Source organism: Pseudomonas sp. P1.31 (assembly GCF_001269815.1).
In the GTDB taxonomy this organism is placed as follows: domain Bacteria; phylum Pseudomonadota; class Gammaproteobacteria; order Pseudomonadales; family Pseudomonadaceae; genus Aquipseudomonas; species Aquipseudomonas rustica.
Genome location: NZ_LHVN01000010.1, coordinates 115344 through 173014, shown reverse-complemented (window position 1 = coordinate 173014; position 57671 = coordinate 115344). Strand labels below are relative to the sequence as shown.

Genomic DNA, 57671 nt, shown 5'->3' with positions numbered 1-57671 from the left:
CAGAACATCCTGATCTGGCTGCGGCTAATTCTGCCGATTGGGCAGAAAACAAAACCGCCTGCGTACGCACGCAGGCGGTTTGCCATCAATATAGATTCAGGATTCTAGCGGCTACGCGGCAAACTTCAAGTAAGACTTTAACTTCACCTTGTAAAGTATAGGTCTACTCCCTTGCCGGGAACCGTTTTGTCGCCGCGAACGCGGCGACAACGGGGGGAATTACTTGCGAGCGGTGACCACGGTCGGGGCCATGGCGAGTGCACGCTTGGCTTCGATGAAGGTCTTGCTCCAGTAGCTATCACCGAGGTTGTCGATGCGAACACCGCCGCTACGACGACTGCTGGAGTGAATGAACTGGTTGTCGCCCAGGTAGATCCCGGCGTGACTGACACGACCGCGACGACCATTGGTGGCGAAGAACAGCAGATCGCCCGGTTCCAGATCGCTACGCGAAACCAGTGGTGCGTCTACGTTGATCATTTCGCGGGTGGAGCGCGGCAGGTTCATGCCGGCTTCTTCGCGGAACAGGTAACCGATGAAACCGCTGCAGTCGAAACCGGCCTCAGAGGTACCGCCGAAACGGTAACGGGTACCGATCAGGGACATGCCGCGTTCGAGAATGCTGTCGGCCAGAACCGGCAATTCATACGGCTTGCTGCCGCTGAAGTCTGCGAGTTCTTTTTCGGTAGCCAGCTCTTCCTGATAAATAACGGAAGACTGCGCTGTGGAAGAATTTTTAACCTGTTGAGGCTGCTCTTGGACTGGAGAATGAGCAGCGCAACCGTACAACAGGGTGACGAGTGCGAGAGGCACGAGGGGTGCGAAGCGCTTTAGCATGGGCACGACCGTGGCTGATAGTTGTAAAGAAGCCGAGACTATGCCCGCTATCAACCTCATTTGCAAATTCAATCGATCTTTTTGTGACTTCTCGGTTTCTCGTTTACATCTAAGCGCTTAAGCCCATTTCACTCGTTACGCGGCCTGCACCCGGTGCAGGAAAGCGCTTTTTCTGACGCCTGAAATATGCCGAAACGTGCTAAAAGCCGCAGAGACAAAGGGCTGGCTACCAACCGAGAGTTTCTTTAAGGAAGGGAATTGTCAGCTTGCGCTGAGCTTGCAGCGAGGCCTGATCGAGCTGTTCGAGCAGATCAAACAACGCGCTCATGCTGCGGGTACCGCGAGTCAGAATGAAATGCCCGACTTCATCGGTCAGGTGCAGACCGCGACGTGACGCGCGCAATTGCAGGGCACGTAATTTGTCTTCATCGGAGAGGGGGCGCATCTGGAAAATCAGCGCCAAGGTCAGGCGCGATTTGAGGTCGGCCAGTTTGACCGGCAATTCACGTGGCGAGGTCGCCGCCGCAATCAACAACCGTCGACCGCTGTCACGCAAGCGGTTGAACAGGTGAAACATCGCCTCTTCCCAGTCAGCCTTGCCGGCAATCACCTGCAAATCATCCAGGCAAACCAGCTCGTACTGTTCAAGGTTGTCTAGGATTTCCACACCGCGATCCATCAACTCGGCCAACGGCAGGTACACCGCCGGTTCGCCCATCTGCTCAAAACGCAAGCACGCAGCCTGCAACAGATGCGTACGCCCTACCCCGTGCTTGCCCCAAAGATAAATCAGGCTTTCGGTCCAGCCGGCGTCGGCTTCGCATAGGCGCTCGACATAGCCGAGTGCAGCGGCATTGGCGCCTGGGTAGTAGTTGATAAAGGTGGCGTCGTCACGCAGACGCACACCTAGGGGCAGCTGAATCGGTTTCATGCTGACTGAACAGTTCTCAAGGAACCGTTAGTGGCCTCTGTGTAAAGTTTGCGAAGTTTATACCCGTGAGGCGGAGCGCACAATGCAGCAGACCCCAAGCAAAATCAAAGGTTTGCGTTAACACCCTGGTTTTATGACAGTTTCTCTGACGCAATCACCTGCATGACACGGGCCAACCCGGCGCACCGCCGGGCTGTCCGTCGTGATTACAACTCCGGCTCATCCACTCCGCTGTACATATCAGAGTCTTTATACAAATCGTGCATATGACGCACCAAGACCATGATCACCGCTGCCACGGGCAGCGCCAGCAGCACACCGGTAAAACCAAACAGTTCGCCACCGGCCAGAATCGCGAAGATCACCGCCACCGGGTGTAGGCCGATGCGGTCGCCGACCAGCAACGGTGTCAGCACCATACCTTCCAGTGCCTGACCGACCATGAACACTGCGACGATGCCGACCATCGGGTACAAATCGCCACCAAACTGGAACAACCCGGCAATCAGCGCCGCACCGATACCAATCACAAAGCCCATATAAGGCACGATCGCCGCCAGACCCGCGATCAGGCCGATCAACAGCCCCAACTCCAGACCGACGATCATCAGACCCGCCGCATAAATCACGCCCAGCGCCAGCATCACCAGCAACTGACCACGCACAAACGCGCCCAGCACCTCATGACATTCACCGGCCAACGCCACCACGCGCTCTTCACGATCACGCGGCAGCAGGCTGCGGATCTTGGCCATCATCACGTCCCAGTCGCGCAGCAAGTAGAAACTCACCACCGGGATCAGCACCAGATTCGCCAGCAGGCCGATCAACGCCAGACTCGACGCCGTGGCCTGACTCAGCACCACACTGACGATGTCGGTGGTCTGACCCATGTGTTCGCTGATGGCCGCTTTGACCTTGTCGAACTTCCAGAAGCCGTCCGACAGCCCAAGCTTCGCCTGCGCCCACGGCAGCGCCGTGTGTTGCAGCCAGTCGAGCATTTGCGGCGCCAGTTCGTACAAACGCAGCAACTGCTTGGCGAGCATCGGTACCAGCACCAGCAACAGCGTGGTGACGATCAGGGTGAACAAAGCAAACACCGCGATCACGCCCCACGTACGCGACAGCCCAAGCTTCTCCAGGCGATCCACCAGCGGATCGAACAGATACGCGAGCAGCAGCGCCACCAGAAACGGCGTGAGGATCGGGTGCAGCAACCATACAAACGCGCAAAGCAGGACAACCCCACCGAGCCAGAACCAACGCCGCGTATCGGCCATGAACCACTCCTGCTTCTATATAAGGAAAGACTTACCAGCGAAACCGTAACGACGGTGCTGCCGGTGTCGGGGCCGGAGCCGCACCTGCCACCGCAGGCTGCGGCGGCGCGACCGGTGCAGGCGCCTCGGCCGGCAATTCCTGCAACTTCGCCAGCGACAACTGCGCGCGCATCTGGTCGGCACTGCCATTGACCCGATAGACGATGCGATCGCCATCGACACTCTGCAGACGCACGCCGAACGGTTCGAGTAACCGCAACAGCGCCGCATAGTGCTCAAGATTCATGCCCTGCACTTCCAGGGTCTGCTGCCCCGACGCACCAGGTTTGGCAACAAAACGTGGCGCCAGGCGCTCAGCCACCGCCAGCATCACCGCATCGGCGACGGCAGCCTGATCGGCGCCCTGCACAGTGCCGGCCTCTTTCTGATCGCCCAGCCACAAATGCCATTTCGCCTGCCACTGCCCGCCTTCTTCGCGCGCATGCACGGCCAGCAAGGCATCGGCGTTGTAACGTTCGGAAACCCCGCGCAACGGCCCCAGATCCGTACCCTCCAGCGCCGGCGCAGTCGCGACCAGTTGTTCACTCAGATCCGCCAACGGCAAACGCAGCGGCAACCCGCGATGCTGAGCCGCCACACGCAATGGCCCGGCAGTCGATTGACCATCACCCACCAGATACGTGCCGTCCGCTGACTCGTTCAGCCACCAGCTCAAGATCGACGGCCGACTGGCGCCCCACATCGACAGCCCGGCTCGGCGCAAGGCCTGCTCGGTAGCGTTCGGATCGAAGTTGACCTTGAGCACCTCCGGCGGCCCGGCGTCAAAGCCGAACTGAGTGATGATCTGCTGCGGATTCTTGCGAATATCCGCCAGCCCGGGATTTTGCGCAGCTTTCGGGTCACCGGTCAGGCGCAACACCAAAGTGTCCAGTGCGGCCTGAGTGGCGCGATCACGCTCCTCCGGCGCCTGGCTGGTGACCGGCTGACTGACTTGATAGAGACCTTTGAGGTTTTCGGCATGACTCGCCAGGCTGACCACAGACAAACAACCCACAACCAACAATTTACGAAAAAGCATGGAAAATTCCCGTCGACAGGAGCGGCTGGAACAGGCCGCGTGAACCGGTTAAGCAAGGCTGTGACCCTTGACCCTCGCAAAACATTCACACGGCGGCGGTAAGTTTTTACGTAGTGATAACGATAGACGGTTAATTGCCACACCTTATACAGGCAGTGATACGCCTTAATTGCAAAAAATTTCCCGAGATAATGGCCCTGCCCGTCGGTGCGAGGATGGCCGCTGCCCCTCAAGCCTGATAAAATCGCGCGCCTTCGCAGACCGGCAACAGCCGGGTCCCTCGAAACTCGCGTGAGGCACTCGCCCCCTCGATTTCGATGTTCCCGCTGAACTCGGTCGTTACCCCTGAATCCCCTCCCCTAAAGGCCTGGATCATGAGCAAGCAACCCTCCCTGAGCTACAAGGACGCCGGTGTAGACATCGACGCCGGTGAAGCATTGGTCGAACGCATCAAGAGCGTCGCCAAGCGCACTGCGCGCCCGGAAGTCATGGGCGGCCTGGGCGGTTTCGGCGCCCTCTGCGAAATCCCGGCCGGCTACAAGCAGCCAGTGCTGGTTTCCGGCACCGACGGCGTCGGCACCAAGCTGCGCCTGGCACTGAACCTGAACAAGCACGACAGCATCGGCATCGACTTGGTCGCCATGTGCGTCAACGACCTGGTGGTGTGCGGCGCTGAGCCACTGTTCTTCCTCGACTACTACGCCACCGGCAAACTCAATGTCGAGACCGCGACCCAAGTGGTTACCGGCATCGGCGCTGGCTGCGAACTGTCGGGTTGCTCGCTGGTTGGCGGCGAAACCGCTGAAATGCCAGGCATGTACGAAGGCGAAGACTACGACCTGGCCGGCTTCTGCGTCGGCGTTGTGGAAAAAGCTGAAATCATCGACGGTTCGAAAGTTGCCACCGGTGACGCGCTGATCGCGCTGCCATCGTCCGGCCCGCACTCGAACGGCTACTCGCTGATCCGCAAGATCATCGAAGTCTCCGGTGCCGACATCGAAAACATCCAGCTCGACGGCAAACCGCTGACCGACCTGCTGATGGCCCCGACCCGTATCTACGTGAAGCCGCTGCTCAAGCTGATCAAAGACACCGGCGCCGTCAAAGCCATGGCCCACATCACCGGTGGCGGCCTGCTCGACAACATCCCGCGCGTTCTGCCAAAAGGCGCTCAGGCTGTTGTTGACGTCGCCAGCTGGACTCGCCCGGCCGTTTTCGACTGGCTGCAAGAGCAAGGCAACGTTGACGAAACCGAGATGCACCGCGTACTGAACTGCGGCGTCGGCATGGTCATCTGCGTGGCTCAGGAGCACGTTGAAGTTGCCCTGAACACCCTGCGTGACGCTGGCGAGCAGCCTTGGGTGATCGGTCAGATCGCTGCTGCCGCCGAAGGCGCAGCTCAGGTTGATCTGCAGAACCTTAAGGCTCATTAATGTCCGCACCCTGTGATGTCGTGGTGCTGTTGTCCGGCACCGGCAGTAACTTGCAGGCTTTGATCGACAGCACGCGAGCCGGCGACAGCCCGGTTCGCATCGCTGCGGTGATTTCCAACCGCGCCGACGCGTACGGCCTGCAACGCGCCAGTGACGCGGGTATTGCTACCCGCTCGCTGGATCACAAGGCATTCGAAGGTCGCGAGGCCTTCGATGCTGCACTGATCAAACTGATCGACGAATTCCAACCCAAACTCGTGGTACTGGCCGGTTTCATGCGCATTCTCAGCGCTGATTTCGTTCGCCATTACCAAGGGCGCCTGCTCAACATCCATCCGTCGCTGCTACCCAAATACAAAGGGTTACACACTCATCAGCGCGCGCTGGAAGCCGGCGACACGGAGCACGGCTGCTCCGTGCACTTCGTCACCGAGGAACTCGATGGCGGACCACTGGTCGTACAGGCAGTAATACCGGTAGAGTTGCACGATTCGCCGCAGAGTCTGGCGCAGCGGGTACACGTTCAGGAACACCTGATCTACCCGATGGCCATACGCTGGTTTGCTGAAGGCCGGCTGGCCCTCGGTACGGACGGTGCTTTACTGGATGGCCAGTTACTTGCGGCCAGCGGCCACTTGATTCGACACTAGGAGATTTTATGCGTCGCGCCCTGCTTCTCGCTTGCGCCTTGTTTGCCCTGCCCTTCGCACAGGCAGCAGACCTTCAACCGTTCTCCGCCAGCTACACCGCCGACTGGAAACAGCTGCCGATGAGCGGCACCGCCTCGCGCAGCCTGACCAAGGAAGCCAACGGCGTCTGGAAACTCAGCTTCAAGGCATCGATGATGATCGCCAGCCTGAGCGAAGAAAGCACCCTGACACTGGACAAGGACACCTTGCTGCCACAGTCCTACCACTTCGAACGTGGCGGTCTGGGCAAAGCGAAAAAGGCTGACCTGGACTTCGACTGGGCCAATAAACTGGTGACCGGCACTGATCGCGGCGACGCCGTGAAGATTCCGCTGAACCGTGGCATGGTCGACAAATCCACCTACCAACTGGCGCTGCAGCACGACGTGGCTGCCGGCAAGAAAAGCATGAGCTATCAGGTAGTCGATGATGGCGAAGTCGATACCTACGACTTCCGCGTGCTGGGTTCGGAGAAAGTCGAAACCAAGGCTGGCCAGATCGACGCGATCAAGGTCGAGCGCGTTCGCGATCCGACACAAAGCAAGCGCATCACCGTCCTGTGGTTCGCCAAGGATTGGGATTACCTGCTGGTTCGCCTGCAACAGGTTGAAACCGACGGCAAGGAGTACAACATCATGCTCCTCGACGGCACGGTCAACGGCAAAGCCGTTAAAGGCAGCTGATTCGACGCACGATGAAAGAGCCCCGCGAGATGCGGGGCTTTTTTTTGCTGGCAACTTGCGCCTCTGTAGGAGCTGCGGCACGCCGCGATCTTTTGATCCTGATCTTAAAAAATCAACATCAAAAGATCGCAGCCTCGTTTCACTCGACAGCTCCTACAGGGGTAATTTCAGACAGAAAACTTCGCCACCATGCTGTTCAAATCCACCGCCAACCGCGACAACTCCTGACTCGCCGCGCTCGTCTGATTCGCCCCAGCCGAGGTCTGCATCGCCAGATCACGGATATTCATCAGATTACGATCCACCTCCCGCGCCACCGCCGCCTGCTCCTCCGACGCACTGGCGATGACCAGATTGCGTTCGTTGATCAGCGTAAACGCCGAGGCAATCTCCTCCAGCGCCACTCCGGCAGCTTTCGCCAGCTCCAGTGTCGAACGCGCCCGGACATTACTCTGCTGCATCGAATTAACCGCCGAATCGGTGCCTTGCTGAATCCCGCTGATCATCTGCTCGATCTCGTGCGTCGATTGCTGCGTGCGATGCGCCAGTGCGCGCACTTCATCCGCCACCACCGCAAACCCTCGCCCGGCATCACCGGCCCTCGCTGCTTCAATCGCCGCGTTCAGCGCGAGCAAATTAGTCTGCTCGGCAATCGAGCGAATCACGTCCAGCACCTTGCTGATGCCATGCACCTTGTCCGCCAGATTCTCGACCTGCGTGGCATTGTTGGTCACGTCTTCAGCGAGAAACTCAATCGACGACACGGTCTGCTGCACCTGTTCACGCCCATGCTGAGCAATGCGATCCGATTCACGCGAAGCTTCGGACGTCGCCACCGCATTGCTGGCAACCTCCTCAACTGCTGCCGTCATCTGATTCACCGCCGTCGCCGCCTGTTCGATTTCCAGACTCTGCTGATGCAACCCGCGCGTAGCGTCTTCCGTGACGCAGCTCAGCTCTTCCGAGGCCGAGGCGAGTTGGCTGGAGGATTCGGAAATTCGCCGGATCGTGTCGCGCAAGTTGTGCTGCATGCTTTGCAACGCTTGCAGCAGCCGCGCCGGCTCATCCTTGCCGCTGATAGTGATGTCGCCGGTCAGGTCGCCAGCAGCGACCACTTCCGCCACTCCAAGCGATTGCGCCAGCGGCAGCACGATGCTGCGCGTCAGCATCACCGCGAGACCGATGGTGATCAGCGCGGTAATGCCAATCATCACCCCGACCCACACCCGCGAATTGGTGAACACCAGCCGAGCGGCCTCGGTGGCGAGATTGGCGTTGTGCTTATTCAGCTCGACCAGCTCGCGCAGAATGACTGCGATTTCATCGGCCAACGGGCTCATCTGGCCGTTGAGAATGCTCGCCGCCTCTTCCACGCGGTTCTGCGCGGACAGCTGCATGACTTGCGCCTGATATTCCAGGTATTTGTGTTCGGCGACCTTGAAGCGGTCAAACAACGCGCGCTCCTCCGGCAGAACAATCAGCACGTCATAAGTTTGCTGGGCTTCGCTGAGCACGCCGCGCAGCTCATTGAGCTTGGCGACGTTCTGCTCAAGCGCCTGCGGATCGCGATTGAGCAGCAGGCGCATGGTAAGCGCACGCAGGCGCAGCATGTCCTGACTCATCTCGCCGACCGCCATCACACTGGGCAGCCAGTTGTTATCGACCTCGTCGGATTGCGCACGCATGTTCGCCATTTGCAGCAGGGCGAACGCCCCAAGGGCAAACACCATCAGCGCCAACAGGCCAAAACCCAGGCCAGCGCGCGGGGCAATATTGAGACTACGGATACTCATTGCTCTGGTTCCTTCCAAAAGCGCTGCATCAACCCTGCAGCTGGTTGCTTTAGAAGGTATCGGCCCTTTGCGAATTTGCGTAAGACGAAATAGTGATATCAAAACGCCTTAATACTTCGAACGCTTGGCAATAACGTTTCAGCGATCAATACCTGACTTGGGCGAAGTTTTCGGCAGGATCGCGAGGAAGTTATCCCGCGCGACTTTATGCGCGACCTCTGTAGGCAATGCGTCGAGGAACGGATTGAAGCTGTGCATTTCCTTACCCAGCTTGTTGAATCGACCTACGACGTCCGAGCCCAGCATGAAGCGCTCAGGGTAGCGCTCGACCAGCGCCAGCCACTCTTTGCGCGGCTTGCCTTGCTCATCCAGCAGATACGGGGTGAGCATGCTCCACGACAGGTCGATGTACAGATTCGGATAGGCCTCCAGCATGCGCGTCAGCGTTGGCAGCAAGAAATCCATCTGTGTCTGATGCCGATGAATCTCGGCGCTGGTGCCGGCGTGCGCCCAGATAAACCGGGTGTGCGGGTGGTTGCGCAGCGGCTCTTCGACTTCCGACAGATAAAGCGGATTTTTCTCACGCTTGGAGGTGATGTTCGAGTGCAACATTACCGGCAAATCGTTCTCGGCGGCCAAGTGATAAATCTTGGTCATCGCCTCATTGTTGGCGCGCGGGGTGTCGCCGGAGGTCAGCGCCGTCAGGTCATCATGACGGGTAAACACTTCGCCAATGCCCTGCCACAGCCCCGGGTACAGATCGAGCATGCGCTGAATGTGCGCGGCGGAGTTCTTGTCGTTCGGATTGAAGCCGGAGAGGAATGGATGAAAGTACGGCCGCTGCTCAGCAGGCAGTTTTTGCACGGCATCGGCGACGATCACATCAGTGGCGCTGTACCAATAGGCATCGGCGTCATCACCGGCGTAATAGCGTGGACGTTTCGGTTCATCTTCGTGCCATTTCTTCGCCACCGGAATGCCGGAAATCATCACATGCTCGACGGAATTTTCTTTCATCGCTGTCAGCAATTTCGGCATGCCAGCGGTTTCCTGGAAGAAATCCACGTAATGCAGGTGCGCATCGCTGTAGGTGTAATCCCGCGCGTGGGCGGCACCGGCAATCAGCAACAGGCTGGCAAGACTCAAACGAAACAAGGACACAAGTAATCTCCGGCAGGTAGGCACAGACTAGACCCCAGCGCAGCCACCGGGGTTCAGCCAGCCGGAAAGTGAAACGTTCAGCGGCGACAATGCTCTATAACTGCAAGATCCTTTTTGATCGAAGTACATTTTCCCACCGATAGCGAGGTTCACATGACCATCACCGTCAATACCGTCTCTGCCGAAGGTTTCCGTCACTCCGTAAAAATCGATGATCTGGAATTGTTCACCGACGTCCCGGCAGCTGCCGGCGGTGAAGGCACGGCGCCAGAGCCGCACGATTATTTCGACGCCGCGCTGGGCGCCTGCAAAGCCCTGACCCTGAAAATGTACGCGAAAAAGAAAGACATCCCGCTGACCGGTGTGGGCGTCGACGTCAAACGCGACAACAGCGAAGAGCAGAAAGGCAAATACGTCCTGCACGTCACCCTCACCCTCAAAGGCGTGCTTACCGATGCTCAGCGTGAAGAACTGCTGCGCGTCGCCGACCGCTGCCCGATTCACAAGCTGATGACCACCAGCGACGTGACCATCGAAACCCACGCGCCACAAGGCTTCGACAGCCAGTAACCCTCCTGATGCCAGCGGCGGGTTATGCTTCCGGCATCACCCGCTCAGCCTGGAATGCACCATGGACACGCAACCTCTGATCATCCGCCCGCGCGCCGAAGACGTCGAAGGCCAGCCGATTCTGCGCCCGTTGCCGTCAGCCAAATGCCGCAGCGTCGGGCCATTCGTGTTTTTTGACCACATGCTCGAAACGGTTTATCAGACGGGCAAAGGCATGAACATCCGACAGCACCCGCACATCGGTCTGTCGACCCTCACCTACCTGTTCCAGGGGCAGATCCAGCACAAGGACAGCCTCGGCTCCGACCAGGTGGTCAGCGCCGGCGATGTCAGTTGGATGACCGCCGGCAGCGCGATCGCCCACGTTGAGCGCACGCCGGAGCCGTTGTGGGAACAGAGCTTCACGATGCACGGCTTGCAGATCTGGCTAGCCTCGCCCAAGGATCACGAACAAGGCCCGGGGCATTACAGCCATCACCCGGCGGCGACGTTGCCGGTCAGCGATAACCTTGGTGTGCAGATTCGCATGATTGCCGGGTCAGGCTTTTGCCTGGAATCACCGGTGCCGGTGCTTTCTCCTACGTTATATGCCGAAGTACAGATGCAAACGGCGACCACCCTGCTGATTCCGACCGAGCATGAAGAACGGGCGGTGTATGTGCTGAGTGGTGATGCGCAGTTGAACGGCGAAGCGATTGAGCCGCATGCGCTGGTGGTGTTGCCGGCTGGGGAAGAGATGAGCTTGTTTGCCGAGAGTGATGTGCACGCCGTGGTGTTTGGCGGCGCGCCACTGGACGGGCCTCGGCGGATCAACTGGAATTTTGTCGCGAGCGATCCGGCGGCGATCGATGAGGCACGGCGTAAATGGGCGGCCGGGGATTGGCCAACGGTGCCGGGGGAAGTTGAGCGGATTGAATTGCCGGCAGGCCGATAAAGCAAAAGATCGCAGCCTGCGGCAGATCCTACATTGATCGCGTGTAGGAGCTGCCGCAGGCTGCGATCTTTTGATCTTGAAAAATCAGCCTTTGAACACTTCATCCAGCAAATCATGCATCGACTTGAACGCGCGCTTGGCCGTTTTCTCGTCGTACATCATCTTGCCCGGCACATTCGCATGCGGGTCAGTAAACGAGTGCACCGCACCGCCGTAGCTGAGCAACTGCCAATCGACATTCGCCGCGTTCATCTCATCTTCAAACGCCGGCAATTGTTCCTTCGGCACCAATGGATCAGAAGCACCGTGCAACACCAATACCGAGCCTTTGATGTTCTGCGCATCCGCCGGGTTCGGCGAATCGAGCGTGCCATGGAACGACACCGCCGCTTTCACCGGCGCACCGGTGCGCGCCAGATCCAGTGCACAGCAACCGCCAAAGCAGAACCCGAACACCGCCAGTTTCGAGGTATCAACCGCCGCTTCGCCCTGCTTCTGCAACTGCTCGAACGCCGCCTGCATTCGCTTGCGCAGCAACGCACGGTCATCCTTCAACGGCATCATCGCCGCGCCAGCCTGATCAGCGTTCTGTGGACGCACGGCCTGACCATAGACGTCAGCAATCAACACCACGTAGCCCTTGGCCGCCACCGACTTGGCGATTTCTTCCGCGCCCGCGCTGACGCCCATCCAGTTCGGCGCCATCAACAAACCCGGACGCGCGCCTTTGTGCTCGGCGTCGAACGCCAGACGACCTTCATAAGGCTGGCCGTCAATCTGATAGACCACGGAACGTACTGTGACTTGGCTCATTTCTGACTCCTGATTTGCTAAACACCAGAATGAAAAAACCCGCCGAAGCGGGTTTTTCTACGACTTGGTTAAACCGACAGCTCAACCAGCAGCTTGTTCAGACGGCGCACATAAGCGGCCGGATCCTTCAAGCTGTCGCCGGCAGCCAGGGCTGCCTGATCGAAGAGGATGTGCGACAGGTCGCCAAAACGCTCTTCGCTCTGCTCGCCGTCGAGTTTCTCGATCAGCGGGTGGCTTGGGTTGAATTCGAAGATCGGCTTCGAATCCGGCACTTTCTGCCCGCTGGCCTCGAGGATCTGACGCATTTGCAGACCCAGATCCTGTTCGCCGATGGCCAGAATGGCCGGCGAATCGGTCAGACGATGGGATACCCGGACTTCCGCCACGGAATCGCCCAGCGCGGTTTTCAGACGCTCAACCAGACCTTCTTTGGACTTGGCGACTTCTTCTGCAGCTTTCTTGTCCTCTTCCGAGTCCAGGTTGCCCAGATCGAGATCACCGCGTGCCACGTCGACAAAAGTCTTGCCGTCGAATTCGCTGAGGTAGCTCATCAGCCACTCGTCGATGCGGTCGGTCAGCAGCAACACTTCGATGCCTTTCTTGCGGAAGACCTCCAGGTGCGGGCTGTTCTTGACCTGCGCGTAGGTTTCGCCGGTGAGGTAGTAGATCTTGTCCTGACCTTCCTTGGCGCGGGCCAGATAGTCGGCCAGACCAACGATCTGCTCGCCGTCGTCGCCGTTGGTCGATGCGAAACGCAGCAGACCAGCAATTTTCTCTTTGTTGGCGAAGTCTTCTGCCGGGCCTTCTTTCATGACCTGACCGAAGTTCTTCCAGAAGCCTTTGTACTGCTCAGGCTCGTTTTTCGCCAGTTTTTCCAGCATGTCCAGCACGCGCTTGGTCAGCGCGGTTTTCATCGAATCGATGATCGGGTCTTTCTGCAGGATCTCACGCGACACGTTCAGCGACAGGTCGTTGGAATCGACCACGCCTTTGATGAAGCGCAGGTACAGCGGCAGGAAGGACTCGGCCTGATCCATGACGAACACGCGTTGCACGTACAGCTTCAGGCCTTTCGGCGCTTCACGCTGGTACAGGTCGAACGGTGCGCGGGCCGGCACGTACAGCAGCGAGCTGTATTCGAGCTTGCCTTCGACTTTGTTGTGGCTCCAGGCCAGCGGGTTTTCAAAGTCGTGAGCGATGTGTTTGTAGAACTCCTGGTATTCCTCGTCCTTCACTTCAGTGCGAGGGCGAGTCCAGAGGGCGCTGGCGCGGTTGACGGTTTCCCACTCGGCCGCTGGTGTTTCTTCACCTTCAGCAGGTGCCACTTCTTTCGGCAGCTCGATTGGCAGCGCGATGTGATCGGAGTACTTCTTGATGATGTTGCGCAGACGCCAGCCATCGGCGAATTCGTCTTCAGCAGCTTTGAGGTGCAGAACGATACGAGTGCCGCGCTCTGGCTTGTCGATGTTCGCAACTTCGAACTCGCCCTCGCCTTTCGACGACCAGTGCACGCCTTCGCTGGCTGGAGTGCCGGCGCGACGGGAGTACACGTCAACCTGGTCGGCAACGATGAACGCGGAGTAGAAACCGACACCGAACTGACCGATCAGGTGCGAATCTTTCTTCTGATCGCCCGAGAGGTTTTTCATGAAATCGGCAGTGCCGGATTTGGCGATGGTACCCAGGTGGGTGATCACATCGTCACGGTTCATGCCGATACCGTTGTCTTCGAGGGTGACGGTCTTGGCGTCTTTGTCGAAGCTCACACGGATTTTCAGATCAGCGCCACCTTCGAGCAACTCTGGCTTGGCCAGGGCTTCGAAGCGCAGCTTGTCGACAGCGTCAGAGGCGTTCGAGATCAATTCGCGAAGGAAAATTTCCTTGTTGGAATACAGCGAATGGATCATGAGGTGCAGCAGTTGCTTCACCTCGGTCTGGAAGCCCAGGGTTTCCTTTTGAGTTTCCACACTCATGGTCATCAAACTCCAATCAGATGGCAGTGGCCGCGACCCGAAATGGTCGGCGGCGGGTTGTTCTCTGAGTTTGGGGCGCTGTTCAGGATTTCAAGGGCTCATCAATTTTGAAGTGCGCGCGAGCGGTGGCAATCGGCTCGCCTTCGGTGCTTTGCCACGCCGTGATTGCGACGTTGGCGACGCGACGCCCCTGCCGGCACACCTGACATTTGGCCCAAGTGTCGCGAAATTGCCCGGCGCGCAGGTAATCGAGGGAGAAATCGATAATCTTCGGCACACCCGGTGCTTCGGTGAAGATGAGCAAATGCAGGGCCGCTGCCAATTCCATAAATCCGGCAATCACGCCGCCGTGGATCGCAGGCAGTAAAGGGTTACCAATGTTGTCCTTGTTCGCTGGTAGCTTGAACAGCAGTTCATCACCGACCCGCGAACATTCGACGCCGATCAAACCTGCGTAGGGAATCAGCTTCAACAGTGGCGCGTAATCACCTTGAGCGTGAGCGAGTTGCAGCTGCTGTTTCAGATCATCGCTCATTGCCCTGCTCCCTTGATCACGCCGCCGAAGCCTTTGGTGCCTTTCAAACCCTTGCCCATGCGCATAAAAGTGCCGACGACGTGGGCGATGGGTTGTGCAGGATCGTCCTGGTAGGCGAAACCGCGAGCAAAGATCACGTCAGTGGTCACCCGGTAGCACTGGGCGAAGCCATAGACGTCTTTGTTCGGTTCGGCGGCGTGCATATAGTCGATCCGTAAATCGAGGGTCGGGCAGACTTCGAATTCCGGCAACACGCACAATGTCGACATCCCGCAAGCGGTGTCCATCAACGAGGTGATTGCCCCGCCGTGAATCACGCCGGTCTGCGGATTTCCGACAATTCGTGAGCTGTAAGGCAGGATCACCGTAAGCCCTTCGCTGGAGGCTTCATGTACCCGCAAACCCAGTACCTGACAGTGTCTTAACGCCGAAAGAAATCGCGTCGCGCGCTCAAAAACGGGGTTTTCAGCCATATGATAATTACTCTCGTTAAAGCCATTGGCCAGTAGTAGCCAACAGGCCAAAAGTTCCGTGGCAAAACAAACTTATATATCTGAAACAAATGAGGAACTTAACCTGTAGCGCAAAGCTCTTAAGGCCAGTAGTTATTTTCCATAAGGAGAAACACCCCATGCGTAAGACTTTTGCTATTGCCTTGATGTTGACCGCTTCCCTCGGTCTCGCTGCCTGCGATAAAAAATCCGAGGACAAAGCTCAAGATGCCAACCAACATGCTGAACAAGCTCAGCAAGACATGAACAAAGCTCAGGATAAAGTGAACGACGCTGCGAAAGAAAACGCCGAAGCTGCCAAAGCTCAGGCTGAATCGAACGCTGCCGCGCAAGACGAAGCTGCTAAAAAGCAATAATCTGCTTTTTACCGCTGAAAAAAGAAACCCGCCTAGTGCGGGTTTTCTTTTGTCTGGGATTTAACGGCAATGTCGCTTAAAGCAAGACAGTTCTAAAAGTCGGACTAATCATCAGCAGCAGTGAACACACTAAGCCGATGAACCAGACCGGACTACGCAGCGCTGGCAGATCAGCCAGGTAGAACCACAAATAGACGATGCGGGCGATGACGAAGATGATCGCCAAGGCATCGATCAGCCAGCCCGCCGTTTGCGTGGTGTGCGCCATTAACACACCCACGGCAAATAACATGAACGCTTCAATACTGTTCTGATGCGCCGCCAGCGCCCTCGCGCCGTAACCGGTCAGTTGCGCCTGTTGTTGGCGAGGCAAGTGGTTGTTGTAACCGCCCTGCTCTTTCATCGCCTTGGCCACTGGCATACGCGCCACATAAATCAGCAAAGCGCTGATAAACACACACCAGAACGGAATACTCATCAAGCGACCTCTTTGTTCGCCTCGGGAATGGGCGCCTCTGTAGGGGTATAGACCATTACGTCGAGAACGTCGGAATGAAACTCGCGACGGTACAAAACCAGCACCACGCCAGTGCTCAACAACATGAACAGCCACGGGCTGACGAACCACGCGAGCATGGTCATGCCGAAGTAGTAAGAACGCAGACCGAAGTTGAACTGGTTGGCCGCCATCGAAATCACCCGCGCCGCCCGTGCCGCGAACGCTTTACGCTCCTGTTCGGAGACATGACGCTCGCCGATCATCGGCGCCGAACCGACCAGCACCGCCGCGAAGTTGTACTGGCGCATGCACCAACTGAAGGTAAAGAAGGCGTAGACGAACACCATCGCCAGGCACAGCAATTTGATTTCCGACATGCCCTGCGACGCTTGCTGCACCATCGGGATGTCCGCCAGCAACGACACCGCCCGCTCGGAGGCGCCGAGCACGGTGAGAATACCGGCGAGGATGATCAGCGTGCTCGAGGCGAAAAACGAGGCGTTGCGCTCCAGGTTGCCGATCACGCTGGCGTCGGCGATACGGTTATCGCGCAGGAGCATGCGGCGCATCCAGTCTTCTCGGTACAAGTGCAGCACGCTGGCCAGGCACGCGGTGTCGCGGCCCTTCCAGGTGGCATAACGGGTGTAACCGCCCCAGCAGATGACAAACCAGCACGCGGCGAGCAAGTGGATCAGATTGGCCTGGATGAACGACATGCAATTCCCTTGAATACGTGAACTTGTAGGAGCAAAGCTTGCTCGCGAAAGCGGCGTTTCTGTCGACATCAATGTTGAATGTCAGATCGCTTTCGCGAGCAAGCTCTGCTCCTACATAAAAGCGATGCAGTGCTTCGACGTTAGCCTAGGGAAAAAGACACTGCCTGACGCCCATAAAAAATGCCCCGTATCGATTGATACGGGGCATTTCTGTTTAAGCGTTGAAGACCCGCTTATGGCGGGTCAGCCAACCTCAGGCAACCGCTTCGCTGCGCTTGCCTAGCAGGCGATCACAAACCACTGCAACCACCAAAGTCATCACACACGGCACCAGCCACGCCAGACCTTGCTCGCTCAGCGGCAGGTGCGACAGCTGCGTTGGCATCCAGTCAGCCAGACCAGCGCCTTTCAGTGCGTCGATGCTGCCGAACAAGAACGACACCAGCATCACCGGGCCGAGAATCCGACCGTGTTCATGCCAGAAGTCTTTGCAGAAGCTCAGCGCCACCAACACGATGCACGGCGGGTAGATCGCGGTGAGCACCGGAATGGAGAACGCGATCAACTTGGTCAGACCGAGGTTGGACACCAGCAGCGAGAACGCCGCCAGAATGATCACCAGGGTCTTGTACGACAGTGGCAGCACACGGCTGAAGTACTCGGCACAGGCGCAGGTCAGACCTACCGCCGTCACCAGACACGCCAGCGAGATCAGTACCGCGAGGAAGCCGCTACCCAGCGAACCGAAGGTGTGTTGCACGTATGCGTGCAAGACCGCCGCGCCGTTGGTTGCACCGACGGCCACTTCATGGCTGCCGGAACCCAGACGGAACAGGCTGATGTAGACCAGCGCCAGACCGACACCGGCGATCAAACCGGCGATGATCGCGTAACGGGTGATCAACTTCGGCGACTCGACGCCACGGGAGCGGATCGCGTTGACGATGACGATGCCGAACACCAGCGCGCCGAGGGTATCCATGGTCAGGTAACCATTGATGAAGCCTTGGGAGAACGGTGCCGCGACGTATTCCGGCGTGCCGTGACCGACGTCACCCGCCGGCAAGGCGAATGCAGCGATACCGAGCACGGCCAGCGCGATGATCTTCAGCGGCGCGAGGAAACGGCCAACAGTGTCCAGCAAACGGCCCGGGTAGAGCGAGATGAAGAACACCAGCAGGAAGTACACCGAGCTGTAGAGGAACAGCGCCAGCGGGCTTTCGCCGGTCAGCGGCGCCAAACCGACTTCGAAGGACACGGTGGCGGTACGCGGAGTGGCGAACAGCGGGCCGACGGCCAGATAGCACGCAGCCGCAAGAATGCCGCCCGCGACTTTACCGATCGGGCTGCTCAGCGCATCCATCGACCCACCGACTTTGGCCAGTGCAACGACGGTTATCACCGGCAAACCAACGGCGGTGATCAGAAAACCCAGCGCGGCCATCCAGACGTGAGGTCCGGCCTGCAGGCCAACGATAGGCGGGAAGATAATGTTGCCGGCCCCAACGAACAGGGCAAATGTCATAAAGCCAAGTGCCAGGATGTCCTGACCTTTCAAAACTTTCATTAAGGTAATACCACACTACTGAATCGGAATTTAGAGGGGGATTGCCCTGTGTAATTAGGGAAATGCTGTCGATCCGTATGGGACTGACCCTTAAAGCGCGTTGCATGCCTTGTGGGCGGCAGACGCAAAAATGGCTGCTAGCCTAACGAATTTGGCCTGCAAACGCACTGTTAGAGGGCGAACTATCCGATACGCGACGTTTCTGTGTCGCGTTTACGTATCTATTTTTCATATCCAGTGCTTTGTTGTTCAAACCAAATACCAGTTCCCCCGCCGAAACTTGTGGCGAGGGGATTTATCCCCGATGGGCTGCGCAGCAGCCCCAATGCTCTCAACCGCGGTAAGTCAGGTTATTCCAGTTCAGATTCTTGGGGCCGCTTCGCAGCCCATCGGGGATAAATCCCCTCGCCACAAGAGCCCACATAATTCTCATACGCCAGAAACGACAAAGGCCACCCGAAGGTGGCCTTTGTTTGGTGAAGCGTCAGCTAAGCGCGAGGCTTACTTGACAGCCCAACCGGTCAGCTCGGCCAGGGCCTTGCCGATGTCTGCCAGCGAACGCACGGTTTTAACGCCTGCGTCTTGCAGCGCAGCGAATTTCTCGTCTGCAGTGCCTTTGCCGCCAGAGATGATTGCGCCAGCATGGCCCATGCGCTTGCCCGGAGGAGCAGTCACACCAGCGATGTAGGAAACAACCGGCTTGGTCACGTGTGCCTTGATGTAGGCAGCCGCTTCTTCTTCAGCCGAACCGCCGATCTCACCGATCATCACGATCGCTTCGGTCTTCGGGTCTTCCTGGAACAGCTTCAGGATGTCGATGAAGTTCGAACCCGGGATCGGGTCACCACCGATGCCGACGCAAGTCGACTGACCGAAACCGGCGTCAGTAGTCTGCTTGACAGCTTCGTAGGTCAGGGTGCCGGAACGCGAAACGATACCGACCTTGCCTGGCAAGTGAATGTGACCTGGCATGATGCCGATCTTGCACTCGCCCGGAGTGATAACGCCTGGGCAGTTAGGGCCGATCAGGACTACGCCCAGCTCGTCGCACTTAACTTTAGCGTCCAGCATGTCCAGGGTAGGAATGCCTTCGGTGATGCAAACGATCAGCTTGATGCCGCCGAATGCCGCTTCCAGGATCGAATCTTTGCAGAAAGGAGCCGGAACGTAGATCACGGAAGCGGTAGCGCCAGTGGCTTCTACTGCGTCTTTAACGGTGTTGAACACTGGCAGACCCAGGTGCTCGGTGCCGCCTTTGCCAGGAGTAACGCCACCAACCATCTTGGTGCCGTATTCGATGGCTTGCTGGGTGTGGAAACTACCTTGCGAACCGGTAATACCCTGGCAGATAACTTTGGTGTCTTTATTGATCAGGACGCTCATTATTTGCCCTCCGCAGCTTTGACAACTTGTTGAGCAGCGTCGGTCAGGCTGGTAGCAGCGATGATGTTCAAACCGCTTTCTGCCAGTACTTTAGCGCCCAGCTCAGCGTTGTTACCTTCAAGGCGAACAACAACCGGGATTTTCACGCCGACTTCTTTCACAGCGCCGATGATGCCTTCGGCAATCATGTCGCAGCGAACGATGCCGCCGAAGATGTTGACCAGTACTGCAGCGACGTTGGTGTCGGACAGGATGATCTTGAACGCTTCAGTTACGCGTTCTTTGGTAGCGCCACCACCTACGTCGAGGAAGTTGGCTGGCTTGCCGCCATGCAGGTTGACGATGTCCATGGTACCCATGGCCAGGCCAGCACCGTTGACCATGCAGCCGATGTTGCCTTCCAGTGCTACGTAGTTCAATTCGAACTTGGCAGCGTGCGCTTCGCGCGGATCGTCTTGCGACGGATCGTGGAAAGTCTTCAGCTTAGGCTGACGGTACATTGCGTTGGCGTCGATGTTGATCTTGGCGTCCAGGCAGTGCAGATCGCCGTCAGCCTTGATCACCAGCGGGTTCACTTCCAGCAGAGCCAGGTCGTGATCCTTGAACAGCTTGGCCAGACCTACGAAGATCTTGGCGAACTGAGCAACCTGCTTGCCTTCCAGACCCAGCTGGAATGCCAGCTCGCGACCCTGGAATGGCTGAGCGCCAACCAGTGGATCGATAGTGGCTTTCAGAATTTTTTCTGGAGTGTCGTGAGCGATTTTCTCGATGTCCACGCCACCTTCGGTGGAAGCCATGAACACGATGCGACGGCTCGAACGGTCAACGACAGCGCCCAGGTACAGCTCTTTAGCGATATCAGTGCACGATTCAACCAGGATCTTGGTGACTGGCTGGCCATTGGCGTCAGTCTGGTAAGTCACCAGACGCTTGCCCAGCCACTGCTGTGCGAAGGCTTTGGCGTCTTCTTTGCTGCGAACCAGCTTAACGCCGCCCGCTTTACCGCGACCACCAGCGTGGACCTGGGCTTTGACAACCCACTCACTGCCGCCGATTTTGTCGCAAGCTTCTGCTGCTGCTTCCGGGGTGTCTACTGCGTAGCCAGTGGAAACTGGCAGGCCGTATTCAGCGAACAGCTGCTTACCCTGATACTCGTGAAGATTCATGCTTTTTACCGTCTTCGTTAGGTACTGCGCATTCGGCGCTGCGCTCGTATGAGTGCCGCGCCACCTGTGACTGCTGCTTGCGTAGCCTTTCCGGATACCCGGTGCAACTACGCAAGACTGCGTCCAGCGGACATTCCGCGGTGAGACTTGCTCGCAAGGCTCACGACGGGCCGTTACCGCCGTGGTTTCTTATTGTCTGTTAACGCTTTTTGCGGTTGGCAATGTGGATGGCGCCGCCATTCACAGCCAAAGCAGCTTCGTGCAAGGCTTCAGACAGGGTCGGATGGGAGAAAACCATCATGCCCAGATCTTCAGCGCTGGTGCCGAATTCCATACCGATCGCGCCCTGCTGAACCAGTTCTGCAGCGCTCGGGCCAATCACGTGCACGCCCAATACGCGGTCAGTCTTGGCATCAGCGATGACCTTGACGAAACCACCGGTATCGTTGGCGGCCATGGCACGGCCGGAAGCGGCGAACGGGAAGGTGCCGACGTTAACTTCAACGCCTTCAGCTTTCAAGGCCTGCTCGGTTTTACCCACCCACGCGATTTCCGGGTGAGTATAAATAACCGAAGGGATCAGGTCATAGTTCATCTGGGCTTTGTGGCCCTTGATGCGCTCGACAACCATGATGCCTTCTTCCGATGCCTTGTGCGCCAGCATCATGCCGCGCACCACGTCACCAATGGCGAAAACGCCCGGTACGGTGGTCGCGCAGTGATCGTCAACGTGCACGAAACCGCGCTCGTCGAGGGTCACGCCGCTGTCGGAAGCCAGCAGATCAGTGGTCACCGGACGGCGACCAACGGCTACGATCAGCTTGTCGAAAGTAATGGTCTGTTCGCCGTTGGCATCGGTGTAGTTCACAACGACTTCGTCGCCGTTCACTTTCGAGCCGGTCACGCGAGCGCCCAGTTTGATGTCCAGACCTTGTTTGGTCAGGGTTTTCAGCGCTTCCTTGGAAACAGCGGTGTCCGCTGCCATCAGGAAGGTGTCCAGTGCTTCGAGGACAACCACTTCCGAACCCAGACGCGACCATACCGAACCCAGTTCCAGACCGATCACGCCAGCGCCGATCACGCCCAGACGCTTAGGTACGGTTTGGAATTCCAGAGCGCCAGTCGAATCGACGATGACGTTCTGATCAACCGGAGCCGGTGGAATGTCGATTGGACGCGAGCCTGGAGCCAGGATCACGTTCTCAGCTTCGATGACTTCAACCGAACCGTCTGGCTTGGTGACTTCGACTTTCTTGCCAGCCAGCAGTTTGCCGTGGCCCTGGATCGAAGTAACGCCGTTGGCCTTGAACAGAGTGGCAACGCCGCCGGTCAGGTTCTTGACGATGCCAGCCTTGCGGCCAACCATCGCAGCGACGTCCATTTTGACTTCGCCGGTCGAGATACCGTGAACGTTGAAGCTTTCTTTCGCTTCCTTGTATTTCCAGGAGCTGTCGAGCAGCGCCTTGGAAGGAATGCAGCCTACGTTCAGGCAGGTGCCGCCCAGGGCTTGCTTGCCTTCAGCGTCGGTGTACTTCTCGATGCAGGCAGTGGTCAGACCCAGCTGCGCCGCCTTGATGGCAGCCACGTAGCCACCAGGGCCAGCACCGATCACTACTACGTCAAATTTCTGCGACATTCAAAAAATCCTCTTTAGCGAAAAGCTTCAAGCCGCGCGCTCCAAGCCAAGCTGCCCTTTCCTGCAGCTTGAAACTTGAAGCCCGCGACTGCTTCTATCAGATATCCAGCAACAGACGCGCCGGATCTTCCAGCAGGTTCTTGATGGTCACCAGGAAGGTCACAGCTTCTTTGCCATCGATCAGACGGTGATCGTAGGACAGTGCCAGGTACATCATCGGACGGATAACGACCTGACCGTTGATGGCCATAGGACGCTGGATGATGTTGTGCATGCCCAGAATCGCTGCCTGCGGCGGGTTGACGATCGGGGTCGACATCATCGAACCGAAGGTACCACCGTTGGTGATGGTGAAGGTACCACCGGTCATCTCGTCCATCGACAGTTTGCCGTCACGGGCTTTTTTGCCGAATGTTGCGATGCCGCCTTCGATTTCAGCCAGGCTCATCAGTTCGGCGTTACGCAGAACCGGAACAACCAGACCGCGGTCGCTGGAAACGGCAACGCCGATGTCAGCGTAGCCGTGGTAAACGATGTCCGCGCCGTCGATCGATGCGTTAACAGCCGGGAAGCGTTTCAGCGCTTCGGTCGCTGCTTTAACGAAGAACGACATGAAGCCCAGGCGTACGCCGTTGTGGGACTTCTCGAACAGATCCTTGTACTTCGAACGCAGAGCCATGACTTCAGTCATGTCGACTTCGTTGAAAGTGGTCAGCATCGCCATATTCGACTGAGCTTCAACCAGACGCTTGGCCACGGTGGCACGCACGCGGGTCATCGGTACGCGCTTCTCGATGCGGTCGCCAGCGGCGAACACAGGAGCGGCGGCCGAAGGAGCAGCAGCCTTGGCAGGCGCGGCAGCTGGAGCGGCTTTCTTGGCAGCTACAGCAGCGACTACGTCTTCCTTGGTCACACGACCACCTTTGCCGGTGCCGGCAACGGAAGCGATGTTGATGCCGTTTTCTTCAGCCAGCTTGCGCGCAGCCGGTGCAGCAACAGGATCGTCTTCGCCTTCGGCAGCAGCCGGTGCAGCGGCAGCGGCCGGAGCAGCAGCGGCGGCTGGAGCAGCGGCAGCAGCGCCGCCCGCTTCGATGGAGCCCAGCACTTCGTCGGACAGAACGGTGTCGCCTTCGTTCTTGACGATTGCGCCCAGCACGCCGTCGGCGGTAGCCAGAACTTCCAGTACGACTTTGTCAGTCTCGATGTCGACGATCAGGTCGTCACGCTTGACGGCGTCGCCCGGTTGTTTGTGCCAGGTGGCAACGGTGCCATCGGCAACCGATTCCGGGAAAGTGGGGGCTTTGATCTCGATAGCCATTATCTGTAGTTCCTTAAATTCGGTTTCAGGTGCGCGAAGGCATTAAATGGTAAACGCGGCTTGCAGGAGTTTTTCCTGCTGCTCGGCGTGCATCGATGCGTAACCACAAGCTGGGGCAGCAGAAGCCTCACGGCCCGCGTACTCAAGTACGAGAGACTTGTCGAGGTTACCGATGCTGCGACGCAAGTGGTGCTGGCTGCAGTACCAGGCGCCCTGGTTCATCGGCTCTTCCTGACACCAAACGGCATTTTTGACGTTGGTGTACGGAGCCAGGACTTCTTTCAAGTCGTCCTCAGGGAATGGATACAGCTGCTCGATACGCACGATGGCGATATCTTCACGGCCTTCGGCACGGCGTTTTTCCAGCAGGTCGTAGTAGACCTTGCCGCTACACAGAACAACACGCTCGACCTTTTTCGGGTCCAGAGTATCGATTTCCGGGATCACGGTCTGGAACGAACCTTCGGCCAGATCTTCCAGCGTCGAGATGGCCAGCTTGTGGCGCAGCAGCGACTTCGGCGTCAGCACGATCAACGGTTTGCGCAGCGGACGAATTACCTGACGACGCAGCAAGTGGTAGATCTGTGCTGGCGTGGTCGGTACAGCCACCTGAATGTTGTGCTCGGCGCACAGTTGCAGGTAACGCTCAAGACGTGCCGAGCTGTGCTCAGGGCCCTGACCTTCGTAACCGTGTGGCAGCAACATGGTCAGACCGCAGAGACGGCCCCACTTGTGCTCGCCGCTGGTGATGAACTGGTCGATAACAACCTGTGCACCGTTGGCGAAGTCACCGAACTGGGCTTCCCAGATCACCAGCGCGTCTGGCGTGGTGGTCGAGTAACCGTATTCGAATGCCAGTACCGCTTCTTCCGACAGGAACGAGTCGTACAGGTCAAAGCGTGGCTGACCGTCGTACAAGTGCGCCAGCGGAATGTAGGTGCCCGCGTCTTTCTGGTTGTGCAGCACAGCGTGACGGTGCGAGAACGTACCGCGGCCGATGTCCTGACCAGTCATGCGAATCGGGTGACCTTCGAACGCCAGGGTCGCGTACGCCATGGTTTCGGCGTAACCCCAGTTGATCGGCAGGCCGCCGGCTTGCATTTTCTGACGGTCTTCGTAGATCTTCGCGACCTGACGCTGCACCACGAAACCGTCCGGAATTTCCAGCAGCTTGGCGGACAGTTCTTGCAGGGTTTTCAGATCGAAACGCGTGTCGTGACGCGCAGTCCAGGCGTGGCCCAGATACGGACGCCAGTCCACGAACAACTCTTTGTTCGGCTCTTTGACCAGCGACTTCACGACGTGCAGACCGTTGTCCAGCGCGTTGCGGTATTCGTCGACTTTCGCCTGAACACGCTCTGCGTCGAGCACACCGCCCTGGGTCAGACGATCAGCGTACAGCTCACGGGTGGTGCGCTGTTTGGTGATCTGCTGATACATCAGAGGCTGGGTGCCGCTTGGCTCGTCAGCTTCGTTGTGGCCGCGACGACGGTAGCAGACCAGGTCGATCACCACGTCACGCTTGAACTGCATGCGGTAATCGATGGCCAGCTGGGTCACGAACAACACGGCTTCCGGATCATCACCATTCACATGGAGGATCGGCGCCTGGATCATCTTGGCAACGTCGGTGGCGTACTCGGTGGAACGCGAGTCCAGCGGGTTGCTGATGGTGAAACCAACCTGGTTGTTGATCACGATGTGCACGGTACCGCCGGTTTTGAAACCGCGGGTCTGCGACATCTGGAAGGTTTCCATGACCACGCCCTGACCTGCGAAAGCAGCGTCACCGTGGATGGAGATCGGCAGAACCTTCTCACCGGTCGGGTCGTTACGACGATCCTGACGGGCGCGAACCGAACCTTCTACCACCGGGGAAACGATTTCCAGGTGGGACGGGTTGAACGCCATGGCCAGGTGAACTTCACCGCCGGCGGTCATCACGTTGGACGAGAAGCCCTGGTGATACTTAACGTCACCGGAACCCAGCTCGACCTTCTTCTTGCCTTCGAACTCGTCGAACAGCTCGCGCGGGTTCTTGCCGAAGGTGTTGACCAGTACGTTCAGACGGCCACGGTGGGCCATGCCGATGACGACTTCCTTGGTGCCGTAGGAACCGGAACGCTGGATCAGTTCGTCGAGCATCGGAATCAGGCTTTCGCCGCCTTCCAGACCGAAACGCTTGGTGCCCGGGTATTTGGTGCCCAGGTATTTTTCCAAGCCTTCACCGGCAGTCACGCGCTCAAGCAGGTGGCTCTTGATGTCGGCGGAGTACGTCGGACGACCACGCACGCTTTCCAGACGCTGCTGGAACCACTGGCGCTGCTCGGAATCGGTGATGTGCGTAAATTCAGCGCCGATGGTGCGGCAATATGTCTGCTGCAACGCTTCGTGAATTTCGCGTAGGCTCGCTTCCTCTTTGCCGATGAACAGGTCGCCGGCACGGAAGGTCGTATCAAGATCGGCATTGGTCAAGCCGTAATGATTGATCGACAGGTCTGCAGGTGCAGGACGCTGCCACAGCCCCAGCGGGTCAAGCTGGGCTGCCTGGTGGCCACGCATACGGTAGGCCTGGATCAATCGCAGCACTTCAACTTGCTTCTTCTCGTGCTCACTGCTCACGCTCCCGGCGGAAACCGGTTGGGCGCGGCGCTGGTTCTTTGCCAGCAGCACGAAATGATCGCGAATTGTGGAGTGCGAAACATCAGTGGCAGAGTTGCCGTCGGCGGGCAACTTCTGAAAGTAGGTGCGCCACTCTTCTGGCACAGCGTTAGGGTCGTGCAGGTAGAGCTCATAAAGCTCTTCCACATAGGCAGCGTTTCCACCTGAAAGGTAGGCGCTGTTCCACATGCGCTGCATCACGCTTTCTTGCATGCTTGGTCACCCTCGGTTAGGGGAACACCATCGGCGACGACACCGAGCAAACTTGCAGAAGTCCGAATGCAGCGACTAAAACAAGCCACCTAGGATCACGCTGATAGTCCGGGTACCAGCCCGGATGCCCCTGCTTGTCTCATTTCTTCAAAATAAGAGCCGCAGCTTGTGGCTACTGCTCTGGTTATAGCCATGACGCGGGTTGAAGCCCGCGCCACAGCCTCTACGGTACAGCGGTTACATCAGCTGAATCACACGCCGCTCGAGAGCAACATGTTACGGATGTGACCGATGGCCTTAGTCGGGTTCAGGCCTTTCGGACATACGTTGACGCAGTTCATGATGCCCCGGCAGCGGAATACGCTGAACGGGTCATCGAGCGAAGCCAGACGCTCGGTGGTCTTGGTGTCACGGCTGTCTGCCAGGAAGCGATAAGCTTGCAGCAGTGCAGCTGGACCCAGGAACTTGTCCGGGTTCCACCAGAAGGACGGGCAAGAGGTCGAGCAGCAAGCGCACAGGATGCACTCGTACAGACCGTCGAGCTTTTCGCGCTCTTCTGGCGACTGCAGACGCTCGATGGCCGGAGCCGGCGTGTCGTTCTGCAGGTAAGGCTTCACCTTCTCGTATTGCTTGTAGAAGATGCTCATATCGACGACCAGGTCACGGATAACCGGCAAACCTGGCAGCGGACGAACGATCAACTTGTTACCTTTTACAACAGCAGACAGCGGCGTGATACATGCCAGGCCGTTTTTGCCGTTGATGTTCATGCCGTCGGAACCGCAAACGCCTTCACGGCAAGAGCGACGATAGGAGAAACCTTCGTCCTGCTCTTTGATCAGGGCCAGTACGTCCAGCACCATCAGGTCTTTACCACCGGTATCGACCTGGAATTCCTGCATGAACGGCGCGGCGTCCTGATCAGGGTTGTAACGATATACGCTGACTTGCAACATGGCGGCCACCCTTAATAAGTCCGAATCTTAGGTTCAAAAGTCGGAACAGTCTTCGGCGAGAAGTTCACGGCACGCTTGGTGACGCGCTTGTCACCCGGGAAGTACAGGGTGTGGCACAGCCAGTTTTCGTCGTCACGGTCTTCGAAGTCTTCACGGGCATGAGCACCGCGCGACTCTTTACGAACCTCGGCAGCGATGGCAGTAGCTTCAGCCACTTCCAGCAGGTTTTGCAGTTCCAGCGCTTCGATACGGGCAGTGTTGAACGCCTGCGACTTATCGTTGATCTTCACGTTGGCGATGCGGGTACGCAGATCAGCCAACTGAGCGATACCTTTCTGCATGTATTCGCCAGTACGGAATACACCGAAATAGTTCTGCATGCAGTTCTGCAGCTCGCGACGCAGGGTTGCCACGTCTTCGCCATCAGTACGGCTGTTCAGCGCGTTCAGACGCGACAGGGCAGCTTCGATGTCGGCTTCGGTAGCGTCGTCGTATTCGATGCCGTCGGTCAGCGCCTTTTCCAGGTGCAGGCCGGCAGCGCGGCCGAATACCACCAGGTCGAGCAGCGAGTTGCCGCCCAGACGGTTGGCACCGTGAACCGATACGCAAGCCACTTCGCCTACAGCGAACAGGCCCGGGATGATTTTGTCGACGCCTTCAGCGTCCTGGGTGATCGCCTGACCATGAATGTTGGTGGCAACGCCGCCCATCATATAGTGGCAAGTCGGAACAACCGGAACCGGCGCAACAACCGGGTCAACGTGTGCGAAGGTCTTCGACAGTTCGCAGATGCCTGGCAGACGGCTGTGCAGTACTTCCTCGCCCAGGTGGTCGAGTTTGAGCAGTACGTGGTCGCCATTCGGGCCGCAACCGTTGCCAGCGATGATTTCTTTAACCATCGAGCGAGCAACAACGTCACGACCGGCAAGGTCTTTGGCGTTCGGAGCATAACGCTCCATGAAACGCTCACCGTGCTTGTTGATCAGGTAACCACCTTCACCACGGCAACCTTCTGTAACCAGTACACCGGCGCCGGCGATGCCGGTCGGGTGGAACTGCCACATTTCGATGTCTTGTACCGGCACGCCAGCACGCAGAGCCATGCCGACGCCGTCACCGGTGTTGATCAGGGCGTTGGTGGTGGACGCGTAGATACGACCTGCACCGCCGGTAGCCAATACGGTGGCTTTGGCGCGGATGTAGGTGGTCTCGCCGGTTTCGATGCAGATCGCGATCACACCGACGAAGTCGCCTTCCTGGTTTTTCACCAGATCGACAGCGTAGTACTCGTTCAGGAACGTGGTACCGGCTTTCAGGTTGCCCTGATAAAGGGTGTGCAGCAGCGCGTGACCGGTACGGTCGGAAGCGGCGCACGTACGGGCAGCCTGCCCGCCTTTGCCGTAATCCTTGGACTGGCCACCGAACGGACGCTGATAGATGCGGCCCTGCTCGGTGCGCGAGAACGGCATGCCCATGTGGTCCAGCTCATAAACAGCAGCCGGGCCTTCCTGACACATGTATTCGATAGCGTCCTGGTCACCGATATAGTCGGAACCCTTGACGGTATCGTACATGTGCCAGCGCCAGTCATCGTTCGGGTCAGCAGACGCGATTGCGCAAGTGATGCCGCCTTGAGCGGAAACAGTGTGCGAACGGGTCGGGAAAACCTTGGTGATCACGGCAGTCTTGTGACCGCCCTGTGCCAGTTGCAGCGCAGCGCGCATGCCGGCACCGCCACCACCAATAATGATGGCGTCGAAAGAAATCGTTGGAATGTTAGCCATGACTCAGATACCCCAGAGAATCTGCACACCCCAGACGAAGTAAGCGAACATCGCAACGCCGCATACTGCCTGGAAAAGGAAACGTATAGCCGTCGCGGACTTGCCGAACGCCATTGGCGTCAGGTAGTCAGTCGCGATGGTCCACATGCCGACCCAGGCGTGAGCGCCAAGGGCAACAAGGGCCAGGAGGCTGAAAATACGCATCCCGTTGTGGGCGAACAGTTCATGCCACTGGGCATACTCGAGACCAGGGTGGGCCACGACGTATCCGATCAGGAAGATGAAGTAAGCCGCGAGAACGACCGCAGACACACGTTGCGCCATCCAGTCATAGAGGCCCGAACGCGAGAGGTTCGTGACGTTAGTTACCATATCCAAACTCCTGCCAGAACGATTACCACCACGGAAACGGCGATAACGATTTTCGAGCCCAGCTTGCCGCCTTCCAGCGTCTCACCGATGCCCATGTCCATGATCAAGTGGCGCACACCGGCTACCAAGTGATACAGCAGAGCGGACAGGATGCCCCAAATCACTAGCTTGGCTAGCGGACTGGTCAGACACGCTTTCACCTGACCGAAGCCTTCCTCGGAGCTCAGCGACTTGTCCAATGCGTAAAGCATGATGGCAAGGCACACGAAGAGGATGACACCGGAGATTCGGTGAAGAATGGACGTGTAAGCAGTGACTGGGAGTTTGATGGTCCTTAGGTCTAGGTTTACAGGTCGTTGGCTTTTCACGGCTTTTTTTTCACACTGAAGAGCCCCTAACAATCAGGGCAAAGTTGTTGGGGAGTGCACTGGTCAGGTAACCACCACCCAGGGATGCGACCCCCAATGAAAGCAAGCCCAAAAGCCCTTGGCGGTCGGTGGCCGAGTATAGACAGTTAGGCTACTAATGACAACGCAATCACCTACCCCCAATAGCTGATTGCACAAGTTGCATAAAAGGCGTAAATGGCAGGCAATTTCGAGGAAAAAGTGCGCTTAAAGCCTTCTGGAGCAAGACTTTAGGCAAATTGACATTCGAATTTATCTCACTATAGTGGTGCGGGCCCTGCGTGGGGGGTCTGTCTGATGGTTCAAGCATAAATAGGAGGCCACATGGCTGACAAAAAAGCGCAGTTGATCATCGAGGGCGCAGCCCCCGTCGAGCTGCCCATTTTAACCGGCACCGTTGGTCCCGATGTAATCGATGTTCGGGGCCTGACGGCCACGGGCCGCTTCACTTTCGACCCGGGTTTCATGTCGACCGCTTCGTGCGAATCGAAGATCACCTATATCGACGGCGACAACGGCATTCTGTTGCACCGCGGCTACCCGATCGAACAGCTGGCTGAAAAGTCGGACTACCTGGAAACCTGCTACCTGCTGCTCAACGGCGAATTGCCGACCGCAGAACAGAAGGCCCAGTTCGTCAGCACCGTGAAAAACCACACCATGGTTCACGAGCAGCTGAAAACCTTCTTCAACGGCTTCCGTCGCGACGCCCACCCAATGGCCGTCATGTGCGGTGTAGTCGGCGCCCTCTCGGCCTTCTACCACGACTCCCTCGACATCAATAACCCGCAGCATCGCGAAATCTCCGCGATCCGTCTGGTTGCCAAGATGCCGACCCTGGCAGCGATGGTTTACAAGTACTCCATGGGTCAACCCATGATGTACCCGCGCAACGACCTGACGTACGCGGAAAACTTCCTGCACATGATGTTCAACACCCCGTGCGAGATCAAACCGATCAGCCCGGTGCTCGCCAAGGCCATGGACCGGATTTTCATCCTCCATGCCGACCACGAGCAGAACGCGTCGACTTCCACCGTACGTCTGGCAGGTTCTTCGGGTGCCAACCCGTTCGCCTGTATCGCCGCCGGTATCGCCGCACTGTGGGGCCCTGCTCACGGCGGTGCGAACGAAGCCGTTCTGACCATGCTGGATGAAATTGGCGATGTGTCGAACATCGACAAGTTCATCGCCAAGGCCAAGGACAAGAACGATCCGTTCAAGCTGATGGGCTTCGGTCACCGCGTTTACAAGAACCGCGACCCTCGCGCGACTGTAATGAAACAGACCTGTGACGAAGTGTTGAAGGAACTGGGCATTAATAATGATCCGCAACTCGAACTGGCCATGCGCCTGGAAGAAATTGCGTTGACTGACCCGTACTTCATCGAACGTTCGCTGTACCCGAACGTCGATTTCTACTCGGGGATTATCCTCAAGGCGATCGGCATTCCGACCAGCATGTTTACGGTGATTTTCGCGCTGGCACGTACTGTTGGCTGGATTTCGCACTGGAAAGAGATGCTTTCGAGCCCGTACAAGATTGGCCGTCCGCGCCAGTTGTACACTGGCTACGAGTCGCGTGATATTTCCAAGCTGGAAGATCGCAAATAAGACCTGTCTTGCGATAACGTCTTAAGTTGTACCGGGAACGGCCTCTATTTATATAGGGGCCGTTTTTGTTTGTAGCCGGTTTTTTTTGGATTGGGATTGGGGGCATATCCGTTTTTTTGGTGTTGCGGCTGGCGGTTTCGCTCTTACAGCGACTCACTTTTCCAGACGCCGAAAAGTAAGCAAAAGGCTTTGCCCCTGGCGTACGGCACTTCGCTGAGGCTCAGTGTTCCCTCGCTACGGTGTCCATCCGGGGGCATCGCCTACGGTTTGCTTCGCTGCACCTCCTCTCGATGTGTTCGACTTCGTCGAACGGCGCTGCGCGCCTACCCCCTGATGAACACCTCCGCTCGGCCTGCCGATGGGGCAAAAGATCAAAAGCCAAAGCCAAAGCCAAAGCCAAAGCCAAAGCAGATCAAAAGATCGCAGCCTTCGGCAGCTCCTACACAGGATGAGCGTTAGCTCGGCTGCAGCTTTTGAGCTTGATCCACGGGCGACGTCGGAAGGCTGAGTGGAGGGATTGATCCGGGGGTGGGAGCGCAGCGACCGTTTGGCGCAGCCAAACACAGCGAGAGGAGGTGCAGCGAAGCAAACCGTAGGCGCTGCGCCCGGATCGATCCCGCAACGAAGGAACCCCGAGCCCCAGCGAGCGGGCCGCACGTAGGAGCAAGCGTTTTTTGCTTACTTTTTTAGGCGCTTGTAAAAAAGTGAGTCGCCGTAAGGGCGAAACCCTAAGCCGCCGTTACCGCAGCAACGGATATTCACCCAATCAAAAAAACACCCCAAAGTCCGATAACCGCCCACAAAAAATGCCCCGATCTCTCAACCGGGGCATTCAGCACAACATTACAAAACCATCAAACCATCAGTGAGAAACCGCCCCACTCGCCCCCAACCCAGTCTGCGAACGCACAAACTGCGGGAAGAACAGCGCTCGTTCTTTGTCCGCCGCCGCCGACTTATCAGTAATCGAGAAGAACCAAATACCCACAAAGGCAATGATCATCGAGAACAGCGCCGGATACTCGTAAGGGAAGATCGCCTTCTCATGATGCAGAATCTGCACCCAGATGGTTGGGCCAAGGATCATCAGGCCAACAGCACTGATTAACCCCAACCAGCCGCCAATCATCGCACCGCGTGTGGTCAGCTTCTTCCAGTACATCGAAAGCAACAGCACCGGGAAGTTACAGCTCGCCGCGATCGAGAACGCCAGGCCCACCATGAACGCAATGTTCTGGCTTTCGAACAAAATACCCAGGCCAATCGCCAATACCGCCAAAGCAATGGTGGTGATCTTCGACACACGAATCTCGTCCTTCTCGTTCGCCTTGCCCTTCTTGATCACACTGGCGTACAGGTCGTGAGACACCGCCGAAGCACCGGCCAGGGTCAGACCCGCCACAACCGCCAGAATGGTCGCAAACGCTACCGCCGAGATAAAGCCGAGGAAGATGCTGCCGCCGACCGCGTTGGCCAAGTGCACCGCCGCCATGTTGTTGCCGCCCAACAGCGCGCCAGCAGCATCTTTGAAGGCCGGGTTGGTGCTGACCAGCAGGATCGCGCCGAAGCCGATGATGAAGGTCAGGATGTAGAAGTAGCCGATGAAGCCAGTCGCATACAACACGCTCTTACGTGCTTCTTTTGCGTCACTCACGGTGAAGAAGCGCATCAGAATGTGTGGCAGGCCAGCGGTACCGAACATCAGCGCCAGACCCAGGGAGAAGGCCGAAATCGGATCCTTGACCAGACCGCCCGGGCTCATGATCGCTTCGCCTTTGGCGTGAACCTTGATCGCCTCGGAGAACAGCGTGTTGAAGTCGAAGCCGACATGCTTCATGACCATCAGCGCCATGAACGAGGCACCGGACAGCAGCAGCACAGCCTTGATGATCTGCACCCAAGTGGTCGCCAGCATGCCGCCAAACAGCACGTACATGCACATCAGCACGCCGACCAGAATCACCGCAACGTGGTAATCGAGGCCGAACAACAGCTGGATCAGCTTGCCCGCACCGACCATTTGCGCGATCAGGTAGAACGCCACCACCACCAGCGAACCGCAGGCAGACAGGGTGCGAATCTGGGTTTGCCCGAGGCGGTAGGACGCCACGTCGGCAAAGGTGTATTTACCCAGGTTACGCAGACGCTCGGCGATCAGGAACAGAATGATCGGCCAGCCCACCAGGAAGCCGATCGAGTAGATCAGGCCGTCGTAGCCGGAGGTGAACACCAGCGCGGAAATCCCCAGGAAGGACGCCGCCGACATGTAGTCACCGGCAATCGCCAGACCATTCTGGAACCCGGTGATCTTGCCGCCCGCCGCATAGTAGTCGGCGGCCGAGTTGTTTTTCTTCGAGGCCCAGTAGGTGATGTACAGCGTGGCACCGACGAACGCCACGAACATCAGGATCGCAGGAATATTCAGCGGCTGTTTGGCCACTTCACCCGTCAGCGCATCCGCCGCCCAGGCACCCGGTGCAAATGCTGCAACACTTAATAAAGCCAGTAGACGCCGGATCATTGCTGAGCCTCCTTGAGAATCGCATTGTTCAGGTCGTCAAACTCGCCATTGGCGCGGCGCACGTAGATACCGGTCAGGATGAAGGCAGACAGAATCAGGCCGACACCGATCGGGATACCCCAGGTAATGGATGATTCAGGACTGATCTTCGCGCCCAGAATATGCGGCCCGTAAGCAATCAGAAGGATGAATGCGGAGTAAAGCCCTAGCATGATTGCCGAGAGAATCCAGGCGAATCGTTCCCTTTTCTGTACCAGCTCCTTGAATCGGGGACTGTTTTGAATCGAGAGGTAAATGCTGTCGTTCATTGTTTTTATCCTCGCAGCACAAATTATTGTTGGAACATAGCTAATGTATGCGGCTGCGGGAGCGGGAACAGACGACCTTAGTAGTAGAACACCATGACACTTTTGCCAATTTCCGGTACCGCACAAAACAACTGTAGGAGTGAGCCTGCTCGCGATGGCGTTATATCAGTCGATATTTTCATCAACTGACAGGACGCTATCGCGAGCAGGCTCACTCCTACAGGGGTACAGGGGTGTTGCGGTTATTTGGTCCAGTCAGCCACGCGATCCGGGTGTTTGGCCACCCAATCTTTCGCTGCGGCTTCAGGCTTGGCGCCGTCTTGAATCGCCAGCATCACTTCGCCGATTTCGTCTTTCGAAGCCCACTGGAAGTTCTTCAGGAACTTGGCCACTTCCGGTGCCTTGGCTTCCAGCCCTTTGCTGCCGATGCTGTTCACGGTTTCAGCCGCGCCGTACACGCCTTTCGGGTCGTCGAGGAAGCGCAGTTTCCACTTGGCGAACATCCAGTGCGGCACCCAACCGGTGACGGCGATGGATTCGTTTTTCTTCTCGGCACGGGTCAGCTCGGCAATCATGCCGGCGCCGGAACTGGCTTTAAGGCTGTATTTGTCGAGGCCGTAATCCTTGATCGCTTGATCGGTCTTGAGCATCACGCCTGAACCGGCGTCGATGCCGACGATGCGGTTTTTGAAGGTGTCGTCGGTTTTCAGGTCTTCGATCGATTTGGCTTTGACGTACTCCGGCACGATCAGGCCGATTTTTGCATCCTTGAAGTTCGGGCCGTAATCGACGACCAGATCCTTGTTTTTCGTCCAGTATTCGCCGTGCGTTACTGGCAGCCAGGCCGAGAGCATGGCGTCGAGTTTGCCGGTGGCAACGCCCTGCCACATGATCCCGGTGGCGACGGCTTGCAGTTTCACGTCGTAGCCGAGTTTCTGTTTGATCACTTCGGCGGCTACGTGGGTGGTCGCCACGCTGTCGGACCAGCCGTCAACGTAACCGATGTTCAGGGTCTGCTTTTCTGCACTGGCGAAAGTGGAGCTCATCGCAAGCACCAGAGCAGCACTTGCGCCTAAAAGTCGTCGCATCTTCATCGTTACTTCCCCGAAATGCTGCGCCCGACGGATGACGGGCGGCGTCAACGTATTGTTATGGTGCACAGCGCCCCCATCACGCCCGACCGCAAACTCGCTGGAACATCAGTGGAGTGCTGATGCTTTGATCATCAACCTCACGCCCCTCGCGACCTGCTCTGTCAGCGACCTCAAGACAATAAGAAACGACATCAGAAGGCCATTAACTGCCTTCGAATAATTGGCGCCAGACAATCCGCCCGAACTTTGCATGTCAAAATCGTGCGGGCCACCAACCCCTCTATAAATGCAGGTAACATGCGTCGCTTTGCAGCCACTCGGCCCGACCATGTCCGCGACGTCCCGCTTCCCCTTCCCTGCTTATTTATTCGCCTGCCTGCTTGGGCTGTTTGCGCTCGGTGGCTTCTGGTATGGCCTCGGCCAACCGGTGATTCTGCCGGACGCCGCAACGCCAACGCACAAGCTGCAATGCGCGTCCTATACGCCGTTCGATAAGGATCAGTCGCCGTTCGACGTGCCGTTCAAATTGCGCCCGGAGCGCATGGATGCTGACCTCGCGCTGCTGGCGACACGTTTTGAATGCATTCGCACTTACTCGATGACGGGCCTCGAAGCGTTGCCGGATCTGGCGCGCAAACACGGTCTGAAATTGATGATCGGCGCGTGGGTCAACAGCAACCCGGTCGACACTGAAAAAGAAGTCGACCTGCTGATCAAATCGGCCAACGCCAACCCGGATGTGGTCAGCGCGGTGATCGTCGGCAACGAAGCGCTGCTGCGCAAAGAAGTCACCGGCGCGCAACTGGCCCGACTGATCAACAAGGTCAAAAGCCAGGTCAAGCAACCGGTCACGTACGCCGATGTCTGGGAGTTCTGGCTCAAGCACCCGGAAGTCGCGCCGGCGGTGGATTTCCTGACCATTCATTTGCTGCCGTACTGGGAAGATGATCCGTCGAACATCGATGCAGCCCTGCAACACGTGGCGGATGTGCGCCGCGTGTTCGGCAACAAGTTCGCGCCGAAGGACGTGATGATTGGCGAAACCGGTTGGCCGAGCGAAGGCCGTCAGCGCGAGACCGCCCTGCCGAGCCGGGTCAACGAGGCCAAATTCATTCGTGGTTTTGTCGCGATGGCCGAAAAAGAAGGCTGGCATTACAACCTGATCGAAGCGTTTGACCAGCCGTGGAAACGTGGCAGTGAAGGCGCTGTCGGCGGGTATTGGGGTCTGTTTGATGCGGATCGTCAGGACAAAGGCGTGCTCGCCGGGCCGGTGACCAATGTGCCGTACTGGAAAGAATGGCTGGCGGTCGGTGGTTTGATTTTCCTCGGCACTTTGCTGCTGGGCGGACGCGTTCGCAGTACGCGCGCTGCACTGGTGTTGCCACTGCTGGGCGCCCTCGCCGCGTGTTCGATTGGCGCATGGGGCGATCTGGCGCGCGTGACCACGCGGTTTACCAGTGAATGGCTGTGGGTCGCTTTGCTGACAGCGCTGAATCTACTGGTGCTGGCGCATGCGGCGCTGACGCTGAGTGCGCGAACGGGATGGCGTGAACGCGCATTCAATCTGCTGGAGCGTCGCGCGGGCTGGCTGGTCGCGGCGGCAGGGTTTGCCGCAGCGGTGATGATGCTGGAGATGGTCTTCGACGCGCGTTATCGCAGCTTTGCGAGCATGGCGTTTGTGCTGCCGGCGCTGGTTTACCTGAGCCGCCCGGTGAGCGTGCCGCGTCGGGAGATTGCCTTGCTGGCGTTTATCGTCGGCGCGGGGATTGCGCCGCAGTTGTATGTGGAAGGTTTGCAGAATCAGCAGGCGTGGGGCTGGGCGTTGGTGAGCGGGTTGATGGTAGCGGCTCTTTGGCGCTGCCTACGGGTTCGCAAGACCTAAGCTTCATCGGCTGAAATGCCCCAATCGCGAGCAGGCTCACTCCTACAGTTTGGAATGCGTTCCCATTGTAGGAGTGAGCCTGCTCGCGATAGCTGACTATCAGGCGCTGCGGGACTCGCGAACAAGGCGCAACCCGGCAATCACCGCCGCAAACACCGCCAAAGTGGTGTTGTACAACGCCAGCGCCGGCAAACCGGCCACCAGCGCCAACACCGCCAGCCACCACCCTGCCCGCCCGGGCACGACAAAACCGATCAGCGCCGCACCCAGTGCCGTCCAGCCCAGCACCTTGAAATGAATCATCAGGCCAAGGTTCGAGCGCACCTGGCATTCCCAACGGCTGGCCTCATCCACACAGATGCCCACCCATTTGCCGTCTTCCATAAAGCCATAACGCGCGCCATAGCTGGCGGCCAGCCATAACGGCAACAAAACAAGCAGCAAAATCCAGGGCAAGCGGCGGGACATGAAGCACTCCAATCTTCGGAAATCGGCGGCCAGCTTAATCTGCCTTCAATACTTCGCAAGCGATAACAACTGTTAACTGTTCATCAAGGGCGTGCAAAGTGTATCGTCCAGCTACTATTACTCCGAATTCTGCCTGTTTGGTGCCGCTGCATGGCACTTTGGCGCAAACCCGGTGGTCATAGCCTGCGAACTTCATTCGGCACCTTCCTCTAAGGGATCTAGTCATGCTCCGTTCCTTGCGCTTCGCCGCGCTGTTCAGCGGCCTTATTTTGAGTGCGTCCGCACTGGCGGTGGATATCGACCCCGCCAGCTATGGCTACCCCCTCACCAACCCGTTTGAGGCGACTATCGCCACCACCCCGCCGGATTTGCGTCCGGAGCTGCCGCTGGATGACGACATCGATCAGTCCGATCGCAGCCTCACATTGCGCCCGGAGCGTGAATTCATTCTGCCGGACAACTTCTGGGCGGTGAAAAAGCTCACCTACCGAATCGCCACCCAGGACAAACCGGCCCCGCTGATCTTCCTGATCGCCGGCACCGGCGCGCGCTATGACAGCACGCTCAACGAATATCTGAAAAAGCTCTACTACAAGGCCGGCTACCACGTCGTGCAGTTGTCGTCGCCAACCAGTTTCGACTTCATCAGCGCCGCCTCGCGTTTCGCCACCCCCGGCATTACCAAGGACGATGCTGAAGACATGTACCGGGTCATGCAGGCCGTGCGGGCGCAGAACCCGAAACTGCCGGTGACCGAGTATTACCTGACCGGTTACAGCCTCGGCGCATTGGACGCAGCCTTCGTCGCGCACCTGGACGAAACCCGCCGCAGCTTCAACTTCAAGAAAGTCCTGCTGCTCAACCCGCCGGTCAACCTCTACACCTCGATCAGCAACCTCGACAAGCTGGTACAGACCGAAGTGAAAGGCATCAACAACAGCACCACGTTCTATGAACTGGTGCTGAACAAGTTGACCCGCTACTTCCAGCAGAAAGGTTACATCGACCTCAACGATGCGCTGCTCTATGACTTCCAGCAGTCCAAGCAGCATTTGACCAACGAGCAGATGGCGATGTTGATCGGCACCTCGTTCCGCTTCTCGGCCGCCGACATCGCGTTCACCTCGGACTTGATCAATCGTCGTGGTCTGATCACCCCGCCGAAAACCGAGATCACCGAAGGCACCAGCCTCACGCCGTACCTCAAGCGTGCGCTGCAGTGCGACTTCGAATGCTATCTGACCGATCAAGTGATTCCGATGTGGCGCGCGCGTACTGACGGCGGCAGCCTGCTGCAACTGGTCGATCAGGCCAGCCTGTATGCGCTCAAGGATTACCTGCATGACAGCCCGAAAATCGCCGTGATGCACAACGCCGACGACGTGATCCTCGGCCCGGGGGACCTCGGTTTCCTGCGCAAGACCTTTGGCGACCGTCTGACCGTTTATCCATTGGGCGGCCATTGCGGCAACATTAACTACCGCGTCAACAGCGACGCCATGCTGGAGTTCTTCCGTGGCTAAATATCTCCTGCTGGCGACAGCGTTACTCTGTGCAGGCGTGGCTCAGGCCGACAACAGCAAAGCCAATGCACCGGTGGTGGTCGACAGTGACGGCTTCAAGGAGCCGCTGTCGAAACTGAAATTCAATCCGGGCCTGGATCAGCGCGAATTCGAGCGTTCGACGCTCAACGCGCTGAACGTCTACGACCCGCTGGAATCGTGGAACCGCCGCGTTTACCACTTCAACTACCGCTTCGACGAATGGGTGTTCCTGCCGGTGGTCGACGGTTATCGCTACGTGACGCCGAGCTTCGTGCGCACCGGTGTGAGCAACTTCTTCAACAACCTGGGTGACGTGCCGAACCTGATCAACAGCTTGCTGCAGTTCAAGGGCCAGCGTTCGATGGAAACCACCGCGCGCCTGCTGTTCAACACCACGATCGGCATCGGCGGTCTGTGGGATCCGGCGACCGCCATGGGCCTGCCGCGCCAGAGCGAAGACTTCGGTCAGACCCTCGGTTTCTACGGCGTACCGGGCGGTGCCTATTTCGTGCTGCCAATCCTCGGCCCGTCGAACATCCGCGACACCGCCGGCCTCGCCGTGGACTATACCGCCGAATCGGCGATCAACTTCCTCAACGTTTCGGAAGTCAGCTCCGACCACCCGGAAGTCTGGGCCCTGCGCGCGGTCGACAAGCGCTACCAGACCAGCTTCCGTTACGGCCAGATGAACTCGCCGTTCGAGTACGAGAAAGTGCGTTACGTGTACACCGAAGCACGCAAGCTGCAGATCGCCGAATAGTTTTCGGCGGGTACAAAAAAGGGCTATTCGATGCGAGTCGAATGACCCTTTTTTTAGATCAAAGGATCGCAGCCTGCGGCAGCTCCTACATGGGCATCGCGTACACCCTGTAGGAGCTGCCGAAGGCTGCGATCTTTCAGCCTTTAACAGATTTCCAGATTTTGCCGACGACCGAAACCACCGCCAACACCACTGCCCCGGCAATAATCCCCGCCACGCCATTCAGCAACATCGGCACCGCAAACCCGGCCCCACCGGCCGCCGCGCCCACACCTTCAATCCAGTGATGCACCACCGGCACGCCGTGAGTAAGGATGCCGCCGCCAACCAAAAACATCGCCGCCGTACCGACCACCGACAAGGTTTTCATCATGTACGGCGCCGCGCTCAGAATGCCGCTGCCGATCTTTTTGGCTGCCTGCCCAGGCTTCTGCGTCAGCCACAAACCGAGGTCGTCGAGTTTGACGATGCCCGCCACCAACCCGTAAACGCCAACAGTCATGACGATAGCGATGCCCGACATCACGACCACTTGCTGAGTCAGCGACGCATCCGCCACGGTGCCGAGGGTGATCGCGATGATTTCTGCCGAGAGGATGAAATCCGTGCGAATCGCACCCTTGATCTTGTCCTTCTCGTACGCCACCAGATCGGTCGCAGGATCAGCCACTGCTTCCTTCAGTTGCGCATGCTCGGTGTCGTCTTCAGCCTTGCTGTGCAGAAATTTGTGCGCAAGTTTCTCGAAACCCTCGAAGCACAGGTACGCGCCGCCGACCATCAACAGCGGCGTCACCAGCCACGGCACGAACGCACTGATCGCCAGCGCCGACGGCACCAGGATCAGTTTGTTGACGAACGAACCCTTCGCTACCGCCCAGACCACGGGAATCTCGCGCTCGGCACGCACACCGGAGACCTGCTGGGCATTCAGCGCCAGATCATCGCCGAGCACGCCCGCGGTCTTCTTGGCGGCCATCTTGGTCATCAAGGCAACGTCGTCCAGAACGGTGGCGATGTCATCGATCAGCACCAGCAAACTGCTTCCTGCCATGAATCCTGTTTCCTTTTATGTATGAATGTTGCGAAGCATAACGCGACCATAGACCACGCGGTGCATTCTTGAGCGCTGCGCGAGGCCGGTGCTACCATGCGCAACCGCCAGAACAGGCAAGGAACCACCGGGTTTATGAGCACAATCCGCGAGCGCAACAAAGAACTGATCCTGCGTGCCGCCAGTGAGGAGTTTGCCGACAAGGGCTTCGCTGCGACCAAAACCAGCGACATCGCCGCCAAGGCGGGATTGCCCAAGCCCAACGTCTACTACTACTTCAAGTCCAAGGAAAACCTTTACCGCGAGGTACTGGAAAGCATCATCGTGCCGATTTTGCAGGCCTCGACCCCGTTCAATCCGGACGGCGTACCGAGCGAAGTGCTGAGCGGCTACATCCGCTCGAAGATCCGCATCTCCCGCGATCTGCCGTTCGCCTCGAAAGTGTTCGCCAGCGAAATCATGCACGGCGCCCCACACCTGAGCGCCGACCTGGTCGAACAACTCAACGGCCAGGCCAAGCACAACATCGACTGCATCCAGAGCTGGATCGACCGCGGCCAGATCGCCCCGATCGACCCTAATCACCTGATGTTCAGCATCTGGGCCGCGACCCAGACTTACGCCGACTTCGACTGGCAGATTTCTGCGGTGACGGGGAAGGAGAAGCTGGATGAGGCGGATTACGAAGCGGCGGCGCAGACGATAATCCGGTTGGTGTTGAAGGGGTGTGAGCCGGATCAGTAAGACCGGTAACCGCTTCGCGAGCAAGCTCGCTCCCACAGGGATTTGTGAACGCCACAGATCCAATGTGGGAGCGAGCTTGCTCGCGAATGGAGCAACTCGGTTTTACAGCCCAACCCAAACCGCATCCCACAGCGGATAGTTGCCAAGCTTATCCACCAAGCCTGCCCGCAACGGGTTAGCCACCACATATCTCGCCATTTTCACCAAATCATCTTCCCGACGCAGTGCCCGATCATGAAAACCCTGCTGCCATAGACTGCCCGTTCTACCAGCCGCCAGATTTACTGCCCTAGCGCTCAACGATTTTGATCTTTGCATCAGCTCACTGAGCGAGCCTCGCTTCAAATCGATCAACCAATGAAAGTGATCGGGCATGACTACCCAGGCCAACGAGTCAGCCAAGCCCTGTTCTTGGGCATTTCGAAATTGATCAACAACCAACCTGCCCAACGCAAACTCTTTGAAGACACGCTCGCGATACAGAGTATTGGCAGTCAGTAGATAAACGCGATTGGGCTCGTCGTAACGACCAAGGCGCAAGCGATGTGAAGCTGACAGTTCCGGCATTCCTTTGCCTCTTTCAGAGATGACCTGAAAGAGTAGATAGGAGCACAGGGATAAGGAGGAAAGACTGTTGGCCAAATGTGTCTGTTGAATTGACTTCGCGAGCAAGCTCGCTCCCACAGGGGATTTGAGGGGTTCATACCTTTTGTGTCAGGACTCAAACCTGTGGGAGCGAGCTTGCTCGCGAAGTCGTTAGGTCAGACGCTAAAGATCAAGCAGCCACCCCCGCATCCGCCCGCAACTCCAGCGCCTCCACCGCTTTAATCGCCACTTGCTCATCGATATCCGACAGATCGCCGCTGATCCCGATCGCTCCCAGCACATTCCCCGCCTGATCACGAATCAACACACCGCCCGGTGCCGGCACGACGCTGCCCTGGCCCATGCTGTTGAGCGCGGCAATAAAGGCTGGGCGTTGTTGGGCGTCGAGGGCTAGCAGGCGCGAGCCTTTGCCGAGGGCGATGGCGCCCCAGGCTTTGCCGATGGCGATTTGTGGGCGCAGAAGGCTGGCGCCGTCTTCGCGTTGCAGGGTCACCAGGTGGCCGCCGGTGTCGAGTACTGCGATGGTCAGGGGGGCGGCGTTGATGCCGCGCCCTGCGTTGATGGCCTCGTTGACCAGTTTGACTGCGACTTTCAAGGTTAAAGCGCTCATGGTGCCGTCCTCATTTTGTTATAGGGAAAGTCGTGGGCCTGCGGTTTTGTGCCGCAGTCCGATGCAACAAATAGAACACAATGAATTATTTTTTTGTATACAATAATTCTCGAAAAGCGCCACATGCGACGAAAAGCCACAGTCATAAAGGCTTCCGACGAATGAAACAGGCGCTTGAGAAAATGGATTGACCTGCGCCGTCCGCCGTGAATACACTCTGCGCAAAGCCACTTGTATACAATTACAAAACGTAAAGAGGCACAAAACCATGAGCAAAATGAGAGCAATCGAAGCCGCCGTTCTGGTGATGCGCCGTGAAGGGGTTGATACCGCTTTTGGCATCCCGGGCGCTGCCATCAACCCGCTGTACTCCGCCTTGCAGAAAGTCGGTGGCATCGATCACGTCCTTGCTCGCCACGTCGAAGGCGCCTCGCACATGGCCGAGGGCTACACCCGCACTAAAGCCGGCAACATCGGCGTGTGCATCGGTACTTCCGGCCCTGCCGGTACCGACATGGTCACCGGGCTCTACAGCGCCTCGGCCGACTCGATTCCAATCCTCTGCATTACCGGCCAGGCACCCCGCGCCCGTATGCACAAGGAAGACTTCCAGGCTGTCGACATCACCAGCATCGTCAAGCCAGTCACCAAGTGGGCGACCACTGTTCTGGAACCAGGCCAAGTGCCTTACGCGTTCCAGAAAGCCTTCTTTGAAATGCGCTCCGGCCGTCCAGGCCCAGTGCTGATCGACCTGCCGTTCGACGTGCAGATGGCCGAAATCGAATTCGACATCGACGCTTACCAGCCGCTGCCATTGGCCAAACCGACCGCTACCCGCATTCAGGTCGAGAAGGCTTTGGCGCTGCTCGATCAGGCTGAGCGTCCACTGTTGGTAGCAGGCGGCGGCATCATCAACGCCGACGCCAGCGATCTGCTGGTTGAATTCGCTGAGCTGACCGGCATCCCGGTAATCCCGACGCTGATGGGCTGGGGCACCATCCCGGACGATCACCCGTTGATGGTCGGCATGGTCGGTCTGCAGACGTCGCACCGTTACGGCAACGCGACCATGCTGAAATCCGACGTGGTGTTGGGGATCGGTAACCGTTGGGCTAACCGCCACACCGGTTCGGTTGACGTTTACACCGAAGGCCGCAAGTTCATTCACGTCGACATCGAAGGCACGCAGATCGGTCGTGTGTTCACGCCGGATCTGGGCATCGTGTCCGACGCCGCTGCAGCGCTGACCGTGTTCATCGAAGTGGCGCGCGAATGGCAAGCCGCCGGCAAGCTGAAAAACCGCAGTGCCTGGCTGCAAGACTGTCAGCAGCGCAAAGCCAGCCTGCATCGCAAGACCCACTTCGACAACGTGCCGGTGAAACCACAGCGCGTTTACGAAGAAATGAACCAGGTGTTCGGCAAGGACACCTGCTACGTCAGCACCATTGGTCTGTCGCAGATTGCTGGCGCGCAGTTCCTGCACGTCTACAAGCCGCGTCACTGGATCAACTGTGGCCAGGCAGGCCCGTTGGGCTGGACCATTCCGGCAGCGCTGGGCGTGGTGAAGGCCGATCCGAACCGTAAAGTCGTGGCCCTGTCGGGGGACTATGACTTCCAGTTCATGATCGAAGAACTGGCGGTCGGCGCTCAGTTCAAACTGCCGTACATCCACGTCGTGGTGAACAATTCGTACCTGGGTCTGATCCGTCAGGCACAGCGCGGGTTCGAAATGGACTACTGCGTGCAGCTGTCCTTCGATAACCTGAACGCGCCGGAACTCAACGGTTACGGTGTTGACCACGTCGCAGTCGCTGAAGGCCTCGGCTGTAAAGCGCTGCGTGTGTTCGAACCATCGGAAATCGCCCCTGCCCTGCGCAAGGCCGAACAGATGATCGAAGAGTTCAAAGTGCCGGTGATCGTCGAGATCATTCTGGAGCGTGTGACCAACATCTCCATGGGTACCGAGATCAACGCCGTCAACGAATTCGAAGACCTGGCGCTGGTCGGCAACGATGCGCCAACGGCGATTTCGCTGCTCGATTAACTGCTGACCGCTGATCGTTCCCACGCTCTGCGTGGGAACGCAGCCCGGGACGCTCTGCGTCCCAAAGCGGACGCAGAGCGTCCATTGAGGCATTCCCACGCAGAGCGTGGGAACGAGAATCTAGAACGGGAGACCACCATGCCGCGTTTCGCAGCCAACCTGTCCATGCTGTTCACCGAACAGGATTTCCTTGCCCGTTTCGACGCCGCCGCCAAGGCTGGTTTCAGCGGTGTCGAGTACCTGTTCCCGTACGATTTCAGCTCTGCCGAAATCAAGGCCAAGCTCGACGCCAACGGTCTGACCCAAGTGCTGTTCAACCTGCCGGCCGGTGACTGGGCCAAGGGCGAGCGCGGTATCGCGTGTCTGCCTGATCGGGTTGAAGAGTTCCGCGCCGGTGTCGATCTGGCGATCGCTTACGCACAAGTGCTGGGCAACACCCAGATCAACTGCCTGGCCGGTATTCGTCCGCAAGGCGTTGATGACGTCACTGTGGAAAAAACCTTCGTTGCCAACCTGAAATACGCGGCTGACAAGCTGCAAGCGGCGGGCATCAAACTGGTGATGGAAGCGATCAACACCCGCGACATCCCGGGTTTCTACCTGAACAACACGGCGCAAGCCCTGTCGATTCGCGAACAGGTCGGCAGCGCCAATCTGTATCTGCAATACGACATCTATCACATGCAAATCATGGAAGGCGATCTGGCCCGCACCCTGCAATCGCATCTGGGCGAGATCAACCATGTGCAGCTCGCGGACAACCCGGGCCGCAACGAGCCGGGCACCGGTGAGATCAACTATCGGTTTCTGTTCGAACACCTCGACCGCATCGGTTATCAGGGTTGGGTTGGCTGTGAATACAAGCCGCTGACCACCACTGAAGCGGGCCTCGGCTGGCTGAAGTCGCACAACGCAATCTGACAAACACATGACCCTGTAGGAGCTGCCGAAGGCTGCGATCTTTTGATCTTGTTATTTTGAAGATCAAGATCAAAAGATCGCAGCCTTCGGCAGCTCCTACAGGGGAAAGACAAAAACAAGAGGATTTTCTCATGGCTAAAATCGGATTTATCGGCACCGGCATCATGGGCCACCCAATGGCTTCGAACCTGCAGAAAGCCGGTCACAGCCTGTTCCTGTCGGCGCACCACGACGCTGCCCCGGCCGACCTGGTTGCCGCTGGCGCCGTCGCCCTGGCCAACCCGCGCGAAGTCGCGCAGGAAGCTGAATTCATCATCGTCATGGTGCCGGATACCCCGCAGGTAGACGACGTCCTGTTCCGCGCTGACGGCGTTGCCGCCGGCCTGAGCAAAGGCAAAATCGTGATCGACATGAGCTCGATCTCGCCGACCGCCACCAAGGCCTTCGCGGCGAAGATCAACGAGAAAGGCGCGCAATACCTCGACGCACCGGTATCCGGTGGTGAAGTCGGCGCCAAAGCGGCGACCCTGAGCATCATGATCGGTGGCGACGCCGATGCCTTCGAACGCGCGCTGCCGCTGTTCCAGGCCATGGGCAAAAACATCACCCTGGTCGGTGGCAATGGCGACGGTCAAACCGCCAAAGTCGCCAACCAGATCATCGTTGCCCTGAACATTCAGGCCGTCGCTGAAGCCCTGCTGTTCGCTTCGAAAAACGGCGCTGATCCGGCCAAGGTGCGTGAAGCACTGATGGGCGGTTTCGCGTCCTCGAAGATCCTTGAAGTGCACGGCGAGCGCATGATCAAAGGCACTTTCGATCCAGGCTTCCGCATCAGCCTGCACCAGAAAGACCTGAACCTGGCCCTGCAAGGCGCCAAAGAGCTGAACATCAACCTGCCAAACACCGCCAATGCCCAGCAAGTGTTCAGCACCTGCGCAGCGATCGGTGGCAGCAACTGGGATCACTCGGCGCTGATCAAAGGTCTGGAGCACATGGCCAACTTCTCGATTCGCGACAACAAATAAGCCCTGCACAAAACCCTGTGGGAGCGAGCCTGCTCGCGAAAGCGGTTGCACATTCAACATCCATGTTGGCTGACACACCGCCTTCGCGAGCAGGCTCGCTCCCACAAGGGTTCCGAGTTGCCCTTTCGAATAACAAGAATTCCGGGAGCCCGCCATGTCGGTCGATCCGCAACAACTGCTGCGCGAGCTGTTTGCCACAGCCATCGACGCGGCCCATCCGAACCAAGTCCTCGAAACCCATCTGCCTGCCGATCGTACCGGTCGGGTGATCGTCATCGGTGCCGGCAAAGCCGCTGCCGCCATGGCGCAAGTGGTCGAGAATTGCTGGGAAGGTGACGTGTCTGGCCTGGTGGTGACCCGCTACGGTCACGGCGCCCCGTGCGAAAAAATCGAAGTGGTCGAAGCCGCGCATCCGGTGCCGGACGCTGCCGGTCTGGCCGTGGCCAAACGCGTACTGGAACTGGTCAGCAACCTGACCGAGGACGACCGCGTAATCTTCCTGCTCTCCGGTGGTGGCTCTGCCCTGCTCGCATTGCCGGCCGAAGGCATCACCCTCGCCGACAAGCAGTCGATCAACAAAGCCCTGCTCAAATCCGGCGCGACCATCGGCGAGATGAACTGCGTGCGCAAGCACCTCTCGGCGATCAAGGGCGGGCGTCTCGGCAAGGCCTGCTGGCCTGCCACTGTTTACACATACGCGATTTCCGACGTACCGGGCGACCTCGCCACGGTCATCGCTTCCGGCCCGACCGTGGCCGACCCAAGCACCTCCGCCGAAGCACTGGCGATCATCAAACGCTACGGCATCGAGATTCCCGTTTCCGTGCGCAACTGGTTGCAAAGCCCTGAGTCGGAAACCGTCAAACCCGGTGATCCGAGTCTTGCGCGCAGCCACTTCCAATTGATCGCCCGTCCTCAACAATCGCTGGATGCGGCGGCGGTGAAATGCCGTCAGGCCGGGTTCAGCACGCTGATCCTCGGCGACCTCGAAGGTGAGTCGCGCGAAGTGGCGAAAGTCCACGCCGGCATCGCCCGCCAGATCATCAACCATGGCCAGCCATTGGCAGCGCCGTGCGTGATTCTCTCCGGCGGCGAAACCACCGTGACCGTGCGCGGCAATGGCCGTGGCGGACGCAACGCCGAATTCCTTCTGAGCCTGACCGAAAATCTCAAAGGCCAGCCCGGCGTCTATGCCCTGGCCGGTGACACCGACGGCATCGACGGCTCGGAAGACAACGCCGGCGCGATCATGACCCCGGACAGCTACGCCCGCGCCGCCGCCCTCGGTTTGAGCGCCAGCGACGAGCTGGATAACAACAACGGCTACGGTTATTTCGAGGCGCTCGATGCGCTGATCGTCACCGAGCCGACCCGCACCAACGTCAACGACTTCCGCGCCATTCTGATCCTTGAGAGCTGCAAATCATGACGCCTGATAAAAAGGTAAAAATCCTCGCCACCCTCGGGCCCGCCGTCGACGGCATCGAAGAGATTCGTGAACTGGTCGAGGCCGGGGTGAATATCTTCCGCCTGAACTTCAGCCACGGCGATCACGCCGACCACGCCAAGCGCTATCAGTGGATCCGCGAAGTCGAGCGCCAGCTCAACTACCCGCTGGGCATTCTGATGGACTTGCAGGGGCCGAAACTGCGCGTCGGCAAGTTTGCTGACGGCAAGGTGCAACTGCATCGCGGTCAGGCCTTCCGTCTCGATCTGGACGCGACACCGGGCGATCAGCGCCGAGTGAATCTGCCGCATCCGGAAATCATCGAAGCGCTGGAAGCGGGCATGGATCTGCTGCTCGACGACGGCAAGCTGCGTCTGCGCGTAGTCAGCAAATACGCCGATGCGATCGACACCACCGTGCTCAACGGCGGCGAACTGTCGGATCGCAAAGGTGTGAACGTGCCGCAAGCGGTGCTCGACCTCAGCCCGCTGACCGCCAAGGATCGCCGTGACCTGAGCTTCGGTCTGGAGCTGGGTGTGGATTGGGTCGCGCTGTCGTTTGTGCAGCGTCCGCAAGACATCGTCGAAGCCCGCGCATTGATCGGCGACAAAGCCTTTCTGATGGCGAAAATCGAGAAGCCCTCCGCGGTTGAACAGCTGCGTGAAATCGCGGAATTGAGCGACGCGATCATGGTGGCCCGTGGCGACCTTGGCGTTGAAGTGCCGGCCGAAAGCGTGCCGCAGATTCAGAAAAACATCATCACCACCTGCCGTGAACTGGGGAAACCAGTGGTGGTGGCGACGCAGATGCTGGAGTCGATGCGCTTCTCCCCTGCCCCGACCCGCGCCGAGGTGACTGACGTCGCCAACGCCGTGGCCGAAGGCGCTGACGCGGTGATGTTGTCGGCAGAAACTGCCTCCGGCGAGTACCCGCTGGAAGCCGTGCAGATGATGAGCAAGATCATTCGCCAGGTTGAGAACGGCCCGGATTATCAGACCCAGCTCGACGTCAGCCGGCCGAAGGCTGAAGCGACCGTGTCCGATGCGATCAGCTGCGCGATCCGTCGCATCAGCAACGTGCTGCCGGTGGCGGTGCTGGTCAACTACAGCGAGTCGGGCACCTCGAGTCTGCGTGCAGCGCGGGAACGGCCGAAAGCGCCGATCCTCAACCTGACGCCGAATCTGCAAACCGCGCGGCGTCTGAGCGTGGCGTGGGGGATTCACTCGGTGGTCAACGATCGCCTGCGTCAGGTCGACGAAGTCTGCTCGACCGCACTGGAAATCGCCCAGGCCCAAGGCATGGCCGAGCGTGGTGACACGCTGCTGATTACTGCCGGTGTGCCGTTTGGTCAGCCTGGATCGACTAACTCGCTGCGGATCGAAACATTGATCTGACCCACATTCTTAATGTGAGTACAAAACCTGTGGCGAGGGGATTTATCCCCGATTGACTGCGCAGCAGTCACAGCTTTTCGGACATGACAGTTTTCACAGAAAAACCGCATGCACCGAATTTGGGGCCGCTTCGCAGCCCATCGGGGCGGTGCGACGTTTCGCTGAATCCCCTCGCCACAGTGACTTGCAAGACCTTTTGATTTTCCAACTGCCCAGATTTTCTCAACATGCCTTCCAATCATTTCAACACCCACTGCCCCGACTGGGCCGAGGCTTTGCTCAACGGTTTCAGTCAAATATTCCTCCAGCGTCATCCGCTGTGCGGCCTGCTGTGCCTGTTGGCGATCCTGCTGACAGCACCGGTGCTGTTCGCCGGGGCGCTGCTCGGTGCCGTCGCCGGATTGCTCACCGCGCAACGCCGCAATTACGCCAAGGCTGATCGCCAGGCTGGACTGTTCAGCTATAACGGCATATTGCTCGGTCTGCTGCTGAGCCTGTATTTCCCGTGGTCGCCGATGCTGCCGCCGCTGATCCTCGCTGCTGGTGGCTTAAGCGCGATGGTCACGCAACAATGGCTCAAACATGTCTACAGCAGCCGATCGATTCCGGCCTACACCTCGCCGTTCGTGGCGATGAGCTGGGTTCTGTTGCTGTTCGCCGAACCGTCGGCGCCGATGGCACACGTCGAAATGAGCACGCTGAACCTGCTCGCCGCCGAACTGCGGGGCCTCGGCCAGGTGATGTTTCTCGGTCATCCACTGGCCGGCGCATTGGTCGCCATCGGTTTACTGATCGCTGATCGCCGCGCGTTTTGCTGGGCGCTGCTGGCGTCGGCGATCGGCCTCGGTTCCAGTTTGCTGCACCACGAAACCAGCGTCGCACTGCTCGGCATCGGCAGCTACAACGCCGTGCTCGCCGCCCTCGCCTTTTCGTCGCAACGCCAACAACCGTGGTTGCCGCTGCTTGCCATCGTCCTCGCGCTGCTGGTCACGCCGTTGTTTGCAGCGGTTGGCCTGGCCACTTTGACCGCGCCGTTCATCCTCGCCGGCTGGCTGATCCGCGCCGGGATTCAGATGCTCGGCAAAGCGTCGGTCGAGCGTACGCCTTGCGCTCACGGGGAGAATCAACCTAGGCTGCGCTGATCTTTGATTCAGGCGTTTTCCATGGACAGCAGCAACAATTGGCGCGAACGGCTCTACGTCATGATTTTCCAGAGCGACACCCTCGCCGGGCGTCGCTTCGATGGCATCTTGCTGTTGATCATCCTCGCCAGTCTGGTGATCGTGATGCTCGACAGCATTGACAGCATTCACCAGAACTACGCGAATGTGCTGGCCTACATCGAGTGGGGCTTCACGATCATCTTTCTCGGCGAGTATATCCTGCGTCTGTACTGCTCACCGAAGCCGCTGCGCTACGCCTTCAGTTTTTACGGGTTGGTGGATTTGCTGGCGATCGTGCCCGGCATCCTTGCGCTGTATTACAGCGATGCGCAGTACCTGCTGATAATCCGGATCATCCGCATGCTGCGGATTTTCCGCGTGCTCAAGCTCAGCCCGTACCTCAAACAAGCCAATTACCTGATGTCGGCGCTGCGTGGCAGCAAGCAGAAAATCGTCGTGTTTCTGGTCAGCGTCTGCACGCTGGTGACGGTATTCGGCACGCTGATGTACGTGATCGAAGGCCCGGAGCATGGTTTCACCAGCATTCCCAAAGGCATCTATTGGGCGATCGTCACACTGACCACCGTCGGCTTCGGCGACATCGTGCCGAAGACGCCGCTGGGCCAGGTGATTTCGTCGCTGGTGATGATCACCGGTTACTCGATCATCGCCGTGCCCACGGGTATTTTCACCGCCGAACTGGCCAATGCGATGCGCGGTGAACAGCTGCAGCGCGACTGCCCGGTGTGCAAGAAAAACAGCCACGAACACGGCGCGGCGTTCTGCTCGCGGTGCGGCAATCAGCTATTCAAGAAAGTGGAATAAGCAAAGAGCTTTTTAATCTTTAAGCGACTATGCGTGCCCCGTTATAGTCAGTGGCAATTGAACATCACTCCCCCGACACATACGCAAACAACAAGGAATGCGCAGTGAAAAAACTCTTTGGCGCCTCACTTCTCGCCGCCGGCCTGGCCTTGGCCAACATCGCTCAGGCAGCCCCGACGCTGCTTAACGTTTCCTACGACGTGATGCGCGATTTCTACAAGGACTACAACACTGCGTTCCAGAAACACTGGCAAGCCGAGCATAACGAAAACATCACCGTGCAGATGTCCTTCGGCGGTTCGAGCAAGCAAGCGCGTTCGGTGATCGACGGCCTGCCGGCTGACGTCATCACCATGAACATGGCCACCGACATCAACGCCCTCGCCGACAACGGCAAACTGGTGCCGGAGAACTGGGTCACCCGTCTGCCGAACAACAGCGCGCCGTTCACCTCGGCCACCGTGTTCATCGTGCGTAAAGGCAACCCGAAAGCCCTGAAAGACTGGCCGGATCTGCTCAAGGACGGCGTGCAAGTGATCGTGCCAAACCCGAAAACCTCGGGTAACGGCCGCTACACCTACCTGTCGGCCTGGGGTTACGTGCTGAAAAATGGTGGCGACGAGAACAAGGCCAAAGCGTTCGTCGGCAAACTGTTCAAGCAAGCGCCGGTACTGGATACCGGTGGCCGTGCCGCGACCACCACGTTCATGACCAACCAGATCGGCGACGTGCTGGTGACCTTCGAAAACGAAGCGGAAATGATTGCTCGCGAGTTTGGTCGTGATCAGTTTGAAGTGATCTACCCGAGCGTTTCGGCAGAGGCTGAGCCACCGGTGTCGGTGGTGGATAAAGTCGTCGACAAGAAGGGTTCACGGGCGGCGGCGGATGAATATCTGAAGTACCTGTGGTCGCCGGAAGGTCAGGAAATTGCGGCGGCAAACTACCTGCGTCCGCGTGATCCGGCGGTGTTGGCGAAGTACACCGATCGCTTCCCGAAAGTTGATTTCCTTTCGGTTGAGAAGACCTTTGGTGACTGGCGTACGGTGCAGAAGACTCACTTCAATGATGGTGGGGTTTTCGATCAGATTTATACCGGGCAGTAAGGTTTAAGCTGACATGAAAAAGGCGATCCGCAAGGGTCGCCTTTTTTGTGGGCGCTTTACCCTCACCCCAGCCCTCTCCCAGAGGGAGAGGGGGCCGACCGAGGTGTCTGGCGAGTTACATCGACCTGAAAGATTGCGTCGATTATGGATTCGCCAGAGCACGTTCAGGTCGGCGTACCTCTGAAGCATTCCCCAATCAGTCCCCTCTCCCTCTGGGAGAGGGTTAGGGTGAGGGGCTTCTACATCGGTGGCGTCACCCCATCCTTACCCGCAGAAATGGATTGCGCCGTCAGCGTGCCATCCGCACTTTGCGTGACGAAGGTGACAATCTTCACCCCAACTTTCAGCAAGCTCCGATCGCCCGGCAGCAGATTCACAATCGGTACATCTTCCGGCACCAGTATCTTTTGCTGCCCACCCTTGTAGTTCACCGTCAGCACCCGCCCATTGCTCACCACCAGATCGCCGACGCGGCCATTGGTCATGCTGCTGCCCTTGGCCAGATCGAACGGTCGATGACCGTCGCCACTCCCCGCCAGCTCCGGTGGAAACACATGCACTTCCAGCGCCTTGAGCGTGCCATCTTCCTGCGGCATCGCCGCCGAGCCGATGTAGCTGCCGGGTTTGATGTCTTCGATGTTGGCCAGGGTAACGGCGCGAACCTTGGTGTCGCCGGTTAACTGAATCACCACGTTCTCGCCGCTGTTGACGTGGACTTTCAAGCTGTCCGGGCTGACCCCGGTGATCTCGCCGCGCACGCCGAGGCGCATGCCAGGTGCGTCGGCGGCCTGCACGCTGGTGGCGCCGAGCAGGCTGATCAGGACAATCGTTGCAGTATGGCGAAGCGTCTGACGAAACATTGCATTCCTCCGGTGATGAACGTGGAACAAGCCGATGCAAACATAAGCACGCTATCGAAGAAGATGTAAGTGAATGTATCATCAGCCCTCAAAGGTCGGACGCAAGGTTCGCCCCGAATGGCCACGGCCGTCATTACCCGACGTAATAACTGATATCAACCGAAGGCTGCTTCTGCCCGTTCGGTTTGTCCCTTAGCCTCACCGCATTCCTTTCGCTGGATCGAGTAACTCCTATGACCGCCACGACTCACGCAATGACCCGAGGCATGGTGCTGCTGTTCGCCTTCTGCTGCGGCGCCATCGTTGCCAACATCTACTACGCGCAGCCAATCATCGGCCTGATCGCGCCGGACATTGGCCTGAGCGACACCATGGCCAGTTTCATCGTTTCGCTGACGCAGATCGGTTATGCGCTGGGCCTGTTCTTTCTGGTACCGCTGGCGGATCTCCTGGAAAACCGCCGGCTGATGATCATCACTACCGTCGTGGCGATTGCCAGCCTGTTGGCGGCGGCGTTTACCGATCAGCCCAATGTGTTTCTGCTGATCTCGTTGCTGGTGGGTTTCAGCTCGGTGTCGGTGCAGATTCTGATTCCTCTGGCGGCGCACCTTGCTCCGGAAGAATCCCGTGGCCGTGTGGTCGGCGGGATCATGGGCGGTTTGTTGCTGGGTATTCTGTTAGCACGACCGGTATCGAGCGTGGTTGCAGATCACCTCGGCTGGCGGGCGATGTTCATGATTGCGGCGGCACTGATGGCGGCGATCAGCGTGGTGTTGGCGCTGACCGTGCCCAAGCGCCAGCCGGATCACAGCGCCACGTATGGACAACTGCTTGGCTCGTTGTGGACGCTGCTGCGCCAACAACCGGTGCTGCGTCAGCGCGCGTTTTATCAGGGCTGCATGTTCGCCACGTTCAGCCTGTTCTGGACGGCCGTGCCGCTGGAACTGGCGCGCAACCATGGTCTGTCGCAAAGCGAGATCGCGATTTTCGCGCTGGTCGGTGCCATCGGGGCCATCGCCGCCCCGATCAGCGGGCGCCTGGCCGACGCCGGCCACACCCGCATCGCCTCGCTGCTGGCCATGATCTTCGCCAGCCTGAGCTTCCTGCCCGCCTTCATCCACCCCGCCTACAGCGTCATCGGCCTGGCCGTGACCGGCGTGGTACTCGACTTCTGCGTGCAGATGAACATGGTGCTCGGCCAACGCGCGGTCTACTCGCTGGACGCCAAAAGCCGTGGCCGCCTCAACGCCTTGTACATGACCAGCATCTTCATCGGCGGCGCCTTCGGCTCGTCGGTGGCCAGTGCGGTGTATGAACATGGCGGCTGGTTGTGGATCGTGATTGTGGGGAGTGTGTTTCCGTTGTTGGCGTTGCTGCGGTTTTTGAGTGCTTCGCAAGGGCGATCGTTGGCCACGGCGTAAGCTGCAAAAGCTTCGCGAGCAGGCTCGCTCCCACAGGTCACTCACCGGGCCTGAGGGAGCGAGGACGGTTAATACCGAACCAGCTTCTCCATCGCCGCATCCGCCAGAAAGGAGGAGCGGCTTTTGACGTTGTGTTCGCGCACATAACGATCGATGCGCTGAATCACGTAACCGGGGAGCGTCACGTTGACCTTCTCGGTCTTGCCCAGATACGGCGAGATATCCAGCTCGAGCATGCCCCAGCCCATCTCGGCGAACTCCGGGTTATTACGGTGCGCCGAGGCAGAGGTCGGCATGGGAATAGCGTCGCCATCTGCTGCAATCTCCTGCAGCATGATGTGCGCAATTTCGACGGCCGCATTGTAGGCATCTTCAAAGCTATCCCCGGCCGTCACGGCGCCAGGAATATCGGGGATCTGAATACCGATGGCAGTGTTCTCGTCGCCCCATTCGATGCAGATTGGGTATTGCATTACGGATCTCCTTTGTAACTGACTGACGGGTTGTATAACCCGGCACGCCGCCTGATGCTCTTGACCGTCCCTAACGGTAAATCCTTCTTCGGATGAGGGACGGGAATCGTGTTCGGGTTATAGCGATGAGTGAAAATGTGATGACTGCCGGTGATCCGATCCAGCGTCCAGCCCGCCTCCTCCAGCTCCTTGATCAATTGCCTGCTTTGCACCAACCGCCTCCTTGCCCTGGCCTTTTAAAAATAACCCTAGAGTTACCTTTACTCAAGCACAGAAATGCTCAGAGCGACGCCCGGTTGTTTTACAACATGTGATTGATCGCATCAGAAGCATCTCCGATCAGAACTCCCCTGTGGGAGCGGGCTTGCTCGCGAAGGCGTCGTGTCAGTCGACCTTTACTAACCTGACATACCGCTTTCGCGAGCAAGCCCGCTCCCACTAAGTCCTCAACCAAATTGGGATTCTTGAACCCAATCGAGAACGTTTCGTTTATTGCGATTTTCGTTTATTTCGAATAGTGTTCCCGCATTCCCTATTCAGAATGTCGGAAAAATCATGTCGATCATTGTTCATCCCCCTATCAACCTCCCCGTAGAACGCGAGGTCAAAGCTGCCATTGAAGGTCAACGAGCCTTGGCCGCTTACTTGGCGACTCAATTCGAAACCCAGCACATCCAGATCTTCGATGAGCAGAACGAGGCGCACCGCGTCGAACTGCCCACCTCCGCCCTGCGCCTTCTCGTCGACATTCTTGCGGCGCTGGCAGAAGGTAATGCCGTCAAAGTCGTGCCGATTCATGCCGAACTCACCACACAAGAAGCCGCCGACCTGCTCAACGTCTCACGCCCGCACATGATAAAGCTGCTGGAAAGCGGTGAGATTTCCTACCATAAAACCGGCAAGCACCGACGTGTGCGCTTTGCCGATCTGATGGATTATAGATCCCGGCGAGACACTGCCAGCGAGCAGGCAATGGCGCTTCTCGCAGAGCAGGCACAGGCGCTAAGGACAGGATACGAGTGAGGCATTCCTCTTTCACAGCTGCCTCGCCAATGAAGAGCAGATGCATGTGTTTTATACCCAGCCCCGTTGCGAGATTTCCTGATGTGGCTTGCCCTCTCAGGAAGATTTCGGGCGCGATGGACAAAGGAGATTCACGGCGAATGGAAACGCAACCTACTAAAGAACCGCACTGACCTGACCATGCAGCAACTGGATCGCACGTCGGAACTGATGGATCGCGCCATCCCTGATGCATGCGTCTCGGACTATGAGGATCTTGTAACCGGACTGTCACTGCCGGATCCAGATGACCGCCATGTTCTGGCAGCCGCGATTCGTTGCGGTGCAGGCGTTATCGTTACATTCAACTTGAAAGACTTTCCGGATCAGCATCTCGCCCCATTTGGTATCGAGGCGCAACATCCAGATGAATTCGTCGAAAATCTGTTTCACCTAGATTCCGCAGCCGTCATCGCAGCCGCTCAGCGACAGCGAAAGCAATTGAAAACACCCGTGATGGACGTCGAATCGTTTC

At 58.2% G+C, this 57671-nt stretch carries 54 protein-coding genes (1 of these 54 only partly in view); 22 read left to right on the top strand and 32 right to left on the bottom strand.

Going from position 1 to position 57671, the window contains the following annotated elements:
* Nucleotides 1–219: 219 nt before the first annotated feature.
* From AD669_RS08020 to AD669_RS08005, 4 genes are all read right to left on the bottom strand, one after another.
* A complete protein-coding gene (locus AD669_RS08020) occupies nt 220–837 on the bottom strand; it encodes a C40 family peptidase (protein WP_053118534.1) in 618 nt (205 codons plus the stop codon).
* A 226-nt stretch (nt 838–1063) separates the two neighbouring features.
* Complete coding sequence (gene hda / locus AD669_RS08015; RefSeq protein ID WP_034156234.1) at nt 1064–1768, bottom strand: DnaA regulatory inactivator Hda; 705 nt, start codon at nt 1766–1768, stop codon at nt 1064–1066.
* A 206-nt stretch (nt 1769–1974) separates the two neighbouring features.
* Nucleotides 1975–3048 (bottom strand): AI-2E family transporter, encoded by a 1074-nt coding sequence (locus AD669_RS08010; RefSeq protein WP_053118532.1) that lies wholly within the window; start codon nt 3046–3048, stop codon nt 1975–1977.
* A 31-nt stretch (nt 3049–3079) separates the two neighbouring features.
* Entirely contained in the window at nt 3080–4126 is a 1047-nt protein-coding gene (locus AD669_RS08005; protein WP_053118530.1) for a DUF2066 domain-containing protein, read from the bottom strand.
* 374 nt (nt 4127–4500) lie between these two features.
* On the opposite strand from AD669_RS08005, the gene purM reads away from it, so the two are divergent.
* Genes purM through AD669_RS07990 form a run of 3 tightly spaced genes read left to right on the top strand, consistent with a single transcriptional unit; the run spans nt 4501 to nt 6931 of the window.
* On the top strand, nt 4501–5559 hold the full coding sequence (gene purM, locus AD669_RS08000) for a phosphoribosylformylglycinamidine cyclo-ligase (protein WP_053118528.1): 1059 nt from the start codon (nt 4501–4503) through the stop codon (nt 5557–5559).
* Nucleotides 5559–6209 (top strand): phosphoribosylglycinamide formyltransferase, encoded by a 651-nt coding sequence (gene purN, locus AD669_RS07995; RefSeq protein WP_053118526.1) that lies wholly within the window; start codon nt 5559–5561, stop codon nt 6207–6209. Before purM ends, purN begins: the two co-directional genes overlap by 1 nt.
* A gap of 8 nt (nt 6210–6217) precedes the next feature.
* Complete coding sequence (locus AD669_RS07990; protein WP_053118524.1) at nt 6218–6931, top strand: DUF3108 domain-containing protein; 714 nt, start codon at nt 6218–6220, stop codon at nt 6929–6931.
* A 167-nt stretch (nt 6932–7098) separates the two neighbouring features.
* Here AD669_RS07990 and AD669_RS07985 read toward each other — a convergent pair whose 3' ends face one another.
* Nucleotides 7099–8724 (bottom strand): methyl-accepting chemotaxis protein, encoded by a 1626-nt coding sequence (locus AD669_RS07985; RefSeq protein ID WP_053118523.1) that lies wholly within the window; start codon nt 8722–8724, stop codon nt 7099–7101.
* A gap of 138 nt (nt 8725–8862) precedes the next feature.
* Nucleotides 8863–9909, bottom strand: coding sequence for an amidohydrolase family protein (locus tag AD669_RS07980; RefSeq protein ID WP_371262364.1), 1047 nt, complete (start codon nt 9907–9909; stop codon nt 8863–8865).
* Between the two features lie 129 nt (nt 9910–10038).
* On the opposite strand from AD669_RS07980, the gene AD669_RS07975 reads away from it, so the two are divergent.
* Nucleotides 10039–10455, top strand: coding sequence for an OsmC family protein (locus AD669_RS07975; protein ID WP_053118518.1), 417 nt, complete (start codon nt 10039–10041; stop codon nt 10453–10455).
* A 61-nt stretch (nt 10456–10516) separates the two neighbouring features.
* Nucleotides 10517–11389, top strand: a complete 873-nt coding sequence (locus AD669_RS07970) for a pirin family protein (protein ID WP_053118517.1) — start codon at nt 10517–10519, stop codon at nt 11387–11389.
* Nucleotides 11390–11473: 84 nt separating this feature from the next.
* On the opposite strand, the gene AD669_RS07965 is transcribed toward AD669_RS07970, so the two are convergent.
* The 4 genes from AD669_RS07965 to AD669_RS07950 form a co-directional block, all read right to left on the bottom strand.
* A complete protein-coding gene (locus AD669_RS07965; protein ID WP_053118514.1) occupies nt 11474–12202 on the bottom strand; it encodes a dienelactone hydrolase family protein in 729 nt (242 codons plus the stop codon).
* A gap of 68 nt (nt 12203–12270) precedes the next feature.
* Nucleotides 12271–14175 (bottom strand): molecular chaperone HtpG, encoded by a 1905-nt coding sequence (gene htpG, locus AD669_RS07960; protein ID WP_053118568.1) that lies wholly within the window; start codon nt 14173–14175, stop codon nt 12271–12273.
* A gap of 82 nt (nt 14176–14257) precedes the next feature.
* Nucleotides 14258–14710, bottom strand: a complete 453-nt coding sequence (locus tag AD669_RS07955; protein ID WP_053118509.1) for a PaaI family thioesterase — start codon at nt 14708–14710, stop codon at nt 14258–14260.
* The gene (locus tag AD669_RS07950; RefSeq protein WP_053118507.1) at nt 14707–15183 is read right to left on the bottom strand and encodes a PaaI family thioesterase; all 477 of its coding nucleotides are present in this window, start codon (nt 15181–15183) and stop codon (nt 14707–14709) included. Before AD669_RS07950 ends, AD669_RS07955 begins: the two co-directional genes overlap by 4 nt.
* 158 nt (nt 15184–15341) lie before the next feature.
* Here AD669_RS07950 and AD669_RS07945 point away from each other — a divergent pair, with 158 nt between their 5' ends.
* On the top strand, nt 15342–15578 hold the full coding sequence (locus AD669_RS07945; RefSeq protein ID WP_053118505.1) for a hypothetical protein: 237 nt from the start codon (nt 15342–15344) through the stop codon (nt 15576–15578).
* Between the two features lie 76 nt (nt 15579–15654).
* Here AD669_RS07945 and AD669_RS07940 read toward each other — a convergent pair whose 3' ends face one another.
* The 12 genes from AD669_RS07940 to sdhC form a co-directional block, all read right to left on the bottom strand.
* A complete protein-coding gene (locus AD669_RS07940) occupies nt 15655–16056 on the bottom strand; it encodes an MAPEG family protein (RefSeq protein WP_053118498.1) in 402 nt (133 codons plus the stop codon).
* Nucleotides 16056–16793, bottom strand: coding sequence for a DUF599 domain-containing protein (locus AD669_RS07935; protein ID WP_053118496.1), 738 nt, complete (start codon nt 16791–16793; stop codon nt 16056–16058). The genes AD669_RS07940 and AD669_RS07935 overlap by 1 nt, the downstream gene beginning before the upstream one ends.
* Nucleotides 16794–17046: 253 nt before the next feature.
* On the bottom strand, nt 17047–18360 hold the full coding sequence (gene brnQ / locus AD669_RS07930) for a branched-chain amino acid transport system II carrier protein (RefSeq protein WP_053118494.1): 1314 nt from the start codon (nt 18358–18360) through the stop codon (nt 17047–17049).
* A gap of 501 nt (nt 18361–18861) precedes the next feature.
* Nucleotides 18862–19743 carry a succinate--CoA ligase subunit alpha gene (gene sucD, locus AD669_RS07925; protein WP_008082972.1) on the bottom strand — a complete coding sequence of 294 codons (882 nt, stop codon included), beginning with the start codon at nt 19741–19743 and terminating at the stop codon, nt 18862–18864.
* The gene (gene sucC, locus AD669_RS07920; RefSeq protein WP_007919879.1) at nt 19743–20909 is read right to left on the bottom strand and encodes an ADP-forming succinate--CoA ligase subunit beta; all 1167 of its coding nucleotides are present in this window, start codon (nt 20907–20909) and stop codon (nt 19743–19745) included. Before sucC ends, sucD begins: the two co-directional genes overlap by 1 nt.
* A gap of 199 nt (nt 20910–21108) precedes the next feature.
* Nucleotides 21109–22545: a dihydrolipoyl dehydrogenase gene (gene lpdA, locus AD669_RS07915; RefSeq protein ID WP_053118492.1), complete on the bottom strand. Its 1437-nt coding sequence runs from the start codon at nt 22543–22545 to the stop codon at nt 21109–21111.
* A gap of 97 nt (nt 22546–22642) precedes the next feature.
* A complete protein-coding gene (gene odhB, locus AD669_RS07910) occupies nt 22643–23863 on the bottom strand; it encodes a 2-oxoglutarate dehydrogenase complex dihydrolipoyllysine-residue succinyltransferase (RefSeq protein WP_053118490.1) in 1221 nt (406 codons plus the stop codon).
* Nucleotides 23864–23905: 42 nt separating this feature from the next.
* A complete protein-coding gene (locus tag AD669_RS07905) occupies nt 23906–26737 on the bottom strand; it encodes a 2-oxoglutarate dehydrogenase E1 component (RefSeq protein WP_053118487.1) in 2832 nt (943 codons plus the stop codon).
* 251 nt (nt 26738–26988) lie between these two features.
* The gene (locus AD669_RS07900) at nt 26989–27693 is read right to left on the bottom strand and encodes a succinate dehydrogenase iron-sulfur subunit (RefSeq protein ID WP_053118486.1); all 705 of its coding nucleotides are present in this window, start codon (nt 27691–27693) and stop codon (nt 26989–26991) included.
* Between the two features lie 11 nt (nt 27694–27704).
* Entirely contained in the window at nt 27705–29477 is a 1773-nt protein-coding gene (sdhA, locus tag AD669_RS07895; protein WP_008077944.1) for a succinate dehydrogenase flavoprotein subunit, read from the bottom strand.
* 3 nt (nt 29478–29480) lie between these two features.
* Entirely contained in the window at nt 29481–29849 is a 369-nt protein-coding gene (gene sdhD, locus AD669_RS07890; protein ID WP_003222999.1) for a succinate dehydrogenase, hydrophobic membrane anchor protein, read from the bottom strand.
* Nucleotides 29843–30217: a succinate dehydrogenase, cytochrome b556 subunit gene (gene sdhC / locus AD669_RS07885; protein WP_016773673.1), complete on the bottom strand. Its 375-nt coding sequence runs from the start codon at nt 30215–30217 to the stop codon at nt 29843–29845. The genes sdhD and sdhC overlap by 7 nt, the downstream gene beginning before the upstream one ends.
* Nucleotides 30218–30580: 363 nt before the next feature.
* On the opposite strand from sdhC, the gene gltA reads away from it, so the two are divergent.
* On the top strand, nt 30581–31870 hold the full coding sequence (gene gltA / locus AD669_RS07880) for a citrate synthase (protein WP_007919904.1): 1290 nt from the start codon (nt 30581–30583) through the stop codon (nt 31868–31870).
* Nucleotides 31871–32732: 862 nt separating this feature from the next.
* On the opposite strand, the gene AD669_RS07875 is transcribed toward gltA, so the two are convergent.
* The 3 genes from AD669_RS07875 to AD669_RS07865 form a co-directional block, all read right to left on the bottom strand.
* On the bottom strand, nt 32733–34391 hold the full coding sequence (locus AD669_RS07875) for a cation acetate symporter (protein WP_053118483.1): 1659 nt from the start codon (nt 34389–34391) through the stop codon (nt 32733–32735).
* Nucleotides 34388–34699 (bottom strand): DUF485 domain-containing protein, encoded by a 312-nt coding sequence (locus tag AD669_RS07870; protein ID WP_016987516.1) that lies wholly within the window; start codon nt 34697–34699, stop codon nt 34388–34390. Before AD669_RS07870 ends, AD669_RS07875 begins: the two co-directional genes overlap by 4 nt.
* 242 nt (nt 34700–34941) lie before the next feature.
* Complete coding sequence (locus AD669_RS07865; RefSeq protein ID WP_053118481.1) at nt 34942–35793, bottom strand: glycine betaine ABC transporter substrate-binding protein; 852 nt, start codon at nt 35791–35793, stop codon at nt 34942–34944.
* A gap of 286 nt (nt 35794–36079) precedes the next feature.
* Between AD669_RS07865 and AD669_RS07855 the strand changes: the two genes are divergently transcribed.
* On the top strand, nt 36080–37675 hold the full coding sequence (locus AD669_RS07855) for a glycosyl hydrolase family 17 protein (RefSeq protein ID WP_053118479.1): 1596 nt from the start codon (nt 36080–36082) through the stop codon (nt 37673–37675).
* Nucleotides 37676–37774: 99 nt separating this feature from the next.
* Here AD669_RS07855 and AD669_RS07850 read toward each other — a convergent pair whose 3' ends face one another.
* Nucleotides 37775–38143: a hypothetical protein gene (locus AD669_RS07850; protein ID WP_053118477.1), complete on the bottom strand. Its 369-nt coding sequence runs from the start codon at nt 38141–38143 to the stop codon at nt 37775–37777.
* Nucleotides 38144–38367: 224 nt separating this feature from the next.
* Here AD669_RS07850 and AD669_RS07845 point away from each other — a divergent pair, with 224 nt between their 5' ends.
* Together AD669_RS07845 and AD669_RS07840 are read left to right on the top strand one after the other, a co-directional pair.
* Nucleotides 38368–39666 carry a serine/threonine protein kinase gene (locus tag AD669_RS07845; RefSeq protein ID WP_053118475.1) on the top strand — a complete coding sequence of 433 codons (1299 nt, stop codon included), beginning with the start codon at nt 38368–38370 and terminating at the stop codon, nt 39664–39666.
* Nucleotides 39659–40447 (top strand): VacJ family lipoprotein, encoded by a 789-nt coding sequence (locus AD669_RS07840; protein ID WP_053118473.1) that lies wholly within the window; start codon nt 39659–39661, stop codon nt 40445–40447. The genes AD669_RS07845 and AD669_RS07840 overlap by 8 nt, the downstream gene beginning before the upstream one ends.
* 136 nt (nt 40448–40583) lie before the next feature.
* Here the strand turns inward: AD669_RS07840 and AD669_RS07835 are convergent, their stop codons facing one another.
* Complete coding sequence (locus AD669_RS07835) at nt 40584–41498, bottom strand: DUF808 domain-containing protein (RefSeq protein WP_053118471.1); 915 nt, start codon at nt 41496–41498, stop codon at nt 40584–40586.
* A 135-nt stretch (nt 41499–41633) separates the two neighbouring features.
* Here AD669_RS07835 and AD669_RS07830 point away from each other — a divergent pair, with 135 nt between their 5' ends.
* Entirely contained in the window at nt 41634–42242 is a 609-nt protein-coding gene (locus AD669_RS07830) for a TetR/AcrR family transcriptional regulator (RefSeq protein WP_053118469.1), read from the top strand.
* A gap of 102 nt (nt 42243–42344) precedes the next feature.
* Here the strand turns inward: AD669_RS07830 and AD669_RS07825 are convergent, their stop codons facing one another.
* Both AD669_RS07825 and AD669_RS07820 read right to left on the bottom strand, forming a co-directional pair.
* Entirely contained in the window at nt 42345–42809 is a 465-nt protein-coding gene (locus AD669_RS07825) for a transposase (RefSeq protein WP_053118466.1), read from the bottom strand.
* A 208-nt stretch (nt 42810–43017) separates the two neighbouring features.
* Entirely contained in the window at nt 43018–43458 is a 441-nt protein-coding gene (locus AD669_RS07820) for a heme-binding protein (RefSeq protein WP_053118462.1), read from the bottom strand.
* A gap of 268 nt (nt 43459–43726) precedes the next feature.
* Here AD669_RS07820 and gcl point away from each other — a divergent pair, with 268 nt between their 5' ends.
* The 8 genes from gcl to AD669_RS07780 all read left to right on the top strand — a co-directional run bounded on the left by gcl (nt 43727) and on the right by AD669_RS07780 (nt 53380).
* Nucleotides 43727–45502 carry a glyoxylate carboligase gene (gcl, locus tag AD669_RS07815; RefSeq protein WP_053118459.1) on the top strand — a complete coding sequence of 592 codons (1776 nt, stop codon included), beginning with the start codon at nt 43727–43729 and terminating at the stop codon, nt 45500–45502.
* Between the two features lie 138 nt (nt 45503–45640).
* On the top strand, nt 45641–46423 hold the full coding sequence (hyi, locus tag AD669_RS07810) for a hydroxypyruvate isomerase (RefSeq protein ID WP_008083506.1): 783 nt from the start codon (nt 45641–45643) through the stop codon (nt 46421–46423).
* A 131-nt stretch (nt 46424–46554) separates the two neighbouring features.
* Nucleotides 46555–47448, top strand: coding sequence for a 2-hydroxy-3-oxopropionate reductase (locus tag AD669_RS07805; protein WP_007919937.1), 894 nt, complete (start codon nt 46555–46557; stop codon nt 47446–47448).
* A gap of 154 nt (nt 47449–47602) precedes the next feature.
* Nucleotides 47603–48877 carry a glycerate kinase gene (locus AD669_RS07800; RefSeq protein WP_053118457.1) on the top strand — a complete coding sequence of 425 codons (1275 nt, stop codon included), beginning with the start codon at nt 47603–47605 and terminating at the stop codon, nt 48875–48877.
* A complete protein-coding gene (gene pyk / locus AD669_RS07795) occupies nt 48874–50289 on the top strand; it encodes a pyruvate kinase (RefSeq protein ID WP_053118455.1) in 1416 nt (471 codons plus the stop codon). The genes AD669_RS07800 and pyk overlap by 4 nt, the downstream gene beginning before the upstream one ends.
* 227 nt (nt 50290–50516) lie before the next feature.
* Entirely contained in the window at nt 50517–51431 is a 915-nt protein-coding gene (locus tag AD669_RS07790) for an urea transporter (RefSeq protein ID WP_053118453.1), read from the top strand.
* 21 nt (nt 51432–51452) lie between these two features.
* Nucleotides 51453–52277 (top strand): ion transporter, encoded by an 825-nt coding sequence (locus tag AD669_RS07785; RefSeq protein WP_053118451.1) that lies wholly within the window; start codon nt 51453–51455, stop codon nt 52275–52277.
* A 104-nt stretch (nt 52278–52381) separates the two neighbouring features.
* Complete coding sequence (locus AD669_RS07780) at nt 52382–53380, top strand: sulfate ABC transporter substrate-binding protein (protein WP_053118449.1); 999 nt, start codon at nt 52382–52384, stop codon at nt 53378–53380.
* Nucleotides 53381–53619: 239 nt separating this feature from the next.
* Here AD669_RS07780 and AD669_RS07775 read toward each other — a convergent pair whose 3' ends face one another.
* Complete coding sequence (locus tag AD669_RS07775) at nt 53620–54240, bottom strand: DUF5666 domain-containing protein (RefSeq protein WP_053118447.1); 621 nt, start codon at nt 54238–54240, stop codon at nt 53620–53622.
* A 233-nt stretch (nt 54241–54473) separates the two neighbouring features.
* Between AD669_RS07775 and AD669_RS07770 the strand changes: the two genes are divergently transcribed.
* Nucleotides 54474–55661 (top strand): MFS transporter, encoded by a 1188-nt coding sequence (locus AD669_RS07770; protein WP_053118445.1) that lies wholly within the window; start codon nt 54474–54476, stop codon nt 55659–55661.
* 68 nt (nt 55662–55729) lie between these two features.
* Here the strand turns inward: AD669_RS07770 and AD669_RS07765 are convergent, their stop codons facing one another.
* Together AD669_RS07765 and AD669_RS07760 are read right to left on the bottom strand one after the other, a co-directional pair.
* Nucleotides 55730–56134, bottom strand: coding sequence for a type II toxin-antitoxin system HicB family antitoxin (locus tag AD669_RS07765; RefSeq protein ID WP_053118443.1), 405 nt, complete (start codon nt 56132–56134; stop codon nt 55730–55732).
* A complete protein-coding gene (locus tag AD669_RS07760) occupies nt 56134–56346 on the bottom strand; it encodes a type II toxin-antitoxin system HicA family toxin (protein WP_053118442.1) in 213 nt (70 codons plus the stop codon). Before AD669_RS07760 ends, AD669_RS07765 begins: the two co-directional genes overlap by 1 nt.
* A 343-nt stretch (nt 56347–56689) precedes the next feature.
* Between AD669_RS07760 and AD669_RS07755 the strand changes: the two genes are divergently transcribed.
* Both AD669_RS07755 and AD669_RS07750 read left to right on the top strand, forming a co-directional pair.
* Nucleotides 56690–57157 (top strand): helix-turn-helix domain-containing protein, encoded by a 468-nt coding sequence (locus tag AD669_RS07755; protein ID WP_053118440.1) that lies wholly within the window; start codon nt 56690–56692, stop codon nt 57155–57157.
* Nucleotides 57158–57223: 66 nt separating this feature from the next.
* A protein-coding gene (locus AD669_RS07750; RefSeq protein ID WP_371262363.1) for a PIN domain-containing protein crosses the window boundary here: on the top strand, nt 57224–57671 show its 5' portion. It continues 71 nt past the right edge of the window; 448 of the gene's 519 nt are visible here — the first part of the coding sequence; the start codon lies at nt 57224–57226; its stop codon lies off the right edge, out of view.

Coding starts and splice junctions, on each gene's coding strand:
- AD669_RS08020 (WP_053118534.1), bottom strand. CDS start 837: ATGCTAAAGCGCTTCGCACCCCTCGTGCCTCTCGCACTCGTCACCCTG.
- hda (WP_034156234.1), bottom strand. CDS start 1,768: ATGAAACCGATTCAGCTGCCCCTAGGTGTGCGTCTGCGTGACGACGCC.
- AD669_RS08010 (WP_053118532.1), bottom strand. CDS start 3,048: ATGGCCGATACGCGGCGTTGGTTCTGGCTCGGTGGGGTTGTCCTGCTT.
- AD669_RS08005 (WP_053118530.1), bottom strand. CDS start 4,126: ATGCTTTTTCGTAAATTGTTGGTTGTGGGTTGTTTGTCTGTGGTCAGC.
- purM (WP_053118528.1), top strand. CDS start 4,501: ATGAGCAAGCAACCCTCCCTGAGCTACAAGGACGCCGGTGTAGACATC.
- purN (WP_053118526.1), top strand. CDS start 5,559: ATGTCCGCACCCTGTGATGTCGTGGTGCTGTTGTCCGGCACCGGCAGT.
- AD669_RS07990 (WP_053118524.1), top strand. CDS start 6,218: ATGCGTCGCGCCCTGCTTCTCGCTTGCGCCTTGTTTGCCCTGCCCTTC.
- AD669_RS07985 (WP_053118523.1), bottom strand. CDS start 8,724: ATGAGTATCCGTAGTCTCAATATTGCCCCGCGCGCTGGCCTGGGTTTT.
- AD669_RS07975 (WP_053118518.1), top strand. CDS start 10,039: ATGACCATCACCGTCAATACCGTCTCTGCCGAAGGTTTCCGTCACTCC.
- AD669_RS07970 (WP_053118517.1), top strand. CDS start 10,517: ATGGACACGCAACCTCTGATCATCCGCCCGCGCGCCGAAGACGTCGAA.
- AD669_RS07965 (WP_053118514.1), bottom strand. CDS start 12,202: ATGAGCCAAGTCACAGTACGTTCCGTGGTCTATCAGATTGACGGCCAG.
- htpG (WP_053118568.1), bottom strand. CDS start 14,175: ATGAGTGTGGAAACTCAAAAGGAAACCCTGGGCTTCCAGACCGAGGTG.
- AD669_RS07955 (WP_053118509.1), bottom strand. CDS start 14,710: ATGAGCGATGATCTGAAACAGCAGCTGCAACTCGCTCACGCTCAAGGT.
- AD669_RS07950 (WP_053118507.1), bottom strand. CDS start 15,183: ATGGCTGAAAACCCCGTTTTTGAGCGCGCGACGCGATTTCTTTCGGCG.
- AD669_RS07945 (WP_053118505.1), top strand. CDS start 15,342: ATGCGTAAGACTTTTGCTATTGCCTTGATGTTGACCGCTTCCCTCGGT.
- AD669_RS07940 (WP_053118498.1), bottom strand. CDS start 16,056: ATGAGTATTCCGTTCTGGTGTGTGTTTATCAGCGCTTTGCTGATTTAT.
- AD669_RS07935 (WP_053118496.1), bottom strand. CDS start 16,793: ATGTCGTTCATCCAGGCCAATCTGATCCACTTGCTCGCCGCGTGCTGG.
- brnQ (WP_053118494.1), bottom strand. CDS start 18,360: ATGAAAGTTTTGAAAGGTCAGGACATCCTGGCACTTGGCTTTATGACA.
- sucD (WP_008082972.1), bottom strand. CDS start 19,743: ATGAGCGTCCTGATCAATAAAGACACCAAAGTTATCTGCCAGGGTATT.
- sucC (WP_007919879.1), bottom strand. CDS start 20,909: ATGAATCTTCACGAGTATCAGGGTAAGCAGCTGTTCGCTGAATACGGC.
- lpdA (WP_053118492.1), bottom strand. CDS start 22,545: ATGTCGCAGAAATTTGACGTAGTAGTGATCGGTGCTGGCCCTGGTGGC.
- odhB (WP_053118490.1), bottom strand. CDS start 23,863: ATGGCTATCGAGATCAAAGCCCCCACTTTCCCGGAATCGGTTGCCGAT.
- AD669_RS07905 (WP_053118487.1), bottom strand. CDS start 26,737: ATGCAAGAAAGCGTGATGCAGCGCATGTGGAACAGCGCCTACCTTTCA.
- AD669_RS07900 (WP_053118486.1), bottom strand. CDS start 27,693: ATGTTGCAAGTCAGCGTATATCGTTACAACCCTGATCAGGACGCCGCG.
- sdhA (WP_008077944.1), bottom strand. CDS start 29,477: ATGGCTAACATTCCAACGATTTCTTTCGACGCCATCATTATTGGTGGT.
- sdhD (WP_003222999.1), bottom strand. CDS start 29,849: ATGGTAACTAACGTCACGAACCTCTCGCGTTCGGGCCTCTATGACTGG.
- gltA (WP_007919904.1), top strand. CDS start 30,581: ATGGCTGACAAAAAAGCGCAGTTGATCATCGAGGGCGCAGCCCCCGTC.
- AD669_RS07875 (WP_053118483.1), bottom strand. CDS start 34,391: ATGATCCGGCGTCTACTGGCTTTATTAAGTGTTGCAGCATTTGCACCG.
- AD669_RS07870 (WP_016987516.1), bottom strand. CDS start 34,699: ATGAACGACAGCATTTACCTCTCGATTCAAAACAGTCCCCGATTCAAG.
- AD669_RS07865 (WP_053118481.1), bottom strand. CDS start 35,793: ATGAAGATGCGACGACTTTTAGGCGCAAGTGCTGCTCTGGTGCTTGCG.
- AD669_RS07855 (WP_053118479.1), top strand. CDS start 36,080: ATGCAGGTAACATGCGTCGCTTTGCAGCCACTCGGCCCGACCATGTCC.
- AD669_RS07850 (WP_053118477.1), bottom strand. CDS start 38,143: ATGTCCCGCCGCTTGCCCTGGATTTTGCTGCTTGTTTTGTTGCCGTTA.
- AD669_RS07845 (WP_053118475.1), top strand. CDS start 38,368: ATGCTCCGTTCCTTGCGCTTCGCCGCGCTGTTCAGCGGCCTTATTTTG.
- AD669_RS07835 (WP_053118471.1), bottom strand. CDS start 41,498: ATGGCAGGAAGCAGTTTGCTGGTGCTGATCGATGACATCGCCACCGTT.
- AD669_RS07830 (WP_053118469.1), top strand. CDS start 41,634: ATGAGCACAATCCGCGAGCGCAACAAAGAACTGATCCTGCGTGCCGCC.
- AD669_RS07825 (WP_053118466.1), bottom strand. CDS start 42,809: ATGCCGGAACTGTCAGCTTCACATCGCTTGCGCCTTGGTCGTTACGAC.
- AD669_RS07820 (WP_053118462.1), bottom strand. CDS start 43,458: ATGAGCGCTTTAACCTTGAAAGTCGCAGTCAAACTGGTCAACGAGGCC.
- gcl (WP_053118459.1), top strand. CDS start 43,727: ATGAGCAAAATGAGAGCAATCGAAGCCGCCGTTCTGGTGATGCGCCGT.
- hyi (WP_008083506.1), top strand. CDS start 45,641: ATGCCGCGTTTCGCAGCCAACCTGTCCATGCTGTTCACCGAACAGGAT.
- AD669_RS07805 (WP_007919937.1), top strand. CDS start 46,555: ATGGCTAAAATCGGATTTATCGGCACCGGCATCATGGGCCACCCAATG.
- AD669_RS07800 (WP_053118457.1), top strand. CDS start 47,603: ATGTCGGTCGATCCGCAACAACTGCTGCGCGAGCTGTTTGCCACAGCC.
- pyk (WP_053118455.1), top strand. CDS start 48,874: ATGACGCCTGATAAAAAGGTAAAAATCCTCGCCACCCTCGGGCCCGCC.
- AD669_RS07790 (WP_053118453.1), top strand. CDS start 50,517: ATGCCTTCCAATCATTTCAACACCCACTGCCCCGACTGGGCCGAGGCT.
- AD669_RS07785 (WP_053118451.1), top strand. CDS start 51,453: ATGGACAGCAGCAACAATTGGCGCGAACGGCTCTACGTCATGATTTTC.
- AD669_RS07775 (WP_053118447.1), bottom strand. CDS start 54,240: ATGTTTCGTCAGACGCTTCGCCATACTGCAACGATTGTCCTGATCAGC.
- AD669_RS07770 (WP_053118445.1), top strand. CDS start 54,474: ATGACCGCCACGACTCACGCAATGACCCGAGGCATGGTGCTGCTGTTC.
- AD669_RS07765 (WP_053118443.1), bottom strand. CDS start 56,134: ATGCAATACCCAATCTGCATCGAATGGGGCGACGAGAACACTGCCATC.
- AD669_RS07755 (WP_053118440.1), top strand. CDS start 56,690: ATGTCGATCATTGTTCATCCCCCTATCAACCTCCCCGTAGAACGCGAG.